The sequence below is a fragment of the Asaia spathodeae NBRC 105894 genome, assembly GCF_025994195.1.
In the GTDB taxonomy this organism is placed as follows: domain Bacteria; phylum Pseudomonadota; class Alphaproteobacteria; order Acetobacterales; family Acetobacteraceae; genus Asaia; species Asaia siamensis.
On record NZ_BAPY01000019.1, the window covers coordinates 114518 to 172188 of the forward strand.

Sequence of the window (57671 nt, forward strand, 5' to 3'; positions counted from 1 at the left end):
AAGAGATTTTCCTGTATCCGAGGTCGCGGCGCTCGCCTCGGCCCGTTCCACGGGTCAGGACGTGTCCTTTGGCGACAAGAAGGTCCTGAAGATCCAGAACCTCGAGAGCTTCGACTTTACAGGCTGGGATATCGCGCTTTTCTCTCCCGGCGCCTCGATCTCTGCCGTTCACGCCCCGCGTGCCGCTGCGGCGGGATGCATCGTGATCGACAACACCTCGCATTTCCGCATGGATCCGGATGTGCCGCTGGTGGTGCCGGAAGTGAATGCCAATGCGCTGAAGAAGATGAAGCGCAACATCATTGCCAACCCGAACTGCTCGACCGCGCAGATGGTGGTGGCTCTCAAGCCGCTGCATGATCTGTTCACGATCAAGCGTATCGTTGTCTCGACCTATCAGGCCGTTTCCGGCGCGGGCAAGGACGGGATGGATGAGCTGTTTGCCCAGTGCAAGGGCAGCTTTGTGGGCGATCCGCCGACCATCGCCCAGTTCACCAAGCAGATCGCCTTCAACGTTATTCCGCATATCGACAGCTTCATGCAGGATGGCTCCACCAAGGAAGAGTGGAAGATGGCGGTCGAGACACGCAAGATTCTCGACCCCGATATCAAGGTGGCGGCGACCTGCGTGCGTGTGCCGGTCTTCATCGGGCACTCCGAAGCCATCAATATCGAATGCGAAGAGCCTGTCGATCTGGCACGTGCGCGCGAGGCGCTGCGTGAGGCGGATGGCGTTATCCTGCGCGATGAGCGCGATGATGGCGGTTACGTCACGCCGATCGAATGCGTCGGCGAGGATGCGACCTATGTATCCCGCCTGCGGATTGATGACACGGTGGAGAACGGACTCGCGCTGTGGTGCGTCTCTGACAATCTGCGCAAGGGGGCGGCGCTCAACGCCGTTCAGATCGCCGAAGCGCTGATCGCGCTCGATCTGATCAAGCAGAAAGGCTGATTCAGCCCCAAACTATTACATTTTTGTCATTCATGTAAGTTTGGCATTGCGCGCGCAACGCGTGATGCCAAACTCTCCTCAAGGGTGGATGCGGGGTTGTGCCGCAATGGCCTGAACGGAGATGACAATGCCCGTTATCGACACGATCGCCGCCGGCCTGTTTGCCCTCGTCGCTCTTGGCGCGCTGCGCCTTGCTCCCACGCCGAAACTGGTTCCGGTGCGCGTCAAACGGAAACCGAACTCGCGCTGAGCTGTTTTCGTCTCTCTGCACTTTGATGATTTGATTGAGAGACATGGCGTTCAAGAGCAACATCCCCACGCATCCGGTTCCGGCTGGTGGCAAGACAGGCGTCCTGATCGCCAATCTTGGCACCCCTGACGGCACAGATTATTTCTCGGTTCGTCGCTATCTGGGCGAATTCCTTTCCGACCGTCGGGTTATCGAGGCACCGCCTGCGATCTGGCAGCCGATCCTGCAAGGCGTGATCCTGACAACCCGCCCGTCGAAAAGCGGCGAGGCCTATGGGCGCATCTGGAACCGCGAGGAAGATGCCAGCCCGCTCAGGGTCTATACGCGTGCTCAGGCGGAAAAGCTTGCTGCCCGTTTCGAAGGCGAGTTCCCGGTTGCCTGGGGCATGCGCTATGGCAAGCCCTCCATCGCTGATGCAGTCGAAGAGTTGATGGATCAGGGATGTGACCGGCTGGTCTTTCTCCCGCTTTATCCGCAATATAGCGCTACCACGACGGCCACGGCGAATGATCAGCTTTTCCGCTATCTGATGACGCTTCGTCGCCAGCCTGCGGTGCAGACCCTGCCGGCGTTCCCCGATCACCCCGCGTACATCGCGGCTCTCGAGAAAAGCGTGCGCGATCATCTGGCGTCACTTTCCTGGAAGCCGCAGCGGCTCGTCGCTTCGTTCCATGGGCTACCGAAGCTATGCGTGGAAAAGGGGGATTACTACCCTGATGACTGCGAGCGGACGCTGAGCGCCTTGCGCACCGCCCTCGGTCTCAGTGAAGAGCAGATGCCCATCACCTATCAATCGCGTTTCGGACCGATGGAATGGGTTCAGCCCTATACGGCGCCATTCGTCTCGGCGTTGCCCGAGCAGGGCATCACCCGTATCGCGGTTATCATGCCGGGCTTCATCAGTGACTGTATCGAGACGCTCGATGAAATCGGTAATGAACTGCGCGAGGAGTTCATTGAGGCAGGTGGCGAGGAACTGACTCTTGTGCCCTGCCTGAACGACAGCGACGACGCTGTTGCCCTGCTCGAAACCCTGGTGCGCGAGGCGCTTCCTAAGAAGTGATCGGACGGCGCTGACTGAGACGGGGCGGCGCCTTGCGGTGGCATCTCGTCTCGGTAGGCACGGAAATCAGATGACCCAGGGTTACGAACCGTTGCTCATACCATCTTTGTCACAGCGGATATTTCTCTTGATTGGAATATACGTTGATCAGTACTCTGCTCTGACGTAAACTGTTCGCAGATACAGTTTGAATAACGTGCGCTCTCTGGATAATTAAAACGGTTTATGCGATGATCCTCGTATCTTCCTTCGAATGAGCGAGTTTCCTTATGGCCGAAAATCTTCCCAGCGTTGCCGTCGCGCTATTCGTGAAGAATGAGTTTTCCGATATTGCAGGATGGATCGCCTGGCACGCCGCGCTGGGGGTCAAGACATTCCTGATCTATGACGATCATTCATCAGACGGTACCTGGGAAATATTGCAGGCGGCAGCCAAGTGCTACGATATCCGTCTCAAGAGGACTGATCCGATTGGCCAGCCTGATTTCTATCAGAGGCAACGCGACTCCTTTATGGCGGCCGCAGCGGAAAGTAGACACCAGTTCGACTGGCTCGGCTTCCTCGACGGAGACGAGTATGTCTATCTGAGGCATTTCGATAATCTTCCCGAATTTCTCCGCGGCTTCAAACACGCCGATGCCATTGCCTTCTCTTGGCGTATCCAGGGAAGCTCGAACCGCGTTGTCAGGCCGAAGATGACAACGGTAGAAGCGTTCACCCAGCATTCGAACAAGTCACTGAACGACAATGTTCTGGTCAAAAGCTTCGTTCGTCCCGAAAAAATGGGTAATGAATATATAAATCCCCATTGGTTCGATGTGGCTACTGAGCGTTATGTCCGGCCGAGCGGACGATACGTCCAGAGTGCCAATGCAGTGCAGGATATTGAATGGTCTCACGCCTTCGTCATGCATTACATCTGCCGCAGCATGGAGCACTACATCCAGCGCATCAAGCGCCGTCTGAATGTCGATCTCTCGGACTCGGTGGGTTATTGGGATCATTTCAACCGGAACGATGAAACCGATCTCGAGCCTCTGAAACTATTGCTCCGTATGGATCGCTATCTGGCTCCGATCTATGAGCAGATGATCACAAACGCCATTCTGCGTCTCAAATCTGCAATTGTCATGGATGATCAGGGGCAGGCAGGCACCTCAGTTGCGACGAATGCCGACCAGGATATCGTCCCCTCCATCTTCCGTATTCGCAGCTATTTCAACACCTATCTCTATTACGCGCCTCGTACGGGACAGGTCGTTCATGCAGATGAGAATTATGCGATAGAGCAGGGTTTTGAAGAGGTTCTTGGCTGTATCGACCCGGTGACGCCAAAACTGATCACGCTCTTTGCGCCCGGAAATATCGACACTTTCATCAAATTCTCTGCCGATCCCCGGTTGATGAAAACGATCATCTTCGAAGTCAGACCTCAGAGCGATGACAGGATTGCCCTGCTGAGTCCGATGCAGAATTTCTTTCTCGCATTGCTTCCCCCAGAGTCCGGCGTTGGCATTGCGGAAGTCAACCGACATCAGGCGAATGAGTGGGAGTATCTCACGCTTGAACCGGTCAATGTGGCTGGTCCGGAGACATACGCGTCACCGCCGCCTTTTGTGCCGGGTCGCGAAACATCAATCAGCGATATTATAAGCTGGATCAGGCACGCCCCTGTTCTGCCGAGCAACAACGAGTTCCTGCGCGTGCTTTATTCTGTCACGCCTTCCGTTCGTGCCGAGATTTCGCGTCTTGTTCCGGGCTTGCTCTGGAACGCGCTCGCCTGATTTTGTCCGGGTGGCAGATGATCTTGTTTTGTTCCGGTTTCTGATGGCATAAAGGTCTCATGGTCGAGACCGCTGGCACAGGAATAACGCGTCGCATCATCCATATCGATATGGATGCTTTTTATGCTTCGGTGGAGCAGCGCGACGCACCTGAACTGCTCGGCCGTCCGGTTGCCGTGGGGCGCGGCGAGGGGCGGGGCGTTGTTGCTGCGGCCAGCTATGAGGCACGCAAATTCGGGGTGCGCTCGGCCATGCCCTCACGCACTGCCCTGCGCCAGTGTCCCGATCTGGTGTTTGTACCGCCGCGCTTTGATGTCTATCGCGCAGTCTCGCGGCAAATCCATGAAATCTTTGCCCGCTACACCGATCTGATACAGCCGCTCTCTCTCGATGAGGCCTATCTCGACGTGACAGGCAGCTATCGGGAGCATGGCTCGGCAACGGATATTGCCCGGTTGATAAGAGCCGAGATCCATGAAGAGACGGGGCTGACGGCCTCAGCAGGCATCTCCTATAATCGTTTTCTGGCCAAGCTTGCCTCCGACCACCGCAAACCCAACGGACAGTTTGTCATCACTCCCGCAATGGGGCCGGAATTCGCTGCTTCGCTTCGTGTGGAACAGTTTCATGGCATTGGCCCTGCGACACGGGCGAAGATGAACCGGCTGGGTATTTTTACAGGTGCCGATCTGCGTGCGATCCCGACCGACGTCCTCGCCCGTCATTTCGGCAAGGCGGCAGCTTTCTACGCGTCGATCGCCAGAGGGGTCGATGATCGCCCCGTCGTGTCTGACCGGATACGCAAATCGATCGGCACGGAAACCACTTTCGAGTCGGATCTCTCGACATTGCCAGAGGCGCGCCGTGTCGTTCAGGCGCTTTGTGCCAAGCTCTGGCGGCAATGTCAGGCCCAGTCGCTGAGCGGTCGCACGCTGGTGCTGAAACTGAAATATGCCGATTTCCAACTCACGACGCGTACCCGTTCAAACCCCACCATGTTCGTGAACGAGGCGGCAATAGCCGCTCAGGCTGAGAGTCTGCTTGAGGGATTTTTCCCTCTGGAGCGTGCCATCAGGCTGATCGGCGTCACGTTGTCAGGCCTTTCGACAGAAAATGACGAAAAAAAGGCGCAGCTGACACTTTTTGGTGAGTCCTGACGGAGCTTTTTCTTGCCCTGTCGCGTTGGAAAAACACCTTCAACCCGCATCAGGAACAGCCATCATGCTCACGGTGTTTTCTTCCTCATCCCTCTGGCTTGGTGCAGCCTTTTCGGTTCTGATCTGTGCATTGGGCGCAGCCTGATCTGGAAAAACGGGAGCAAAAGCGTCCGAATGGGGTGACAGCCTGCAGCCGGGCTGGCAGAACCCGAGGTCTCACAACGAGTAACGTATCAAGGAAATCGAGATGGCTGCGGGGCAGGATGTGGTGCCGCGTTCTCCGATCGGACGCATCCTGCCGGTCGTTTCGCTCAATCTGATCATTTATATCGTGATCGGCCTTCCAATGGCCGTCATTCCGCTCTTCGTTCACACTGTTCTGCACTGCAACACTGTGATCGCCGGGTTTGCCGTTTCGCTCCAGTATTTTTCGACATTTGCCTCGCGTGCTTCCGCCGGTCGGCGTATCGATACACAGGGGCCTAAACCCGTTGCAGTGGCCGGGCTTGCGCTCGGGATAGGCTCGGGTCTGCTCCTTCTTGTCTCGGGGCTGACTGCCTCTCTCATCCCCCTTTCACTGGTCTGTCTTTTTGTCAGCCGCCTTGTGCTTGGCTGGGCAGAAAGCTGGGCGACGACCGCCGCGATCGTCTGGAATATCCGTCGCGCAGGTGCGGCCAACACAGCCCAGGTCATTTCGTGGAACGGGATTACCTCCTATGGCGGCATCGCTCTTGGTGCCACCATAGGCGAGCAGATGTCCCATCTGGGCGGCGGCTGGGGCGGTCTCGTCACCTTGGGCATTGTGTCCATCATTCTCCCCGCCGTAGGGACGGCACTGGCAATTTCCTATCCTGCCGTGGCGCCCATCAAACATGACGCGCCTGCCATGCCGTTTGCGAAGGTTTTCAAGCTCGTGCTGCCGCATGGCTGCGCGCTGGCTGCGGGTTCGGTGGGGTTTGGTGCAATTTCGTCCTGTCTCGCGCTCTATTTCGCTGCCGAGCACTGGCCTGACGCCGCTCAGGCGCTGGCTGTGTTCGGCATGGTGTTCGTGATTGTGCGCTTCGTGTTTGCCCGACAGATCGGTCGTATCGGTGGCACGAATGTGGCTCTCATTTCTCTGGCGGTCGAAACGCTGGGGCTTCTGATACTGGCTTTTGTCCCCTCAGCCGAGGCGGCGACTTTAGGGGCTGCGGTGACGGGAGCGGGGTTCTCTCTCGTCTTTCCGGCGCTGGGTGTTCTGGCTGTTGATAGGGCAGGGGCAGAAAACCGTGGTGCGGCGCTTGGGGCGTTCTCGGTATTCCTCGATCTTGCCGTCGGTATTTCCGGCCCGCTGCTTGGCCTCGTGATTCACGCATCGGGCTATATGGCTCTGTTCATCTTCACGGCATGCATTACATTTCTCGGTATCGTGCAGGTGATGCGTCTGCGTCGCGTGGCCAAAGCCTGACACCATTGTTCAAAGGATAAGTTCGAGATGACGATCGCTGCCGCCGCTGTTTTCTGCGGCTCGCGCCATGGTGCCTGGCCAGAATTTGCCGAAGCTGCCCGCGCAACGGGCAAAGGCCTTGCGGAGCGGCATATTCACCTCGTCTATGGCGGCGGCGCGGTTGGTCTGATGGGTGTGGTCGCCGAAGCCGCGCTTTCGGCGGGTGGTGAGGTGACCGGTATCATCCCGACCTTTCTGCATGATCGTGAGGTGATGAATGATCGGGTGACCGATCTGATCGTCACCGAGTCAATGCATGAGCGCAAACGGCTGATGTTTGCCAAGGCGGATGCGTTCCTGATCCTGCCCGGCGGCCTCGGGACATTCGATGAACTTATGGAGATCCTGACCTGGCGTCAGCTTTCCCTTCATGACAAGCCGATCCTGATCGTCAATGTCGCCAATTGGGCGGTGCATATTATTGCGGCCCTCGAAGCGTCTATCGAACAGGGGCTGGCCGATCCGTCTGCGCGCCGCCTCTACACCGTCGTCTCAAGTGTTGCCGAGGCATTCGATGTTCTGGGCCGCGAGAAAAAGCGCGAGGAAAAATCCGAAACCCATCGACTTTGAGAGTCACCCCCCTTGCGGAGCCGCGCAACTGGCAGTATAGCCCCATCCATCGGTTCGGAGTGTAGCTCAGCCTGGTAGAGCACTGTGTTCGGGACGCAGGGGCCGGAGGTTCGAATCCTCTCACTCCGACCAGATAATTTCCCCCTCTGGGGGGCTTCTCCCGGAAAATCTGATCTTTTTCTCGCTTCAGGGTAAGGCGATCAGAATTCCGGTCGAGTCAATTGCCCGCTTTTTCCCTGTTTCCTGACAGATCGATGTCATTCGGTGTGGTTTCACTCTCGCCAACTGCGCCGATGATCCCTATCGCTGAACTGGATTGTCGTTCAGGTCGAGCAGGCGCGAGGCAAAGATGCTGTGCCGGGGGAAAAAAGCTTTCATGCGCAGTCGCCTCTGCTTTACCGCTGCTCTTCTTGTGCTCGCGCTGGGTTTTGGTCTGAGCCTGATCATCGGGCGCTACGCCCTGAGCCCTGTCGACCTGCTTCATACCCTTGAAGGGCAGGGGGCTCCTGAAATCCGGGCGGTGCTGCTTCAGGCAAGATTGCCACGCATGATTGCAGCGCTTTTTGTGGGGGCGGCGCTTTCCATGTCGGGAAGCGCCTTTCAGTCGGTATTCCGTAATCCGCTCGTGTCACCCGATCTGCTCGGTGTGTTGAGTGGCGCTGCGTTTGGTGCTGCTGGCGCGATCATCGCCCATGGCAGCGCCATGACGATCGAGGTCTCGACCTTTCTGGGCGGATGCTGTGCGGTAGGCTTCGGCTTTATCGTCGCGCGGCTTGTGGGCAGGGAGGGAGTCCTGCCTCTTCTGCTGGGAGGCCTGATCAGCAGCGCGCTTTTTACGGCTTTGCTGTCGCTGCTCAAATATCTGGCTGATCCTTTCGATCAGTTGCCGACCATCATCTATTGGCTGCTCGGCAGCCTCGCCCAGACCGACTGGCACCAGCTGGCCGTTCTGGTGCCCCTGCTTTCGTTCGGTATGGGCGTGCTTTGGGCGAGCGGACGGGTATTTGATGTTTTTGGCCTCAGTGATGACGAGGCCCGCAGCCTTGGCTTGCCTATCGGCCTGTTGCGCCTCGCTATGCTGGCTGTCGCAACAGCGTTGAGCGCGCTTACCGTCTCACTGGCCGGTATCATTGGCTGGGTCGGATTGATCATGCCCCATATGGCCCGTCTGCTGATCGGACCAGAGCACAGGCGCCTGCTGCCTTTCGCGGCCCTTCTGGGGGCTTGCTGCCTGCTGCTGGCTGATACGGCGGCACGCAGTCTGTCCCCTTCGGAAATTCCGCTGGGCATGATGACGGAGCTGCTGGGTGCCCTCGGCTTCATTCTCGTCCTGCGTCAGCTTCGACGGGAAGGCCGACTCTGATGGCATTCTTGTCGCTCGACTCTGTCTGTTTCGCGCGCTCAGGCAGGGTTATCCTGCGCGATCTGTCGCTTGCATTTCGCAAGGGTGAGCTGGTGAGCATTCTCGGCGCCAATGGCGCAGGCAAGACCACTCTGCTGCGTCTGATGCTCGGGCTTTCACGCCCCGAAACCGGCAGGGTGCTGGTCGACGGAAAGGATCTGTCTGGCCTCTCGCGCCAGCAGATCGCGCGGCTCATGGCCTATGTGCCGCAAAACCGTGATGTGCTGCCGCCCTACAGCGTGGCGCAGATCGTCGGGTTGGGGCGTCTGCCTTATGGCAGCCTCACGCGAGGGCTTTCGGACCAGGATATGTCGCGGGTCGAGGCCGCTCTGGCGTTGCTTGATCTGGCCGATTTGCGTGACAGACCCTGCACAGCATTGTCGGGGGGCGAATATCAGCGCGTCCTGCTGGCGCGCGTGCTGGTGCAGGATGCACTGGTTCTCGTGCTCGACGAGCCGCTTTCCGGGCTCGATTACGGTCATCAGATCAGGCTCATGGCGCTTCTGGCGCAGCTGGCTCGGGAAGGAAGACTGGTCATCATGACGGCGCATCAGCCCGATCTTGTCTATCGTCATGCGTCTCATGTGGTGTTGCTGGAGCATGGTCGTGTGCTGGCCGAGGGGCAGCCGGAAACCGTGATGGATTCTGCGAGACTTGCTGCATTCTATGGTGTCTCGCTGCGTCATCACGATCATGACGGTCAGCGTTTTTTCATGGGGGGAGACGAAAAGTCGTGAAACGGATTCTGGCAGGTTTGTTGCTGTGTCTCGGTCTTGGCGCACCCTCAGCGCTTGCGGCGCCTGAGCGCATTGTCGATGGGTGGTACGCCCATAATGCAACGCTGATCATGCTCGGGGCTTCTGACCGGATTATCGGCACGGTGATTTCACCGAGTCGCTTTCCCTGGATGGTCTGTCTCGCGCCCCAACTACGCCACGCACAGTTTTTCAGCAGCATGACTCTGAATGCCGAAGCGGTTCTGGCGCTGCATCCCGACCTGACCTTTGTCACCACACAATCGCATAGCGTCGAGGGGCTGCAAAAGCTCGGCCTGAACGCCGTCGCAGTCGGGTTTACCGATTTTGCAGGCTTGCTGAGCACGCTCGACCAGAGCGCCACGCTGCTTGATACGCCTGTCGCCAAGGCCCAGGCCAGACATTACAGGCAGGCCCTTTCGCATCTTCTGGCCGAGCGCGCAGCGAAAAGCGGAACACCCCGTATCCTGCATATCGCGTCATTCGAGCCCCTGACGGTGGATGGCGATCAGAGCATCATCGATGAATGGATACGCGACGCGGGCGGCGTGAACGCCGCGACGGGCCTGCACGGCAACAAGCGCCCCGTCTCGCTCGAGCAGCTCCTGAGCTGGGCGCCTGACATCATCATCATGGGGGCGGATTCAGGCAGTCCGGAGCGGCTGGCGGGTAATGCCCTCTGGTCGCAGATCCCTGCCGTGAGGCAGCACAAGGTGTTTCGCAATCCGGCAGGTGTGTTCAACTGGGATCGCTACAGCCCCGAATTACTGTTGCAGATCGTCTGGGCGCGTCAGATCGTTCGCAACGGCGCGGTCGACCGACCGGCCATGATCGGGCAGATCAGGGATTTCTATCGTGATTTCTACCGCCATCCGATCGATGAGGCCGATGCTGCCCGCATTCTCGATGCCCAGCCGCCCTTGCCCGAAAAGTGCTCAGGCATGTCCGACAAGGTTGGACAATAGAAGCGGGTCGATATTGATGGCTGCCAGGGCCTTGCGCCATTTTGCCATGTGATTGGCCCCGAAGATCAGCTCATCCGAGGCGGGGGCGTTGAGCCAGGCATTCTGGCGGATGATTTCATCCTCAAGCTGACCAGGCTCCCAGGACGCATGGCCGAGCGCAAGCAGCGCCTGACGCGGGCCTTTGCCATTGGCGATTTCATGCAGGATATCGAGGCTTGCCGTCAGGCAGTTCTCGTTATTGATCAGCAGGCTGTCATCGCGCTGCCAGTCGGCGGAATGCAGAACAAAGCCGCGTGTTGGCTCCACAGGCCCGCCCATGCACAGATTGATGCGACGACGTGGGGGTGAGGGCGTGATCTCAAGCTGTTCGAGCAGGGTTTCCAGCGTCGGGTGAGGCGCGCGCTTGTTGATGATGAGGCCCATGGCGCCATCTGTGGCGGAATGGGCGCAGACATAAACAACGCTGCGGGCAAATTCCGAATCGCCAAGCGTCGGGCTCGAAATAAGCAGGCGCCCTGTCAGATTGTCAGCGGAATTTGTGAAATCAGAAGCCATGGCTGAAAATGTCGGCCATCGCCTGTGGTTTTGCAAGAGTTGGTCCTTGCGGCAACCATAGGCGGCGTCACCCGTCTGAACGGGTGCGTCCTGCGCATGACCTGCAGTCTGAGAAGGGAAGAGACAATGGCGGTAATTCTGGTGACTGGCGCGACGGCCGGTTTTGGTCGGGCCATAGCAATGCGCCTCGTAAAAGAGGGGCATAAGGTGATCGGCACGGGGCGCCGCAAGGAGCGTCTCGACGCGCTGCATCACGAACTTGGCGATGCGTTCCTGCCTGTGGAACTGGATGTTACCGACGAGCAGAAGATTGCCTCTCTCCCTGAAAGTCTGCCCTCTGCCTGGCGTCAGGTCGATGTGCTGATCAACAATGCCGGTCTCGCTCTGGGCGTTGGAAAAGCCCAGGATGCCGATCTCAGGGACTGGAGAACCATGATTGACACGAATGTGACGGGTGTCGTCGAGGTTACTCGTGCGTTTCTTCCCCAGATGATCGAACGCAACCACGGATACATCATTACCCTTGGCAGTGTTGCAGGCACCTATCCCTATGTCGGGGGTAACGTCTACGGCGCCACCAAGGCTTTCGTCGGCCAGTTCATGCGCAATCTGCGTACGGATCTGCTGGGGACACGTATCCGGGCAAGCACGATCGAACCTGGTCTGTGTGGTGGCAGCGAGTTCAGCAATGTGCGTCTGCGCGATAACCAGAAGGCTGCGGATGTCTATAAGGGCACTGATCCGCTCACGCCTGAGGATATCGCCTCGACCGTCTCATGGCTGCTGAGCCAGCCTCCGCATGTGAACATCAATGCCATCGAAATGATGCCTGTCTGCCAGGCAGCCGGTGGTCTTGCAGTGGATAGAAAAAGTGACTGAACTCACAGCGAGCATGGCCCGTAAACTCCCCGGGCGTTACATGGTGACTGACGGAAAGAGCTTTCAGCTCGATTCCGTCAAGCCTGACGACCATGGCGGTCTCGACAAGGACGAGGTCGAAACCTGGCTCGATAAGCGCCGGCAGCGTCTCGGTGTGCTGCAGGAACGTCTTGCCGCCGAGCACCGCCATTCGGTTCTGCTGGTGCTTCAGGGTATGGATGGCGCGGGCAAGGACAGCCTGATCCTCAACGTCATGACCGGCATGAACCCTCAGGGTACGAAGGTTGTCTCGTTCAAGAAGCCGAGCGATATCGAGCTCTCCCACGACTATCTGTGGCGCGTGCATATGGCTGTGCCAAGTCGTGGGCAGGTGGGTGTGTTCAACCGCAGCCATTATGAAGATGTGCTGGTGGCGCGCGTCCATGCCGACACGCTCAACACGAACGGGATGAAGGGTGACCCCAAGAAACAGGAGTTCTGGGATCATCGCCTGGAGGATATCGGCAATTTCGAAGCCTATCTCTCTCGTCAGGGCATTCATATCCTCAAGGTCATGCTGCACATGTCGCCTGATTGTCAGCAGGAGCGGCTGCTGCGCCGCCTGAACCGTCCGGATAAACGCTGGAAGTTCGACGAGAGCGATCTGGCTGAACGCAAGTTCTGGCCCGATTATCAGGCAGCCTATCAGGAAGCGATCCGCGCTACCGCCTGCGAACACGCGCCCTGGCTCGTCGTGCCGTCCAACAAGAAGTGGTTCTCGCGCATGGTGGTCATGGAGGCATTGATCGAAAAACTCGAGAGCCTGAGCCCTGAGCCGCCGCCGCCTTCACCGGAGATTCTCAAGAATCTCGAACGGCTGGAAGCGGCCATCAAGGCAAGCCATCCGTAAAGAGGGGGATGCGGGGCGCTGCCCCGCGCCCTGCCAAAGGACAATCGCCCTTTGGGAACCCGTTATCGTGACCGGGGTTCAGGGCCCTGGTCTCTGCCGGGTACTGGCAGAGACCAGCTGGGTCAGTGAGCGGCGCGCGCATTCTTGATCTGGGCGCGCATTTCCTCTGCCGAGACGGCGCCGGGAATGATGGCACTCGTGCCGAACACAAAGGTAGGTGTGCCATCCAGGCCGATCAGCCGGGCTTCAGCGAGGTTCTCGTTGATCTGGGCGGCAACACTGGAGGCGTGCATATCGCTGACCAGCTTGTCGGCACTCATGCCGTTGGCTGTGGCGAGCTGACGAATGCGGTCGAGCGTCGGCGGCGCCGTATCCTGCATCAGGGCGCGCTTCATCTTCTCATAGCCCCCCTGAAGGGCCGCAGCGAAAATGGCCTGGGTGTCGAGCACACTCTTCTCGCTCAGAACCGGGACGATTTTCTCGACGAGGCGCAGTTTTGGATCGGCTTTAAGGAGGGCATCCACGACCGGCACCATGCTGCGGCAATAGCCACAGCGCGGGTCTAGAAATTCCACAATCGTCAGATCGCCATTCGGATTGCCACGCACTGTGTAATCCGGGCCTTTCTGAAGGCGTTCACGGTCGGATTTCACATGGGAAAGGGCGTCATCGCTTGCCTTTTGCTGTGCACCCTGACGCAGGGCGACGATGGCGTCGCTCAGAATGGTCGGGTCGTCCTTGAGCGCCTGATGCAGGATGGAGACGATTTCTGCCCGCTGCTGCGGGGTAAAGCTGCTCGCAGGGTCGGCGAAGGCGGGAACGCTGGCCGATGCGGTCAGGCCGAGGGCGAGAAAGGCACCGGCAAGCCGGGCGCGGGTCGGGCGGGTCATGAGAGCGATCCTGCTGGGCGGGAGGAGAGAAGCTTCTGCATAAGACAGAGAAGACGATTTCGCAAAACAGGGACACGTCTGGCAGGTTGCCCATCGTCCTGATCACGGTTAGATGCGTTAACGAACCCAATTTCCGAAGGGTTGCGTCTTCGGCTGCGAAGACAGGCCATGCGGAACAGAAGAGAAGAGGCTTGCCGGGTCATGGAGACACCGCACGTGGCGCATCGTCGGACGAACGCCCCCTGTCGCCCCGCAGAGCGCAGTACGCGCAAGGCGGGTTTGCGCTCGGCCTGCGCCCTGACTGCGGCAATGCTTCTGGCCGGGTGCAGCGATGTCGCGCATATCGGTCATAACCTGTTCGGCAAGACCACGCCGATCGTCACCGGTTATATCGGCACCGTCGTAGCTGATGAGCCGCGTGCGGCGCTGATCGGGCGTGACGTGCTGGTGCATGGCGGCAATGCTGCCGATGCCGCTGCGGCGGTCGGCATGGCGCTTGCCGTCACGCTGCCCTCGCGTGCCTCTTTGGGTGGCGGTGGCGCCTGTCTTGTGAGCCGTGGGCGCGAGGCGCCGCAGGCCTTCGTCTTCCTGCCGGCTGCAGCGCCGGCGGCACCGGCCACGCGTCAGGCCGCCATTCCGATGACGCCGCGTGGCCTGTTCACCATGCAGCTGCGTTATGGCACGGTCGAATTTGCCGATCTGCTCGGCCCGTCTGTCCGTCTGGCTCGTAGCGGCACGACGGTCAGCCGCGTTCTGGCGCAGGATATCGCAGCCGTTCAGACGCCGCTCTTTGCGGATGACGCAGCCCACACCGTATTCAGCCGCGCCGACGGCACGCCGCTCCAGAACGGCGATGCGATGGTACAGCCGCAGCTCGCCAGCTTCCTTGAGCGCATGACCAATCTTGGCGTGGGCGATCTCTATAACGGTGCGCTTGGCGCGATTTTCGTCGAAGGCGCCAACAAGGCAGGGGCGGGGCTTTCCACAGCGTCGCTGCGTACCGCCATGCCTGCGCAGCTTGCTGCCCTTCAGGTGGAGCAGGACGGCTATACGGCTTCGTTCCTGCCGCCTCCGGCCGATGGCGGAATCGGCGCTGCTGCTGCGTTCCACTCAGGCGCCTCGGCACAGGGTGTAGTCGCGACATGGCGTAGCGAAGACCGTCACGGTCTGAGTGGCGATGCCCTGCTGAGCGCAGCGCAGACGCTGGTCAATGCCGGTTCCAGCCGCTCCGGCGCTCTTCCTGCGCTTCCGGCCTCGACCTCGTTTGTGGCCACCGACAACAAGGGTGGCGCCGTCGCCTGTGCCCTGACCAACAACAACCTGTTCGGTACCGGGCGCATGGCCGACGGCACGGGTGTGCTGCTCGCGGCATCGCCGGGGCGCTACCCTGCGCCGCTGCTCTCCGCCGCGATCGTCCAGAGGCGGGGCAACCTCGTGGCCGCTCTGGCCAGTTCAGGTCAGAACGATGCTGCTGACGCCCTTGCTTCAGCGGCCCGCGCAGCCATATCGGGTACGGAAGTACCGCATGAAGGCCAGGGGCGTGTGAATGCCTCGCTCTGCAAGGGTGACACGTGTCATGGCGACACTGACCCCCGCGGCGGCGGCCTGTCGGTTGGCAGCGTCAATAACTGATCAGGACACGGTTTCATGCCCCCTCGAAAGAGGGGGCATTTTTCTTTGTACCCCTTGTGCAGAGGGGCGATGATCATGATATGTTCCCCAGAACAAAAGTGAACGATCAATACGAATCGCTCGGCGCCCGATTGCCGTTCAGACGGAGTTCGGCGAGACTGATGCGAGCGGAGGACAGGACATGAGCGTAGACAGGACGAAAGCACTCGAGGGTGCGCTGAGCCAGATCGAACGTGCTTTCGGCAAGGGCTCGATCATGCGTATGGGGCAGCGCCCCAAGGAACAGGCGGACGTGATTTCGACCGGTTCGCTCGGACTCGATATCGGCCTCGGTATCGGTGGTCTGCCGCGCGGTCGTATCATCGAGATCTACGGTCCTGAAAGCTCGGGCAAGACGACCCTGGCGCTTCATGCGATCGCTGAAGCCCAGAAGAAGGGCGGCACTTGCGCCTTCATCGATGCCGAGCATGCTCTGGACCCCGGCTATGCCCGCAAGCTGGGTGTGGACGTCGACAACCTGCTTCTCAGCCAGCCCGATGCCGGCGAGCAGGCGCTTGAGATTGCCGACACGCTCGTGCGCTCCGGTGCAGTCGATGTGCTGGTGGTCGATTCTGTGGCCGCTCTCGTGCCGCGCGCCGAGCTTGAGGGCGATATGGGCGACAGTCATGTCGGTCTCCATGCCCGTCTGATGAGCCAGGCCCTGCGCAAGCTGACCGGCACCGTCTCGCGCTCGAACACCATGATCATCTTCCTGAACCAAATCCGCATGAAGATCGGCGTGATGTTCGGCAATCCCGAAACCACGACGGGCGGTAACGCGCTCAAATTCTACGCGTCGGTTCGTCTCGACATCCGCCGCATCGGCTCGATCAAGGATCGTGACGAGGTGGTTGGCAACCAGACACGCGTAAAGGTGGTCAAGAACAAGATGGCCCCGCCTTTCCGTCAGGTCGAGTTCGACATCATGTACGGCGAAGGCATCAGCAAGGTCGGTGAGCTGATCGATCTTGGCGTCAAGGCGAATATCGTCGAGAAGTCAGGCGCCTGGTTCTCGTACGACAGCACCCGCGTCGGTCAGGGGCGTGAAAACGCCAAACAGTTCCTGCGCGATCACCCCGAGATGGCCGCCGATATCGAGCGCCGCATTCGCGAGCAATCCGGTGTGGTGGCAGACGCCATGATGACGTCGCCTGACGAGCAGGAAGACGATTCAGAAGGCTGAGTGGCCTCAGGTGCAGGGCCAGACCCTGCACTTTCCAGAGGGCTGTCGCCCTTTGGAACCCTGGTCACGGGGGTGAAAAGAAGCCGCCTCTTTCCTGAGGGTGAAGAGGCGCCTTATCTACTGCGATTGTGATTGCCTGCTGAGAGCAACGGGCTCTGCGGGCGGCCAATAGGCTGCTGCAAGGCCATTCTGGCAGGCCTCGATCTGCTCCTGTATCCAGTGCATGCATTCATGCAGCCCGCGGATAATGATCTCCTCCGCGGTCTGGTCTTCCAGCATGGCGCGCAGTTCGGACAATCTCTCCTGTACATCCGAGCACTGACGTCTCAGGTTGTAATGGGTCGAGAGCGCCCCGAGAACAGAATCGGCGTGGCGCAGATTGAGGGCCAGAGAGCGCGGAAACCCCTCATTCTTGAGCAGGAAGCCTACGACATTGGCCGGGGTGGTTGTGACAGGCTTGAGCCGCCGGAAAGCGTGATAGGCCGCTGCGGAGCGCAGAACGGACGCCCATTGCGTCATGTCGATCTCTGAGCCGACTTCAGATGCATCAGGCAGAAGCGTGTGATAGCGCGTATCGATCAGACGGGTGATCTGGTCGCTGCGCTCAAGATGACGCCCCAGCAGGTAAAAAAGCCAGGCCTGATCGCGGTAGAGCGTTCCCTCGGTAATGCCAGCGTGAGACTGACAATCCTGCTTGATACGGTTGCAGAGCGCCGAAAGTCCCGTGCGACGAATGTCGCTCACGTCGAGATCGAGCACCCAGCGGGTAAAGACATTGAGCTGCATCCACATTTCGGTGGAGATCAGCGGGCGCGCCGAGCGGGCATTCTCGCGCACGCATTGCGCCATCGCCTTGATCGAACTCGGATTGGCGCAATCGGTCACATAAAACCGCAGATAATCCTCTTCATTGGCCGCTGGATAGAGGGCGCGAAACCGCTCTTCATCCGAATTGATCTGCACGATCGATTCCCAGACAGGGCGGCCATCGGCACCGCGTACGAAGGCTTCGGTCACTTCCAGCACACGGGCCAGGTTCTCGATGCGCTCCATATAGCGGGCGAGCCACATCATGTTCTCGGCATAGCGAGAGAGCAATGTGTTCAGGTCGGGCAGCATCCCGGCCATATGCGGATTGAATCGGCTCATTTCGACATCACCCAGGTGTCTTTCGACCCCCCGCCCTGAGAGGAGTTTACGACCAGAGAGCCCTTGCGCAGGGCCACGCGTGACAGGCCGCCGGGCAATACCCAGGTGGATTTTCCCGTTACGGCGAAGGGGCGCAGATCGACATGGCGGGCCTCGACCCCGGCGGGGCAGAGGGTCGGCACCACCGAGAGGTCGATCACGGGCTGGCTGATATAATTGGACGGGTTCTCGAGCAGCTTTTCGCGGAATGTCTCGAGTTCCTCGGCCGAGGCATGAGGCCCGATAATGAGCCCGTATCCACCGGAATCCCCGACAGGTTTGACGACCAGACTGGCCAGATTGGCCAGAGTATAGGCAAGGCCTTCCGGCTCGGCACAGATATGGGTCTCGACACTCTCGAGAATGGGGTCTTCGCCGAGATAATAGCGAATGATGCGCGGCATATAGGCATAAACGGCCTTGTCATCGGCAACGCCTGTGCCCAGCGCATTCGCAAGGGTCACATTGCCTCGACAATAGGCGTCAACAAGTCCCGGTACGCCAAGAAGGCTCTCTGGGTTGAAAGCCAGGGGATCGAGAAAGGTATCGTCGATGCGACGGTAGATCGAATGGACCGGTCGCAGCCCCGCTACGGTGCGCATGAACACATGGTGGTCTTTTACCACCAGATCGCGCCCCTCCACGAGAGGCACACCCATCTCACGTGCAAGAAAGACATGCTCGAAATAGGCGGAGTTATAGATGCCCGGCGAGAGAAGAACGACCTGCGGGTCAGCCACGCTGGCTGGGGCGACATCACACAGCGCCTTGTGCAGGCGCACGCCGTAATCCTCTACCGAGCGCAGTGCCATGCCTGACGCCAGATCGGGCATGAGACGCAGCATCATATGGCGGTTTTCGATGACATAGGACACGCCAGAAGGTGTGCGGGCATTGTCTTCCAGCACGAGAAAACGACCCGAGCGGTCGCGTATCAGATCGGTGCCATTGATATGCACATAGACGCCGCCGGGCACGTCCACGCCTATCATGGCCTTGCAGTAATTGGCGTTGTTCAGCACCAGATCGGCAGGGATGATGCCGTCATCCAGAATGCGTCTGTCGTGATAGATGTCCCACAGAAAGAGATTGATGGCCTTGACGCGTTGCTGCACGCCACGCTCGATGAAGGACCATTCCTCTGCGGTCAGGAGGCGCGGGATCAGATCGAAAGGCAGGATGCGATCGATCGCTTCCCGCTCTGTATAGACGGTGAAGGTAATGCCAAGGCGCCAGAGCAGATTTTCGGCATTATCCGTACGCTCGCGCAGATCGCTCAGGGTCAGATGCGAGAGCCTGTCCTGCACCTGTTGCAAGGCTTCAGGCAGAGCCGCGCCGCGATTCATCAGTTCGCAGTAATAAGAGGGTTTGTCGTAGGTGGAGAAAATACCCGCCTCGTGGGGAGACGAATTGTCAGACGCCATTTCTTCTCACCTTTAGCCTGCAATGACGTGGCGCGTATTGCGGTGGAACGTTACGAATGTTTATTAAACTATCAGTTTTTCCGCTTTGCCAAGATACAAAAAACAGGCACAGCCAGAGAAGAAGAGTAATGTGAACTGTCTTTGGTGCAGTTCATCACAATAACCCGAGCTGACACCCTGAGTTGCCTTTCGGGGTCGCGTCGCTACGATGACGTAATTGCGAGCCGGACATTACAAAAAAGGTGGGAACAGGTCGTCATGCAGTCTGGTGAAGGGAGGCGAGGAAGATGAGCAAACCGATTCTGCTCAATCATCGCACGACCTACAGTTATGACCGTATGGTTTCCCTTGGGCCCCAGACCATACGCCTGCGGCCGCCTCTGCGTATGCGCAACGCCATGACGAGCTACGCGCTGACCATCGGCCCCGGTGAGTCCAGTCTGAGCTGGGCGTTCGACGGGCATGACAACCTTGTTTCGCAGGCTGTGTTTGCCGGGCGCATGGACCGCTTCGTTGTCGATGTCAGCATGATCGTCGATCTGGCACCGTACGATCCTTTTCATGTGTCGGGGGAGGCACGGACTGGTTTCGGTCAGCAAGACCCCGGCTATCGTCGTCCCATCACCGACGCCGCTGTATTGGCGCCTTTTCTCGCTGAGGCAGATCTGAAGCCAGAGGAGGGGTCTCTGGCTCAGCTGACCGCGCTTGCGCGCCGGATTGCAACCAGGCTGCATTACATGCGGCGTATGGAGCCAGGGGTCTGGGCGCCCGGCGAGACGCTCGCGCGCGAGGCGGGGTCATGTCGCGACAGTGCCTGGCTGCTGATCGCTCTGGCGCGTCATCTGGGATATGCAGCCCGTTTTGTCTCGGGCTATCTGATCGAGCCCTCGGCCTTGCAGGCCGATCCGGACCGTCTGGTCTGCGATCTGCATGCCTGGGCGGAAATCTGGGTGCCGGGTCAGGGGTGGGTAGGGTTCGACACGACGTCAGGCCTCGTGGCAGCGCAGAATCATATTCCCCTCGCGGCTTCTGATACGCCAGAGACCGCCGCTCCGGTTTCTGGTCTGCTGGACCAGTGCGTTGCCGAATTTGATGTGTTGATGCAGGCGCATTATCTTCACAGGGAACCAAAACCATGACACGGGGTTCCCGATGATATCGCCACCGGGATGATCGATCCGTGAAACTCTTTTCCTGCGAATGCTGCAACCAGCCTCTGTTTTTCGAAAATACACGCTGCGAATCCTGCCACCATGCGGTGGGCTATCTTCACAAGGTGACGGATCTGACGGCGCTCGAACCTGGGCCCGAAGAGGGAACATGGCTGCCTCTGGAATATGGCTATGAGCGCATCCCTCATCGCTATTGTGCCAATCATGCCCATGATGCCTGCAACTGGCTGCTGAGCCCTGAAGAAAGCGCCAGGGGCACGCTTTGCTTCGCCTGCCAGTTTAACCGTACGATTCCCGATCTGAACGACACCCGCAATCTCGAACGCTGGCGCAAGATCGAGACAGCAAAGCACCGTCTGTTTCACGCCCTGATCCGGCTTAGGCTGCCGATTGTGTCCCGTCGGCAAGACCCGGAGAATGGTCTTGCCTTCGACTTCCTGCAGGATGCGCCTGACGGTTCGGCGCCGGTCATGACAGGGCACAGCAACGGGCTGATCACGCTTGCCATACGCGAGGCCGATGATGACCAGCGCGAACGCATGCGCGTCGAGATGGGTGAGTATTATCGTACCCTGCTCGGGCATTTTCGCCATGAAATCGGGCATTACTACTGGAACCTGCTCATACGTGATGGCGGCAGGCTGGAAGAATGCCGGGCAATCTTCGGGGATGACCGCGAGGATTATCAGGAAGCGCTCAAGGCGCATTACGCCAAGCCACCCTCCGATGACTGGAAGGAAGAGCATGTCAGCGTCTATGCGGCATCTCATCCCTGGGAGGATTTTGCCGAGACCTGGGCGCATTATCTGCACATCGTCTCGACGCTCGAAACCGCCTGGCTCTATGGCATCGCCATAGCGCCGCTGACGCCTTCAGCCCCGAAATTTTCGGCGCCTGCAATCGGCGGCGACCCTTATCTCACACTGAGCTTCGATGCGATCATGGGCGCCTGGCTGCCGCTCAGCATGGCCGTCAACAGCCTCAACCGGTCGATGGGATTGCAGGATTTCTATCCCTTCGTGCTGACGGCCAGCATCAGACGCAAGCTTGCTTTCATCCATGACGTCATACGCGACACCCAGGCAGGACAGACGCCGCGTTGAACGCGGCTCAGCCTTTCAGAAGGTCGCTCAGCGGGCCGAGATAGGAATCGAGCGAGACGCGCAGCGGCATGAGATAGGCGTTCTCGTTCCTGCGCCGTATCTCGGCCAAAAGGCTGCGCGCGAAAGCGATATTGGCCTCGAGGCTCGGGTCGAAATCATGAGGGAAGACCACATGATTGACCCGCTCCCAGTAAGCGCGGGATTTTGGCCCGATTACCGGAGAAAGGCCCCAGAAAACGCGATCCTTTTCAAGCCATGAGGCGCTGAGCTCGAACATGCGCTGGTCGAAAAGCGGCTGTGTGAAAAAACCGGCAGCACCCGCATCGCGCTTGCGCTTCAGGTCTTCAAGCTCCTGCCACGGTGCGCGGCGATAGGGGTCAAAGGCCGCATAGACCGTCAGATGCGGCGCCTCGCGTCGATAGCGCGCGATGACCTGCGCCGAACTATTGGGCCAGACCCGGTGCGTTGCATCAGGCGGTGGATCGCCAGCAATCACGAGCACTTCACTGATGCCCTCCTGCTCGGCGCAGGGAAGGGGTGCATCAGGGGCAATATCGATGGCGCGAATGTGAGGGATGGCTGTGTAGCCGTGATTCTGCGCCAGAGCGGCGCCTTCCCACGAGCGCAGCGGAAGGCGAAGCAGGTCGGGAAGATTGATCGTCTCGACCGTCGGGGCGATCTGGCGCAGCAGGGCCAGATCGGCATTCAGGCTTTGTCTGTCCCGCGGGATCAGCTCTATGGCAACGCGGCTCATGCCTGAGGGCGTTCCAGTACGGTGCGCGCAGCCTGAAGGGTGTTGTGCAGCAGGCAGGCAATGGTCATGGGGCCGACACCACCCGGCACAGGGGTGATATGGCCTGCAATCGGGGCGGCCTCGTCGAAGGCGACATCGCCGACAAGGCGTGTCTTGCCATCCGGCAGCGAGATGCGGGTGATGCCCACATCGATCACCGTTGCACCCGGCTTGATCCAGTCGCCACGGACGAGACCATTCTTTCCTGTTGCCACCACCAGAATATCGCCTTCACGCGCAAGGCCCTGAGGGTCTCTGGTGTCGATATGACCCACCGAAACCGTGCAGCCTTCCTTGAGCAGAAGCTGGGCCATGGGCTTGCCGACAAGATTCGAGGCGCCGATCACCACGGCGTGCAGGCCGCGCAGATCGGGCAGTGTTTCCTTCAGCAGCATCAGGCAGCCCAGCGGGGTGCAGGGCACGAGTCCGTCAATGCCAAGGCTCAGGCGTCCGGCATTGACCTCGCCGAGACCATCGACATCCTTTTCAGGGGCGATGGCATTCGTCACCACGATCGGGTCGAGCTGGGCCGGCAGGGGCAACTGTACGAGAATGCCATGAATCTGCGGATCGGCATTCAGCCGGTCGATCAGTTCCAGCAATTCGTCCTGCCCGGTGGTTTCGGGCAGCATGTGCATGAAGGAACGCATCCCGGCACGGTGGGTCTGGATGGCCTTGTTCTTCACATAGACTTCACTGGCAGGGTCGTTGCCGACCAGCACGACAGCGAGTCCCGGTATCTTGCCCGTGCGTTCGCGCAGGGCTTCGGCTTCCGCCTTGACATGATCCGTCAGGCGGCGGGCGATAGCCTTGCCGTCGATGAGCTTCCCTGACAGCGCCGGATCGTGTTTCATGCGGGGGATTCCTGTAACAAGGGGCCTGGCTGGTTGAAAAACCGAGGCGCGGCCTGCAAACGAAGTGAGGAACGGACGTGACCGAGGCAATACGCAAGAACTTCGCGAGTGACAACATCGCCCCTGTCTGCCCTGAAGTGATGAGGGCGCTCGACCGTGTCAATCATGGGTCTGCTGCCGCCTATGGTGAAGACAGGACGACTGCGGCTCTTTCGGCTCTGGCGCGTGAGGTGTTCGAGCACGATGTCTGGGTCTTTCCGGTTGCAACCGGTACGGCGGCCAACAGCCTTGCCTTGTCTGCGGCAACCGATCCTTTCGGTGCAGTGGTGTGCGACCAGAGCGCCCATATCGCCAATGATGAAGGTGGCGCTCCGGAATTCTTCATGCACGGTGCCAAGCTGGTGCCGCTTCCCTCTGCCGATGGGCGGATGGCCCTTGCTGATCTTGACCGGGCACTGACCGAAAATGGCGGTCATGGTGTGCATACCAGCCCGATCCAGACCCTGTCTCTCACCCAGAGCACAGAGTGGGGCACGGTCTATACGCTCGAGCAGCTCGGCGCCCTGACGGCGCGGGCCCGAGAGGCGGGGCTGGCCACGCATCTCGACGGGGCCCGTCTGGGCAATGCCATTGCAGCGCTTGGCTGCCGCCCTGCCGATGTGAGCTGGAGAGCCGGGTTCGACATGATCAGCTTCGGCGGCACCAAAAATGGCGCCATGGCCGCTGAGGCAGTCGTGATCTTTCGCGAGGATCTGGCGAGGAACTTCCTGCGGCGCGTCAAGCGCAGCGGTCATCTCTGGTCCAAGCAGCGTTATCTCAGTGCCCAGATCCATGCCCTGCTCGAAAACGATCTCTGGCTGCGTCATGCGGCTCACGCCAATACCATGGCTCAGCGTCTGGCCCATGGCCTGCGCCGCCTCCCGGTGGCGGCCCTGCCTTTCGAGGTGCAGGGCAATGAGGTGTTCGTCGTATTGCCCGAGCGCGCTGTCGCTGAACTCGAAACGCAGGGCTATGAATTCTACCGCTGGACCAATCCGCCGGGTCTCGATGGCGTCCTGATTCGTCTCGTCACCTGCTGGGCAACCGAATCCCGTGATGTTGACGCGCTGCTCGCAGCACTCTGAGGCGGGCTGAGGTCATGAAAAAAGGCGCGGCCCCTCTCGGGACTGCGCCTTTTTTGTCTCTGACCCCTGCTGTCAGAAGCCGATCATGGCATCGCCACCGAAGGTGAAGACGCCGCTATTGCGCCCGTCATTGAAAGGCGTGGTGCCGTTGAGCGAGCGATCGAAGCGGATTTCGGGGCGCAGGGCGAAAATGCGCACCCCATGGCCCAGATCGGGCTTATAGGTGACTCCCAGCGTCAATGCGCCATAGGTGGTGGCAGGCGCGGATTCAGCCGGAGCATAACCGCCCTTGAAGGCGTTCATATAAGCCTGGTTGTTCAGGAAGCTGACGACAAACAGGCCAGTGCTGTCGCGATAGAGTTCGCCACGATAATTGAAGGTCAGGCTCGGGGTAATCTTGTAGCCTGCAAACGTGACGACGCTCCAGGTTTCGGCATGTAGTCCGTTGTCATGGAGGAAGTTGAACTCGCCAGTCAGGCTCAGCTTGTCGGTAGGGGTGTAGTAGGCTGCGATATCGTTCCAGAAACGTTGCGCCGTGTTGGCAATAGGCCCTATTGCGCCTACGCCGTTTTCGGGCCCGACACGTGACAGTTCGACGATGTTCAGCTTGCCATCGGCCAGACCGTTGACGTTGAAACCGAAATAGCCTGCTGCGGCATTGTTGTTGTCATTGCCGCCAAACGTGGTCTGGTTGCCTGTATCGATACCGAAATTGAAGTCGAACATCTTGGTAATATGCCAGTGGAACATGGCGCCGAGATGTTCGAAGGGTACGGAGTATTGTGACGTATAGGCCAGTGTGTAGAAGGGGCGCGCCGACGGGTCGAGAACCTCGACACCCATCGGGGCCTGCAGAATGCCTGCCTGCATGTCGATGCCGCCCGGCGTCAGCAGAGGCGCATGAACATCGACATGGGCCTGTGCCGGGATGAGTTGGTAACGGTCGCCGATGGCGCGGTTGGACACGCCCAGCAGATGGTAATAGCGCGCGTCCGAGCCATAGAGGCCCTGAATGGTGAAACCGACCTGATAGGTCGATTTGGTCGGATCGATGGGTTTCGCGAGCGTCAGGCTGAGCTGGTTGAGCTGGGCCTGATTGGCATGATCGCCAAGAAAATTGCCAAAGTTGATGCCGTTATCGGGGCGTGCCGGATTGGCCGTAATACCGCCTTCGAGCAGGCCAGTCAGAACGATATCCTGAAGCCACGGGCTCGAGGCCGTCTTGAATACGGCGATCTGGGCTTGGGCCGATTCCGGCATCGCAGTCGTGGCGAGAAGGGTCAGGGCGCCAGCAGCGAAGATCTTGCGACAATGGCGCGGAAAGCGACGAAGCAGGTTCATGACCCATCCTTAAAAGATGACCCCGAAGGGCGATTTCGTTCCAACAAATTCTGTCTATTTTGAAATGATAATTGTATCAAGAAGGCAACATATTTTGTCATTCATTGTGGCTTTGGGATGACAGCTTGTCGAAAAACGCATCACGCAAATAAAGAAAAAAATCTATTCTTTGTGCGTATAATGAGCCGATATTTTTCCCTTGTGGAAAACTGCTTTCTTTGCTTGGCGCGGAGGGGGCGGGAATGGCAACTCTCCAGGAACCAGAAGCTCCTGTTTTACTCTTCGGAAATCCCTGTCGTTATTCGGAGAAGGCAAGGCACGGCCGATCGATATTTCAGAGTAACGAACTCGCCGCGTTATCCATGCGGTTCGGAAAAAAGAGGTTCTGTCAGGCGCGGATACGTGCTGCCATGACGCCCAGTTCGTTCCCCTCTTGCCCGGAACCGGTGGCATGGCTTTCAGACATATTCTCTGCTTCGGCGATTCTCTGACCTGGGGCTGGGTCCCTGTCCCGGAAGGCACGCCCACCACGCGCTATGCCGCAGAAAAACGCTGGCCCGGTGTGATGGGACGATGCCTTGGGTCGTCGTACCGTGTGATTGAGGAGGGGTTGAGCGCACGTACCACCTCCATTGCCGATCCCAATGACGCGCGTCTGGATGGTTCTGCCTATCTGCCGACCGCGCTGGCCAGTCACCTGCCACTCGATCTTGTCGTGGTCATGCTCGGCACAAACGATGCCAAGATCGCGTATGGACGCACCCCTCATGACATCGCCCTCGGCATGGCCCGTCTGATCGGGCAGGTGAAGGCGAGCGGGGGCGGAGTCGGGACAGCCTATCCGGCGCCGAAAATGCTCGTTGTAGCACCTCCACCCCTTGGCCCTATTCCTGGCCCCTGGCTTGCTGCCCAGTTTGCCGGAGCCGAGCCCAAAATGGCTGCACTCGCGGCACAGTATGAGGGGCTGGCCATCGCAAAAGGGGTGGGCTTCCTCGACGCAGGACAGCATGTCACCACCGACGGGATCGACGGCGTTCATTTCACGCCAGAGAATAACGAGGCGCTTGGCAGCGCTGTCGCAGCGGCGGTGAAGGCCCTGCTGGATGGTGGCCAAAGCTGAACGGGCATTAACCCCGTTCACACTATGGTGATATTTGCGCCACAGTAAGATTGGGGAAAAGTAACGTTCGGATAACTTAAATTGCGAATGACTCGCACTAACGCTAAGCGTCTGCCGTTTTCTCACGGCAGGACGATTTTATGCGCGCGGATTTTACCCGTATGGGTCTGGCGATGTGTGTTTCCCTCACGGCTCTGATGAGCGGGAGCGCATGGGCGCAGGAAAAACAGCAGGATGCGACAGTCCAACCCGATGAGGCCATCGCGTCGAAATCGGCCGTGCATCGCGCCACGTCGTCGGAAAAGGCGGCCAATGTCGAACATATGACGGTGCGCGGGCAAAAGGGGGCCACGATTGCCTCTTCGGCCACCAAATCAAACACGCCGCTGATCGAGACCGCGCAGTCAGTCACGGTGGTCACGCGTAACGAGATGGATATCCGTGGCGTTCTGACGCTCAATCAGGCCATTCGCTACGCAGCCGGTATCACGCCAGACCTGCGCGGTGGCGTGGGGACGCGTTACGACCTCTTCCAGCTGCGCGGCTTTACCATTCCCGAGTTTCTCGACGGTCTTCGTCTGCAGGACAGCCCGACGGGCTATGCCATCGCCCAGATCGACACGTCCCGCCTCGAGCGGCTTGAAATTCTCAAGGGGCCAGCCTCGGCGCTTTATGGCCAGTCCAGCCCGGGTGGTCTTGTGGCGCTGCAAAGCAAGACGCCGCTCGACAAGGCCTCCTATGGCTCGGTCAATGCGACGGGCGGCATGTTCGACCTTTATCGTGTCGATGCCGATATGGGCGGCTATGCGACCAAAGACGGGTCAATCCGCTATCGCGTTTATGGCACCGTCAATGGTCAGCATACACAACTGACCCGCACAGGCAGCCGCCGTTTCTCTATCAGCCCGACCGTTAGTTTCGGCGGTAACGGCCCTGATACGCTGACCCTGATCGGCAATTACCAGTATGACCCCGAGGCAGGCACCTATGGCGGTGTGCCGCTGGAAGGCTCGCTCAAGCCTGCGCCGTTTGGTGGCTATCTGCCGCGCAATTTCTATGATGGCGATGCGCGCTTCGAGAAATTCAACCGTAAGCACGGTGCCTTCACCTATATCTACACCCATCGTTTCAATAACGACTGGAGCTTCTCGACACGCGGTCGCTATGACGATCTCAGCACGCAATATCGCAGTGTCTATAATGCGGGTTACTGGGATGCGGATGGCATGTTGCCGCGCTATGGCTTTGGCACCACCGAGCACACGCGCAACCTCGCCTTCGATAGCGGCTTCCACGGCAAGCTGCGCACGGGCCCGTTCGTCCATATGCTCATGGCCGGTTTCGACTATCAGCAACAATGGGCCAATGAGACAGCCGGGCAGAGCAACGCGCCTGATCTGAATGTCTTCGCGCCCAATTACGATATGGGGATCGACCCTCTCGAGACCTATGCGCGCTACAAGGTGGATTCCCACCAGATCGGCGCCTACGGACAGGACGAGATCCATTGGGGCGGGCTGATCCTGACGGGCAGCATCCGCAATGACTGGTTCCGCTCGCGCCAGATCGAGTATCTCTCGGACTCGAACTCGAAGCAGAGCCCAAGCCAGATCACCTGGCGTGCATCGGGGCTCTATCACTTCAAGTTCGGTCTGGCGCCCTATATCAGCTACGCCACCTCGTTTCAGCCGCAGACAGGTGTGGTGCTCGAAACGAGCGGTTCCACGCATCAGGCGAACCCGTCTATCGGCAAGCAGCTTGAAGGCGGTCTGAAATATCAGTTGCCCGGCACGCCAATCCTGCTGACGGCGGCGGGTTTCCACATCGAGCAGACCAATGTGCTCGTGTCGATTCCCAACTCGATCTACAACACCCAGCAGGGTCTTGTGCATTCCGATGGCTTCGAATTCGAGGCTCATATGGACAGCTGGCATAACCTGACCGTCGATGCCGCCGTCAGCGTGCAGCGCGTGCATGATGATTCCACCGGCAAGCCGCTCATCCAGTCCGGCCGCGGCAATGCCTCGCTGTTCGGTTTCTACACCGTGCCAGGCGGGCGTCTCAGATCGCTCGGCTTTGGCGCAGGCATGCGCTATTCGGCGTCGGCCTATGGTGGCGAGGCCAGCTATGGCAGCGCCAATGTGCCGCAATATGCGCTGTTCGATGCATCGCTGCGTTACGATCTGGTCAATGTGTCCAGATCGCTCAAAGGCTGGACGGTGGGCGCCAATGTGCGCAACCTGTTCGACAAGAACTACGTGACCAACTGCCTTGCCTATGCAGCCTACGGCCAGGCCTTCTGCTATTACGGCGAACGCCGCAATGCTCAGGCAACGCTCGGCTTCGCCTGGTAAATGCCAGCAGCCGAAGGGAGGTTCTCCCTTCGGCGAGGCCCGGACCGGGCAGAATTTCCGACCGGTGTAATAACGAAAAGACCCCGGAGCGCAGACGCGATCCGGGGTCTTTCTGTATCAGGCCAGACGCGCCAATCAGACGCGCAAGTCAGACGTTTCAGGGCAGGCGCGACAGTCGCTCTGTCAGTACCTGATAGAACCCGTCTGAATCGACATCGCGCAGATAGAGCGCATTGGCGGGGCGTCCTGTGACGCTCCAGTAATCGACGACGGTCTGGCCGGCAGAGAGCGCGCTCTGGGTCTCGATCTCGACATTGACCAGACGGCCCTGAAACAGATCGGGGCGCAGCAGCCACATGATGGTGCAGGGGTCATGCAGGGGCGCGCCGGGCCAGCCGTATTTCTCAAGGTCGAAGCGCTCGGAAAAACCGAGCATCCCGCCGACGCAGCGACCGGCTTCATTGCCAATGGCCCTGATACGGCCGAGACGGGAAGGGGTGGTCAGAACCTGATGCGTCACATCGAGCGGTAGCATGACCACGGGCACACCCGAGCCGAGCACGATAGCGGCGGCCTCAGGGTCGACATAGGCGTTGAATTCGGCATTGGGGGTAATATTTCCCCCTTCGAAACAGGCACCGATCATGGAAACCACGCGGTTGATGCGTGGCGCGATATCAGGTGCTTTCTGCAACGCCGTCGCCAGATTGGTCATGGGCCCGAGCGTGACGATGGTCAGGCTGCCCTCAGGCTCGTGGCGTAGGGTCTCGATCAGGAATTCCACCGCATGGGGGGAATCGGTCTGTTTTGTCGGGCGTGGCAGATCGGCGCCATCAAGCCCGCTCTCGCCATGAACATGATCGGCCCGTACCGGGGGGCGCGACAGGGGCAGGTCACAGCCGCTGTGCAGCGGAATATCGGCGCGCCCGGCCAGTTCGAGAATGGCGGCGGCATTGCGTGTGGTATTGGCAATGCCGCTATTGCCGCCCACCGTCAGGATCGCCTCGACCGTGATGTCTTCGGGTGAGGCCAGCGCCAGCAGAATGGCGACGGCGTCGTCCTGACCGGGATCCGTGTCGATGATGATCCGTGTGGGCGTCATGGGTGTACTCCTTGCCTGTTGTCTCAGGCGTTGTCGCCCTCAGGGCCCTTGACCCAGGCTTCAACCTTGCCCGAAACCTTGATCGTCATCGGGTTGCCCTTGCGATCGAGCGTCTTGCCAACGGCCAGGCGCACCCAGCCTTCGCTGATGCAATATTCCTGTACGTTCGTGCGCTCTTCGCCATTGAAGCGAATGCCGATTCCTTTTTCCAGCAGGGCCTCGTCATAAAACGGGCTGCCCGGAGTGGCGCTCAGACGGTCTGGCATGGTGTCGCTCATGGGATATCCTCCGGTTTGGCGTGTGTTCCAGTTCTTGTGATGGGACATAACCCGAGTTCCGGCCTGCGCAAAGCGCCGGAACGCAAAACGGGCGCGAGGGGGAGACCCTCGCGCCCGTTTGGGGCCGTTTTGCGGCGCCGTGCGCCGGAAATCCCGTCAGCCGAGCGTGGGCATGACGAAATCAGCACCCTGGCGGATGCCGGTCGGCCAGCGTGAGGTGACGGCCTTGTATTTCGTGAAGAAGCGCACGCCCTCGGCGCCATGCATGTGATGGTCGCCAAACAGCGATGCCTTCCATCCGCCGAAGGAATGGAACGCCATGGGCACCGGGATCGGCACGTTCACACCGACCATGCCTGCCTGCACCCGGTGCGTGAAGGCGCGGGCGCTGTCACCGTCACGGGTGAAGATGGCTGTGCCATTGCCGAATTCATGCTCATTGACCAGCGTGAGGGCGGTCTCGAAATCGGGCACGCGTACCACGGCCAGAACCGGGCCAAAGATTTCCTCGCGATAGATACGCATCTCCGGTGTCACATGATCGAACAGCGACCCGCCGATGAAGAAGCCATCGGGGTTCTGCGGTGATTTGAAATCACGCCCGTCGACAAGGAGTGTCGCCCCTTCCTCTGCGCCGATCGTCACATAGGAAGCCACTTTCTCGCGATGCACTTTCGTGACCAGAGGGCCCATTTCGGTTGCGTCCTCGGTGCCATTGCCGATCTTGAGCGCTTCGACCTTGGGGATCAGCTTCTCGATCAGGGCATCGGCGACGGGCCCGACGGCAACCGCCACGGAAATGGCCATGCAACGCTCACCGGCAGAGCCATAGGCAGCGCCCATCAATGCATCGACTGTCTTGTCGAGATCGCAATCGGGCATGATGACGGCGTGGTTCTTGGCGCCGCCGAGTGCCTGCACGCGCTTGCCATGAGCCACACCGGTCTCGTGGATATAGCGGGCGATGGGGGTCGAGCCGACAAAGCTGATTGCCTGCACGTCGGGGTGCTTGAGCAGCGCATCGACCACCAGCTTGTCGCCGTGAACAACCTGGAAGACACCGTCGGGCAGACCGGCCTGCTTGAGCAGATCGGCCAGTATCAGCGAGGCCGAGGGATCGCGCTCAGAGGGCTTGAGAATGAAGCAGTTGCCGCAGGCGAGGGCCATCGGCGCCATCCAGAGCGGCACCATGACGGGAAAATTGAACGGGGTAATGCCAGCCACCACGCCCAGAGGCTGACGCATCGACCAGGCATCGATCCCGCGCCCGACCTGCTCGGTGAATTCGCCCTTGAGCAGTTCAGGGGCGCCGGTTGCGAATTCCACCACCTCCATGCCGCGCGTGACCTCGCCGAGCGCATCCGACAGCACCTTGCCATGCTCGGCAGTGATGACTGCCGCCAGATCGCGCGCATGTTTCTCGATCAGGTCACGAAAGCGGAAAAGCACGCGGGCACGAGCGAGAGGCGTCGTCTGTGCCCAGCCAGGGAAGGCCGCCTTGGCAGCCGCAACGGCGTCATCGACGTCCTTCACATCACCCAGGGCGAGCTGCGCCGTGACCTGACCCGTGGCCGGGTTGAACACATCGCCCCGCGCGCTGCCATGACCTTCGGTACGTGACCCGTTGATGTAATGCTGAATCAGACTGCTCATGAAACGTCTTCCTCTCCTCTGCGACCGCAATCGGCGTGGCGCGCTGGACCCGCGCCCAATGCGGGCCTTATAGCATCTGCCACCGGATGCGGTTCTCAACTCTCGCACCGACGGATAGCCTCGCTCTGTGGAAAATTAATATTCTCTTTTTTAACACATAAAAGAAAAATAATTCTATTTTTGGCGGAGTGCATTCACGTTCCTGTGAAATGATCCGGGTCTTTCTGCATTGCAACCGGCCTCCGGTCACGGAGCGTGTGGCCTGACCAGCCCATTGCCACAGGGCGTCATGCTCCGTCCGACGGATGGGCCGTGTTACAGAAAACGTCTGGCTGAGCCGAGGCGAACGAGGCAATACCCGTCATGATTTTGCCAGACCGTCAGGTCACCCTGCCGGTCGCTTCTCCCGAACCACGCGTGTCACGCGGCGTTTGCCGTTTTCCTGTCGCCTGGTTTCCGCCCCTGAGATCGAAGAGGTCCGATGCGTTCTGTCTTTGCCATGATGGCTGTTTCCGCCCTGACCCTGACCGCCTGCGCCATGGATGCCGATGAAGACGCCGAATCGCGCTACGCTCCTGTGGCTGCTGGTCAGGCCATCAAGATGGAGCAGAAAAACGCGCCTATCCCTGGCACGGCCTATCGCATGGCCTATCGCAGCACAGACGCGCATGACCCCACCCATCTCGTTGCCGTTTCTGCCGAAGTTATGGTGCCACGTGGTACGCCGCCTGCCGGAGGGTGGCCTGTCATGGCCTGGGCTCACGGTACGAGCGGTATCGGTCTGACCTGCGCCCCGTCGATCATGGGGATCGGTGGCCCACAGGCGAGCTTCTACGGAGGCTGGCTGCGTCGCGGCTATGCCGTGGTTGCGACCGATTATCCCGGTCTCGGCGAGCCAGGGGCGGCGCTGTATCTGAATGCGAAATCCGGGGGCATGGCTGTGCTGGATTCCGTGCGTGCGGCGCGGCGTCGCTTCCCGTCCCTGAGTGGTCATGTCGTGCTGCTGGGTCATGATCAGGGCGCGCAAGCCGTGCTGGCGGCTGCGGCTCTGGCGAAAAACTACGCGCCGAGCCTGCAGATCAAGGGAACGATTGCTCTTGGGGCGCCCTATTTCGATGGTGATTCCGGTCATATCCTGACCCAGGCGCATGGCGCACGCCGCTTTGCGCCCGGTGTTGTCTATGGTCTTCTGCTGGGGGCGTCTCTTGGGGCAGCTGACACCTCATTCGATCCGTCGAGCGCCTTCAAGCCCCGCGCCTTGCCTTTGTATCGCAAGGCGAGCGAACTATGCCGTGGTGATTTTTTCGGTGCAGTCGAACATGCCGGTCTGACGCCTGACAATACGTTCCAGCCTGATGCTGAAAATGCCCTCGCTCCTGCCTTGCAGTGGGCGCGTTATCCTTCGCTCAAGCTGGCTTCACCGGTCATGCTCGGTATTGCCACCAACGATACGCAGGTGCCCCCTGCTCAGCAGGAGAAGCTCAGCCAGGCGCTTTGCTCTGTCGGAACGCGCGTAAGCATCCATCATTACCGTGTCGAGCATTCTCCGCTTCTGAATGCCGCCGAAAGCGAGGCCCAGAATTTTGCCGATCGCAGCTTGCAGGGAGATGCGATCTCTTCGGATTGTCAGTGACGGGAAACGGGTTCAGGGCGGTGCCCTGAGCTTGTCAGAGATCGCGCGCCTTTTGGTAGAAGGATGCGTGATCTGCGTCTGGCGCAGGGCGTGAGCCAGAGCGCATTGGCTGAGGCGCTGGGCGTCTCGCGTCAGACCATCAACGCGATCGAGAATGAGCGCTACGACCCGAGCCTGCCTTTGGCTTTTGCCATCGCAAAAATCTTCGACCTGAGCATCGAAGCCATCTTCACCCTTGATTAAAAGGGGATGAAAGGGGCGAGCCCCTTTCCGGGGAATGGGGCAGCGCCCCATAAGCCCTCACTCCACGAAAACACTCGCCGGGTAGCCCTGTGCGAACAGATGGGCGCGCAGGGTCGAGTGATTGACCTGCATTTCGATAATCTGGCGGACTTTTGGTTTTGCCTTGTAGGCGATGCCCAGACCGGCCACGGCGAGCATCGGCAGATCATTGGTGCCGTCTCCGGTGGTCAGGGCGGCAGAGGCCTTTACACCACGCTCTTCGAGCAGACGCTGCAGGTGCTCTTCCTTGCTGTCGGGACCCAGCACCGGGGCTGCGAGCTTGCCGGTGAAGACACCATTCTGAATGTCGAATTCGTTGCCGTAATGCTCGTCAAAGCCGCAGGCTTCAGCGACACGGCTCGTAAAGTAGGTAAAACCACCCGACACGAGCGCCGTGCGGGCATTATGGGCGCTCATGGTCTTCACCAGGGTCCGGGCTCCGGGGTTGAGTCGTGATTTCTGCCAGACTTCCTCCAGGCAATCGGTCGATTTGCCTTCGAGCAGTGCCACGCGCGTACGCAGGGATTCCTCAAAATCCAGCTTGCCGTTCATGGTGTCGAGCGTCAGCCGGGCAACGTCATCGCCCACGCCCAGAAGGGCTGCGACTTCGTCGAGGCTTTCACCGTCGAGAATGGTGCTGTCCATATCGGCGACGAGCACAGCCTTGCGACGGCCGCGTGTCTTGACCAGCAGCGCATCGACCTTATGCCGCGCAAGCGTTGCGCGTATGGTGGCAATGGTTGGCGCGCCGGGAGCTGGCGTGGGGCACGGAATTTCGACGGCTTCGCCCGCCGAAAGCACGACGGGGTTCTTGCCCTTGACCATGTTCCGGGCGATGTCGATGGCATCTTTGGACAGGGTGCCCTGTGCAGGGTCGGCAACGAGAACGAGAACGTAAGGTAAGGTCATCTTGGCCCATCAGAGAAGAACGCTTGGGACAGTTAGACAAAATGGCTGACGCCCCGATCGCCCTTATTGTGGCGGGACCGACCTGTTCGGGCAAGTCGGCACTGGCGCTCGCGCTGGCCGAACGTGTCGGGGGCACGGTGATCAATGCCGATTCCATGCAGGTTTATGCCGATCTGCATGTGCTGACAGCGCGCCCCGATGCGGCCGACGAGGCGCGTGTGCCGCACCGACTTTATGGCGTTCTGGATGCAGCCCAGCCGGGCAGTGTCGCCTGGTGGCGCGAGACGGCGCTGAATGACATGCAGACGGCATGGGCACAGGGGCGGATGCCCATCCTGTGCGGTGGGACGGGCATGTATATGCGTGCGCTGCTCGATGGTCTGGTGGAAGTGCCGGAACCGGGCGACGAGGCGCGAGAAGCGGCGCGTGCGCTCGTGGCCGAACAGGGGAGCGAGGCGGCACACGCAATCCTGATGCGCGACGATCCGCAAACGGCGCAGGGTCTGCGCCCGAGCGATGGCCAGCGTGTTGCAAGGGCGCTCGAAGTGCTGCGTGGCACAGGGCAGGGGCTTGCGTACTGGCGTAGTCAGCCAGGCCTGCCGCCGGCACCGTGCCGCTTTGTCTCTGTAAGGCTGGATCCGCCGCGTGACATGCTGCGCGAGGCAATTGGCGAGCGGTTCTCGCATATGATCGATTCCGGGGCCCTCGATGAGGTCAAACGCCTTGTCGCACGGGGACTTTCGCCTGCATTGCCTGCCATGCGCGCCCATGGCGTGCCGGAATTGAGCGCCGCTCTTGCGGGAACGCTCACTCTGGACGAGGCTATCCGCCGCGCTGTCATCGCGACGGGGCAATATACGAGACGTCAGGCAACCTGGTTCAATCACCATGCGCTGGGCGCAGAGCAGGATTGCATGATTTCGTTGCAAAGATATGACGAGAGTACGCAATTTTCGAAAAGGGAATTCGAAAAAATAGCAACTTTCATTCAATCGGCCATTGACGAATCCTCACACCCGTCATAAACCCGCCCGCTCAATGAAAGGGGTGCGCTCACATGAACGCGTCAACACAGCAGACCGGAAAAACTTCGACAGCGCCGCTCAATGGTGCCGAGGTGCTCCTGCGCGTGCTTGTGGAGCAGGGCGTCGAGGTCATTTTCGGCTATCCCGGTGGCGCGGTGCTGCCCATCTATGATGCGCTGTTCAAGCAGGATCATATCCGTCACGTTCTGGTGCGCCATGAGCAGGCCGCCGTTCATGCGGCAGAGGCCTATGCGCGCTCGACCGGCAAGGTGGGCGTGGTGCTGGTCACCAGTGGTCCCGGTGCCACCAATGCCGTGACTGGTCTGGTCGATGCGCTGATGGATTCCATCCCGCTCATCTGCCTGTGTGGTCAGGTGCCAACCGCGCTGATCGGCAATGACGCGTTTCAGGAAGCCGATACGACCGGCATCACGCGTCCTGCCACCAAGCATAATTATCTGGTGCGTCGCGGCCAGGATCTGGCGCCGATCGTGCGTGAGGCCTTCGAGGTGGCCGCAGGTGGTCGCCCCGGCCCCGTTCTGATCGATTTGCCCAAGGACATCTCGGTCGGCAACGCGCCTCTGCCTGCACCGGGCGAAGGGCGTCTGCATCGCCCGTATCGCCCCAATCTGGACGCCGATGGCGAGGCGATCCGCCAGACCATTGCCGCCATGAAGCGCGCCAAGCGTCCGCTTTTCTATACGGGTGGCGGTGTGATCAATGCGGGGCCGAAGGCTGCCGAGGCTCTGCGCGAATTGGCGCGTCGTACCAATTTCCCCGTGACCTCCACGCTGATGGGGCTGGGCGCTTTCCCGACTACGGATCGTCAGTTTCTCGGCATGCTGGGCATGCATGGCAGCTACGAAGCCAATCTGGCGACCCATGGCTGCGATCTGCTGATCGCGCTGGGATCGCGTTTCGATGACCGCGTGACGGGCCGCGTCGATGCGTTCTCGCCCAACTCGTTCAAGATCCATGCCGATATCGACCCGTCGCAGATCAACAAGATCATTCGTGTCGATGTGCCGCTGGTGGGCGATGTTGGTTGCACCATCGAGGCGTTACTTGCTGCGTGGGATGGCGAAGGCCAGGATCTGAGCCCCTGGTGGGCGCAGATCGAGGGCTGGCGCGCGCTGGACTCGTTTGGTTTCGTTCAGGACCAGTCGCCGAGCGCGATCATCCGCCCGCAATATGCTGTTCGTCGTCTATATGAAGCGACGCAAGCACTGGGCCGCGATACCTTCGTAAGCACGGAAGTGGGCCAGCATCAGATGTGGGCGGCACAGCATTTCCAGTTCGACAAGCCCAATCGCTGGCTGACATCGGGTGGTCTCGGCACGATGGGCTATGGTCTGCCGGCGGCGGTCGGCGCGCAGGTGGCACACCCCGATGCGCTGGTGATCGATATCGCCGGTGAGGCCTCGACGCTCATGAATATTCAGGAGCTGGGCACCATGGCGCAGTATCGCCTGCCGGTGAAGCTGTTCATCCTGAACAACCGCTATATGGGCATGGTGCGTCAGTGGCAGGAACTGCTGCATGGCTCGCGCTATTCGCAATCCTATAGCGAGGCACTGCCCGATTTCATCCGTCTGGCCGAGGCTTTCCATGGCAAGGGGCTGCGCGCCACCTGCGTGGGTGAGCTGGATGGCGTGATCGATGAGATGCTGCGCCATGAAGGCCCGGTGGTCGCCGATATCTGCGTGGCGCAGGATGAAAACTGCTTCCCGATGATTCCGTCGGGCGCTCCGCATAACGAGATGCTGCTCGGCCCCGATCAGGAGGCCAATGCAGCCAAGATCACACAAGAAGGCATGATGCTGGTCTGATGGCACAGGATATCCAGAGAGCCGTCATCGCGGTTCTGATCGAAAACGAGAGCGGAGCCCTGGCCCGCGTCGTCGGTCTGTTTTCAGGACGTGGCTATAACATCGAAAGCCTGACCGTTTCCGCCATCGATGCCACGCGCAATCTCTCGCGCATCACCATCGTGACCTCGGGCACGGAAATGGTGATTGCCCAGATCAAGGCGCAGCTTGCGCGTCTTATTCCGGTGCATGGCGTGCGCGATCTGACGGAGTGCGGCCCGCATGTGGCGCGCGAACTGGCGCTGATCAAGGTGGTCAGCAAGGGCGAAATGCGCACCGAGGGCATGCGTATCGCCCAGGCGTTCCGCGCTCATGCCGTCGATACGACGGCAGGGTCTTTCGTTTTTGAACTGACGGGAAGCGCCGAGAAAATCGATGCTTTCGTCGAATTGATGCAACCGCTTGGTCTTGCGGAAGTGTCCCGGACCGGAATCGCCGCTATAGGCCGTGGTACCGAAGTCTTTCAATCCATCGAGGAGTCTTTCTGATGCGCGTCTATTACGATCGTGACTGTGATCTGGGCCTGATCAAGGGCAAGAAAGTTGCCATCATCGGTTACGGCAGCCAGGGCCATGCCCATGCCAATAACCTGAAGGATAGCGGCGTGACCGATATGGTCATCGGCCTGCGTCCTGAATCGTCGGCTGTTGCCAAGGCAGAAGGCGCTGGCTTCAAGGTCATGAACCCCGCCGACGCCGCTGCATGGGCCGATGTCGTGATGGTTCTGACGCCTGACGAAGGCCAGGGCGCGCTCTACAAGGACTCACTCGAAAAGAACCTGAAGCAGGGCGCAGCGCTCGTTTTTGCTCATGGTCTGTCGATCCATTTCCGCATCATCGAAGCCCGTCCTGATCTGGACGTGTTCCTTGTTGCGCCAAAGGGCCCCGGCCACACGGTGCGCTCCGAATACCAGAAGGGTGGTGGCGTGCCGTCGCTCGTGGCTGTTGCCCAGAACGCAACGGGTCAGGCGCTCGAAATCGCCCTGTCCTACGCTTCGGCCAATGGTGGCGGTCGTGCGGGCATCATCGAGACCAGCTTCAAGGAAGAAGTCGAAACCGATCTGTTCGGTGAGCAGGCCGTGCTTTGCGGTGGTCTGGTCGAGCTGATCCGCGCCGGTTTCGAAACGCTGGTCGAGGGCGGCTACGCTCCCGAAATGGCCTATTTCGAGTGCCTGCACGAAATGAAGCTGATCGTGGATCTGATCTACGAAGGCGGCATTGCAAACATGAACTACTCGATCTCTAACACGGCCGAATACGGTGAATATGTCACCGGCCCGCGCATCGTGACGGCAGAAACCAAGGCCGAGATGAAGCGCGTTCTGACCGATATTCAGGACGGCACCTTCGTGCGTAACTTCATTCTGGAAAATCAGTCGGGCGGCGTCGGCTTCAAGGCCATCCGCGCGCGCAACGACGTTCACCAGATCGAAAAGACCGGCGAAAAGCTGCGCGGCATGATGCCCTGGATTGCCAAGGGCAAGCTGGTCGACAAGGCCAAGAACTGAGTTCTTTCCCTCTCGGGGTCAGAAACAGAAAAAGCGGGGGCTTCGGCCTCCGCTTTTTTTATGCTTGGCGATTACCTGATTTGATTGGAACATCTGGCAGAAAGACGGCGCCAATACGAGGATCCCCCATTGCCGAAAACGCCCACTGAAATATTCCTGATGGCAATGCTGGTCATCTATACCGTGCCCTATCTCGTCTGGCGGGTTCTGCGTACCGATTTCTGGGCGCCTCTCGTCGTGGTGCAGATCGTGGGTGGTATTCTTCTTGGCCCCGGTGTTCTGGGAGCTTTTTTCCCCGATTACTACAGGGCGGTCTTTACGCCCGGCACGATCACCGCACTGAACGGCATTGCCTGGTGGGCGGTGATGATGTTTGTCTGGGTGGCGGGGATCGAGCTGGATATCCGCGAGGCCTGGCGTCGTCGGGGCGAAACGGGGCTGACGGCAGGGCTTGCTCTGGCCGTGCCTCTTGTGACGGGCAGTCTCGCCGCATTGCTGATGGTGCGTTATCCGGGATGGAGAGGTGAGGCAGGCGCGATCTGGCAGGTCGTACTCGGTATCGGTATCGCCTGCGCGGTGACGGCTTTGCCGATCCTCGTTCTGTTTCTTGAAAAACTCTCCATTCTGCGGACACCGTTCGGGCAGCGTATCCTGCGTTATGCCAGTCTGGATGATGTGGCCATCTGGGGCGTTCTGGCAGTCATCCTGCTCGACTGGGAGCGTATGGGGCGCCAGCTGGGCTTTCTGGTCCTTTTCGGTCTGGCCACCCTGGCGTTTCGCGCGCTCATGGCCCGTATTGCAGAGCAGGATCGCTGGTATCTCGGCCTTGTCTGGCTTGCAGGCTGCGGTTTTGCGGCTGACTGGGCCGGGCTCCATTTCATGGTGGGCGCTTTTCTTTCGGGCGCGGTGCTTGATGCTGCCTGGTTCAGGCAGGAAGACATGGACCGTTTCCGGCATTTTGTGCTTTTGACAATCATGCCGGTTTTCTTCCTGTCGACCGGTTTGCGCACCGAATGGACCATAGGTGGTGGGGCTGTTTTTGCCGCCGCCGCCTTGCTGTTATGCGCCTCGGTGGGCGGCAAGCTGATCGGTGTGCAGATTGCGGGCAGAGTGCTCGGCTGGCCCAAAGGCGAGGCGACCACGCTTGGCTGGCTGCTTCAGACAAAAGCCCTGATCATGATCATTTTCGCCAACGTGCTTCTGGATCGGCACATCATCACGAATAGTACCTTCACGGCACTGCTCCTCATGGCCCTCGGCAGCACAATGCTGACCATCCCCATGGTCTCGTCGCGTCTCTCTGTCTATGTGCGCGGTGACAGGGCCTGAGCGTTGGCCCGCGCGCTACGATGACAAGAAGACGCATGGCTGATGGGCGTCTGAATTAAGTTAATAATTGTGACTCTTGGGAGATTTCGAGGCCAGAAATCCTCGCAATTCACTGATGAGTGGCTGTTGCACATACGAAGTCCGTGGCGTGCCCCTCATTTGGGAATCATCGTGGTCTGGGCTATAAAGCGGCCTCTTCATGACAGGATGGCGCCGCGTGCTTGCAGAAAAAGTGACGGATAGTTTGTTGGCAGCGCTCGACCGCCCTGACCTGCAAAGTCTCTCTGATCGAGTCGTTTTCGACCTTTCGCCGCGCCTTCATCTGCCCTTCACGGTCTCTGCCGACACCATCGTTCTTGGCGCGATCGCTTTCGAGCGCCCTGATATGGCGCCAACCCTGCTGCGTTACGCGCTTGAATGGGGCTTCCTTCTTCAGGGGCTGCCCATTCATGATCGCCCGCTGGCGGCTATCGTCGCAGCGCGCGTGGCAGCGCTTTTCCATCAGCTCGATTGCGATACCCCGACATTGCCTGCCGGGCTGGAATGGCTGCATGATTTTGCAGCTGATCAGCCGCCTTCGGCGTCGCGTGTGACGGCGCTCTGGCCCAAGCTGACGCAGTTCTGTCCCGAGGCTTCTGTGTCGGTGGTCGAGCCCGCACTGCTTCTGGCGCGTCTCAAGCCGCTCTGGTCGTGTCTGGCGCCGGCGGAATATCTGATGGCAGATGGCGGGGATGAGAGGCTGAGCATCGACCCGGAGACCGGTCTCAATCGTTATGGCTGTTCGCATCGCCCGCGTCCTTGGGCAGTTACGTTTTCATCCTCCACAGCGTCATCCCTCTCCGAGCGTGGCTATCTGGGGGCCGAGCGTGCCCGACGGGCTTTCCTGCTGGATGCGCTGCACGGTACCCCGGCACCGCGCGCCCGTGAGGTTTCCTGTCTTGCGGTGAAAGACGGTCTGGCCGCGCTCTATGGTCTCGACTCGCGGGATAATGTCGTTCTCGCTGCCTCAGGCACAGATTGCGAACTGGCGGTTCTGGCTGTCGGTCTGATGCGGGCCAGGGGAGCGGCGATTACCAATGTGCTGATCGCGCCCGATGAAACCGGCAGTGGCGTTCCGCTTGCCGCGCAAGGGCGGCATTTCGCGGCGGAAACGGCGCTCGGTAGCAGCGCTGACAAGGCACGTCTTCTTGACGGTTTTCCCGAACAGACGCGCCTGCTTGGTATTGCCATACGCAATCCTGACGGGTCGCCAAGAGAGACGAAGGCGCTCAATGACGAGGTGCGTGCCTGCGTCATACGCGAGGTGGCCGAGGGGCGCCATGTCATTCTGCATCAGCTCGATATGTCCAAGACCGGTCTGGTCGGGCCGTGCCACGATTTGCTGGCGGAACTGGCCAGTCTTTACCCCGATGAACTGACTTTCGTTGTCGATGCCTGTCAGGCGCGTCTCGCCCCCGAGCGCGTCGGCATGATGGTACGCAGTGGCATGATGGTCATGACGACCGGGTCGAAATTTCTGACTGGGCCGCCTTTCTGCGGTGCCGTGCTACTGCCGCAGAGCCAGGTCGAGGCGCTGGCTGGCTTCTCTCTCCCCGAGGGGCTTTCAGCGTATTTCAATCGTTGCGACTGGCCGGCAACGCGCACGCCCGACCGTCTGGCCCGTGATGGCAATCTGGGCCTCTCCCTGCGCTGGCAGGCGGCGCTTGCCGAGAGTGAGGCGTTCGGTGTTGTGCCACGAACACGCATCATCGAGACATTGAGACGTTTCGAGTTTACGGCCCGCGATGTGATCGCGCGCCATGCGGCTCTGACCCTTTTGCCTGTGCCGTCGCTTGAGCGCGCGCGTATCGACGGTCAGGAAGTCTGGGACGTCGTGCCGACTGTCTTCTCCTTTCTCGTCAACGATCCGCAAGATGCGGAAAAGCCTTTGTCGCTCGAGCGCGCGCGCGCCCTGCATCGCTGGCTCAATGCCGATCTGTCGCCCTGGATTGCCGGTGAGAAGCTTGCGGAACTGCTCTGTCATCTGGGCCAGCCTGTGCCGGTGCCGCACCCCGCACTGGGGGGCGATAATGCCGGTGCGCTGCGTCTGTGTGCCGGCGCGCGTCTGGTTTCAGGCGAGCCTTCTCATGCGGGTCTGACAGACCAGTCGCGCCTTGCTCGTGAATTTGCAGATATACGCCGCGCCTTTGCGAAAATATCGCTTATCCTTGCGCATTGGGATCGGCTCGAAGCCGCCGATCCGGTGCCACGTTATGCGCCTCATTCCCATTTCTCGCGAAAGTCTCTGGTATCATGACCCAGTCCCCAACGGCCTCTTCCTCTGAACCCAAGGCGCATGGTCATTTTCTGGATTCCATGCAGTTGCCTTCGGGCGTGACGCGCATCTGGCTGATCCGTCATGCCATTGTCGAGGCAACGGCACGGCTGCGCGTCTATGGTGCGCTCGATGTCGATCTCTGCTCCGAGCATCTGGCGTTGCAGGTGCCCTATTATACCGCTTTGGGTCAGAGATTACCTGCCGACGCGCAATGGGTTGTTTCGCCGCTCAAGCGTGCCCAGGAGACGGCCAAGGCCATTTTCGCGGCGGGATATGGCACGCGCAACCTGACGATCGAGCCGCGTTTCACCGAGCAATCCATGGGTGAGTGGCATAATCTTCCCCATGAGGAACTCCCCCTGAAACTGCGTCAGACGGCCCATAATTTCTGGTCGCTTTCAGCCTCCGAGCAGCCTCCCGGTGGTGAGAGCATGCTTGATGTCTGTGCCCGCGTCGGCCACGCGCTGGACGAATTGGCCGACCGAAGCGAGGGACAGGATAGTGTGGTGGTAAGCCATGGCGGGGCCATTCGTGCGGCGATTTCGCATGCCCTGAATGTCCATCCTGACACCGCCCTGCGCTTCTCGATCCAGAACCTGTCTCTCTCCATTCTGGAGCGGATCAATGGTGTCTGGCGTGTCGTGACAGTCAACGAACTTCCAGCGAGCGTCAGCCAGTCCTGAGTTCATGACAGGAGGGCGCTCTGATCGCCCGCCTGCTGCCGGGATTATGACTTCTGGCCCTATTTTTCTTTTTTGTGCCGCAACAATACCTGAATTCATTTTCGTAATGATCCGGGGGCGGCAGTAAATCCATGGCGATTCATGGTTCCGCGCCCGGGAAGCGTGGCGATGAAAAAGAAAACAGCAACGGTGCGTCGATACCCCGGGGCACTGTTGCAGCTAGGGGCATTCGGTCTCTTTTCCGTAACGGCCCAGGCAGCGCCGCTGCCTGAACATCAGGTGGCGGTAACCTTCGATGATCTGCCCTATGTCATGCCGGGCAAAACGTCCCGTAGTGATAATCAGAAAGACGCACTGGCTGCCAATCGCGCCATTCTCGCCGCCTTGCGTCACGATGCGGTACCGGTCACCGCCTTCGTAAATGAAGACAAAGTGCAGGCCCTTGGTGCGCCTGGCACCGCAATTCTTGACCAGTGGAATCAGGGCGCTCTGGCACTGGCCAATCATGCGGCGCATCATATCGACAGCAATGCGCTCACCCCGGCGCAATTCGAAAACGAGATAAAACAAGGCGAGCGCAGTATCGGACCGCTCGCTCACAAGGCAGGACGGAAGCTCGAGTTTTTCCGTTTCCCGTTCAATCATGTCGGCGATACCGAACCGAAGCGGATGGCCCTGTCGGAAATTGTCAGACGCCTTGGATATAGGCAGGCCGCCACAACGATCGACGTCGAGGATTACCTTTTCAACGATGCCTATGAATGCGCCCACTCAGCAGGAAACTCGGCGGATGAGGCGCGTATACGGCAAGCCTATATCGACTATGCGCGTATCGAAATTCCCTATTATCAGGCGCTGGATGAGAAAATCATGGGCCGTGACGTGCCGGCGGTCATGCTTTTTCACGATAACCGTCTGAATGCGGCGGTCCTGCCGCAGATTCTCGACCTGTTCAGACAGCAGCATTATCGCTTCGTCACCCTGGCGCAGGCCCAGTCAGACCCTGCATTCACGCAGGAGCCCAAGATCGCCACAAAATTCGGCCCTATGTGGGGATATCGCTGGGCGCAGGAGCGGCATATCCCGGTCGATGGGCGCCTCGAGCAGGAACCGCCGGAATGGGTACGCCTCTATTGTCACAAGCCATGAGACCGTACTGACAGCAGGATTTCCCTTATCTGACAAAGAGGATTTTTCCTTCCATGCGTCGACGCTGATACGGAAAAGGCAGAGATACCGGTCTGGTAAAAGCCGACGCAGCCGGATCGTCAGACGCTGGCATGGAAGAGAATGACGGTAAATGACAGAAACGTCATTTCCCTGATATGCAGAATTCATCTTACGTCTCCCTGCGGTTAAACGTTTAACCGATTGAGGGGCGTCTCATGTCACGCAAAGGTGCCAAGGTATCGATCCGCGATGTCGCAGAAGAGGCGCAGGTTTCTGTTGCGACCGTCTCCAATGTCGTGCGCAACCGTAAGAACGTGTCTGACGCTGTGCGTGCCCGTGTCGAAGAGGCCATCAACAGACTGAATTACCTGCCCGACAGGGCCGCCATGCAACTGCGCGAAGGGCGCAACTGCATTATCGGTGTGCTGGTGCCAAGTCTGGATAATCCGTTTTTCACGGCTCTAATCGCCTGTCTGGAAGACTGCGCCCGCAAGGATGGCTACGATATTATCGTGGCCAGTGCGGGCGAGGACTCCGAGCTCGCATCATCGCGGCTCAAGGCGCTTTTGTCATGGCGTCCAGCGGGCATGATCGTTTTGCCCAATGACGATCTTTTCGCCGATGCGTCATTTCTCGATGCGGCAGGCGTGCCTTATGTGGTGATCGACCGGCTGCCGCATTCCTGCAATGCCGATACGATTGCGGTCGATAACGAGCAGGCCGCTACTGAGGCTGCGGCATATCTTGTCGGGCTAGGTCACAGGCGCCTTCTGGTGGTCGCTACCACGCTGTCGCTTGCCAATATCCGCGAACGCTGCGCCGGCATTACCGCGTTTTGTGTACAAGCCGGTCTGCCAGTGCCAACGGTTCTGGAAGTGGGGCACCATGCCGAAGAAGGGCCTGAGGTGCTGACCGAAATGCTGACGGGCAGTGAGGCCCCCACAGCCATTATCGCTCTTACAAATTCCATCACTCTGGGTGCGCTGCGTTGTCTGCACCAGAGCGGATGTGCCGTACCCGGCGACGTGTCGCTTGTCGGATACGACGATTATGCATGGATGCGTGCTACCCATCCCCCCATCACGGCCATAAGTCAGCCGGTTGATGCTCTGGGGGCTCAGGCCTGGTCGCGCCTCATGCATCGTATTGCGGGCGAAAGCACCGCCCCCATGCAGGTCAGATTGTCCTGCACGCTTGTGGTGCGCGGTTCGACCGCACCCCCCAGAACAGGAAAATTCTCATGAACAAGCTTGGATTGCATGCTTTTGTCTGGACCGCTGGCTGGACACCTGAAGACGCCGCCATGGCCATACGTTCGACCGCCGAACTTGGCTACGACCTCATTGAGGCCTCCACGATGGACCTCAAGGGGTTCGATGTGCCCGCCACCTTGCGCGAACTCGAGCGCAACAAGCTCGGCATCACCATGTCATTCGGTCTGACGTCAGATATGGATATTTCTTCTGGCGATGCCGAGCGTACAAAGCGCGGTGAGGCGCATCTTCTCGATGCCATTTCGCTCGCGCGCGATGTCGGGGCTACCCATGTCTGCGGTATCCTTTATTCGGCTTTTCAGAAATATGCGACGCCCGTGACTGCTGACGGCATTCTTGGCTCCATCGATGTGGTGCGTCGCGTCGCCGAAAAGGCGCAGGCGAGTGGCATCACGCTCGGGATGGAAGTGGTCAATCGCTATGAGTCCAATGTGCTCAATACGGCGCGTCAGGCGATCGCGTATGTGAGGAAAGTCGAGATGCCGAATGTGAAGCTGCATCTCGACTGCTATCACATGAATATCGAGGAAGCCGATTCAGCCGAGGCCATTCGCGAAGCAGGCGATCTGTTGGGTTATTTCCATACCGGCGATTCCCATCGTGGCTATCTGGGCTCCGGCTCTGTCGATTTCCCGAGCATTTTCCGTGCGCTGGAAAGCATCAACTATCAGGGGCCGATCACCTTCGAATCCTTCTCTTCTGCCGTGGTCGGGCAGCCGCTGGAAGGTATTCTGGGCATCTGGCGCAATCTCTGGGAAGACAGCCGTGATCTGGCGGCTCATGCCAAGGCCTTTACCGATGTGCAGATGAAATCGGCACGCGAGGCGCTCGGCCGCCAGCGTCGCTGACGTATTCTTTTTCCTCCTGCCTCTCCCCCCGGTCGCGAGCGCGTCTGTGTGGCGCCTCGTGACGACCTGAAAAGGTTGAGACCATGATCGTATCCCGTCGCGGCTTCATGGGTGCCGCTGCCAGCCTTACCGCTCTTGCGCCTTTTGCATCAGCCCGGCTTTCGCCGGTCTTTGCCGGTGATGCCCCGAAGAAGATTGCCATTGTCGCCAAGATTGGTGGCATTCCCTGGTTCAACGCCATGGAGCGCGGCATACAGAGTGCGGGCAAGGAGGCGGGATGCAACGCCTGGATGATTGGCCCGACACAGGCCGATGCCGCCCAGCAGGTCAGCGCGATCGAGGATCTGATCGCCCGCAAGGTCGATGTCATCGGCGTGGTGCCCAATGATGCCAGCTCACTGGTGCCTGTGCTGCAACGCGCCCGTGCTGCAGGCATCCATGTCATCAGCCATGAAAGCCCCGGCCAACAAGGCGCGGAATGGGACCTCGAATTCACCACCCCCGCTGCAGATGGCGAGCGCCATATGGAGGCACTGGCCAAGGCAACGGGCGGCAAGGGCGGCTACATTATCATCGTCGGTTCGCTGACCGTGCCGCAGCATAAAATGCGCGCCGACGCGGCAATTGCGCTGCAAAAGGCAAAATATCCCGACATGCATCTCATCGGCGATCGCTTTGGCTGCGGTGAAAGCGTGGATGACAGCTATCGCACCGTCATGGATCAGTTGCGCGCGCATCCTGACCTTACCGGGATCGTGGCCTTCGGGTCGCAGGGGCCGATTGGCGCTGCCCGCGCCGTCGATGCGCGTGGCAAGATCAGGACCGTTTCTGTGGTCGGCCCGTTCTCGCCCGGTCAGGGGGCAAAATATGTGCGTTCCGGGGCCATTCGCTGCGGCTATATCTGGAATCCGCTTCTTGCCGGTCAGACACTCGTGCGTCTGGGCGTCATGCTCGCCAATGACAAGCCGATCACCAATGGCATGGAGATGCAGGATATTGGCGCGCTGCAGGTCGCTCCGGCACAGCGCAGCATTCTTGCACCGAAAATGCAGATTATCGACAGATCGACCATAGACGAGCTGGTGGCGCTCGGGCTGTGACAGCGCCTGTCTTTCTGGAATTGCGGAATGTCTTCAAGACATTCGGCAATTTTCAGGCCCTGCGTGGCATCGACTGGGATGTGCGTGAGGGCGAAATTCATTGCCTTGTAGGCGAGAATGGATGCGGCAAATCGACGCTCATCAAGGCAGTTTCCGGCGTTCATGCGCCTGACGCAGGTGGCGAGATGCGCATTGCGGGTCAGGAAATCCTGTCATTCGACCCGATGCGGGCGCGGGCACTGGGCATTCAGGTCGTATTTCAGGATCTGGCGCTTTTTCCCAATCTGAGTGTTGCCGAAAATATTGCGTTTGATGCCAATCTCGGGCGCGGATTCAGCCCGAAAGCGGCCATAAGGCGCAAGGCGCGCGAGACTCTCGATCGGCTCGGTCATGATCTGCCCCTCGATTTGCCGGTCGACGCATTGTCGATTGCTGAACGCCAGATTGTTGCCATTGCCCGCGGCCTCGCCGGATCGGCCCGCCTGATTTTCATGGATGAGCCAACTGCTTCGCTTACGCGTGCCGAGGTGCGTCGTCTGCTCGATCTGGTGCGCAAGCTTTCGGCTGCAGGGATTGCCGTGGTGTTCGTGTCGCATCGACTGGATGAGGTCTCCGCCATAGCCGAGCGGATTACGGTCATGCGTGACGGGCGTATGGTTGGCACCTATCCGGCTTCTGCGCTTGACCAGCGGACATTGATACACCTCATGACCGGCATCGAAATCGCCTCGCATCATGTCGCGCGCGATTGCACGTCGCGTGATGTGGTGCTGGAGACGCGCCATTTGAGCCGTCGTGGTGAATATGATGACGTCTCGCTCCGCCTGCATGAAGGCGAGGTTCTCGGGCTGACGGGTCTGCTCGGCGCGGGGCGCACCGAATTGGCACTTTCGCTTTTTGGCATGACAAAGCCCGATTCAGGGGCGCTGGTTGTTCATGGGCAGGAGCGTCGTTTCCGTAATAATCAGGACGCTTTGGCCGCAGGCCTCGCTTATGTTTCGGAAGACCGATTGAATCTCGGCATCAATGCTGAGCAATCCATCGTCGATAATCTGGATATTGCTGTCCTGCCCGGCCTCGCAAATCGCTTTGGGCTGATTTCGGATGCATCACGTACGCAACTCGCCCGTGACTGGGTCGCACGTCTGAATATCAAGCTCAGCTCGGTCGAAGATGCCATCAATACGCTTTCGGGCGGTAATCAGCAGCGCGTCATTCTGGCGCGCTGGCTGGCGTCCCATCCGAAAATCCTGATTCTCGACAGTCCGACTGTTGGTGTCGATATCAAGAACAAGGAAGGCATTTATGCCCTGATACGCGAATTGAGCGATCAGGGTGTCGGTATTCTCGTGATTTCCGATGAGATGATCGAGCTTTTCGCGACCTGCGATCGCATTCTGCATATGCGCAATGGACGTATCGCTGGCGACTATAACCCGTCTCTCATAACCGAACAGGCCCTTGAGGAGCGGATCTATGCCTGACCTCTCATCCCTGCGGAATCGGCCTGAATTCTGGCTGGCCTGTGTCATCGCTATTTTCATCGTCGCACTTTCTTTGGCGACACCTAATTTTCTCAGTATTTCCAATTTTGTCGATCTTACCGAGAGTTATGCCGTCCAGGCCATTATGGCCACTGGACTCTTTGTTGTGCTGATCGCGGGCGGGATCGATATCTCTTTCGCAGCGACGGCATCGGTGGCGCAATATGTGGCAGCCCTTCTGGCCACGCGTTTCGGACTGTCGCCGGTGCTGGTCATTCCGGCAGGGCTGGTCGTCGGCACGCTACTCGGGTTCATCAATGCGACACTGGTGCATTATGCGCGGGTCAATTCGATCATTATCACCATCGCGACCATGAATGTGTATTTCGCCCTGCTGATGTACGCGACGGGCGGGCATTCCATTTATAATCTGCCCGAATGGTGGAGCGATCGGATCACCTTTCTGCAATTCGAGACGGCAGGGGGCGATCTGGTGCGCATTACCTTGCCCATTATCGTCATGATTGCCTCGCTCGGGCTGTGCTGGGCGCTGCTCAACCGATCGAAAACAGGCCGCCAGCTTTACGCCATGGGCGGCAATGCCGAAGCCGCGCGCCGTATCGGGCTGAATATCTCCCGATTGCAGTTTTTCGCCTATGGTTTTGCCGGGTTCATGGCCGCTCTGGCAGGGCTCGTTCAGGCCAATCGTGTGGGTGAGGCGGTGCCGAATGCCCTTTATGGCACTGAGCTTTCCGTGCTCTCCGCTGCCGTACTCGGGGGTGCCTCGCTCCTGGGCGGTGTCGGCACGATTGGCGGCATTACACTCGGCATACTGATGCTGGCGATCATTCAGAACGGCCTCAATCTGCTCGATATCTCGCCCTATTGCTTCGAGATCATCACAGGGGCGATCATCCTCGCCTCGACCAGTCTCACGGCGCTTTCGGTGCGCAGTCGTACCCGTTCCCGCCTTGTCGAGGAGGCACCCAATGTCTGAAAATCTGACGGGACGGAACGTCTCCATGGACGATCTTCTGGGGCCATTGCGGCGCGTGTTTCCGGCTCGTGTTTCGGGTCAGGCTCTTGCCACACTTGCCCTGGCGGTCGGTTTCAGCCTTGTCGTGCCAGGGTTTTTCAGCCTTGGGTCGATGCGGTCGATGATGTTCCAGCTGCCGCAGCTTGGTCTGCTGGCGCTGGCCATGGCCATCCCCATGATGTCCGGAGGGCTCAACCTCGCCATTATCGCCATAGCCAATGCCTGCGGCCTTGCCATAGTGACGGTACTCGCGCATCTGCCTCTGGCAGGGCATGGAGCAGGTTATGTCACGCTCTGTATTCTTCTGGCGCTCATGACGGGGATGGTGCTGGGTACGGCGCTCGGCGGGCTGACGGGCTGGCTGATCGTACGCACCAGAGTCCACCCCATTCTGGTCACGCTGGGCGTCATGTCGATTGTTGAAGGCACGAGTATCTGGCTGACGCGAGGCGAGGTGATCTCCGGTCTGCCATCGCTCTACGGTCAGATTGGCAACGCATCACTGCTTCAGATACCGCTCGCCTTTCTGATATTTCTGGTGGTGGCTGTCGTCATGCATGTCGTGTTGCAGCACACGGCTTTCGGCATCTCGATCCGTATGATCGGCTCCAACGCGCTTGCCACGCGCTATTCGGCGGTCAATGTCGACTGGGTAACGATCAGGATCTACGCGCTCTCGGGTTTTCTGTGCTTCTGCGCTGCCTGCCTGATGCTGGCACGGTATAATTCAGCCAGTGCGGCCTATGCCAAATCTTATCTGCTGGTAACCGTTCTTGCTGCGGTGCTGGGTGGGGTCGATCCCAATGGCGGGTTCGGACGTGTGACCGGGCTGGTTCTGGCCATGGTCATGCTGCAGCTTATCGCAACAGGCTTCAATCTTCTGGGCTTCAGTGACTACCTGACGCTCGCCATCTGGGGGCTCGTCCTGATTGGTGTCGCCTGCGCGCAGGCATTGCTGAAGAAAAGGCGCTGAACACGGATTTTCCGAAGGTAAGGTCTTCGGATCGGGTGTGGGGCCAGAGCCCCACACCGTCTCATTCATTCACTGTCAGCGGCAGGCATGACGTCTTCCGGGATAAGCGTCACGTAGGGCTGCACGGCCAGACGCTCGGCATGGTCCTTCTTGGCGGCTTCCAGCAGATCAGGGTTCGTAAACAGGTCGAGCCCTGTCATGGCCATGACCTTGGCGACATGCACCATGCCCTTATGGGCGACGGAAGACTGGCCCTGAGCCGTCATCTGCCATGAATGCAGCTGCGTGCCGATGGCGCATGTCGCACCAAGGGCCTGCACGGTGGGAACGGTCCAGCTCACATCACCCACATCGGTAGAGCCCAGCGACGAGCGGTTGCCGCCTGCGGGAAGCACGAAATTGGCCAGGGGCTGGTCAAGGTCGGGCTTGGCGCCAGCGTGATGGAAGGCAGCGATGATATCGCTTTTCGGGAAGGTCGCCTGCATCTTGCGGGCGAAATCGCGATCGTCCTCGTCGAAGGGGGGAGGCCCAAGACGCTCGACATGGCCTTGCATGGCGGCTTCGAGAGGCGGGCAGGGCAGGATATTGGCCATGGCGCTTATCACGCGCTCCTGCACCGTCGTTTCGGTCATCAGCGCAGCACCCTGTGCGATCTTGCGCACGCGCTCTGTCAGCGGCACGAGATCAGCCAGATCGAGCGTGCGCACGACATAGCGGATGGTGGTCTTGGCCTGAACGACATTGGGGGCGGCACCACCGGCATCGAGATAGGCGTAATGAATGCGTGAGCTCGGCAGCATATGCTCGCGCAGGTAATTCACACCGACATTCATCAGCTCGGCAGCGTCGAGTGCGGAGCGACCGAGAAAGGGCGCGGCTGCTGCGTGGGCGGCCTTGCCGGTGAAGGTGAAGTCGAGACGGATATTGGCCAGCGATGAGGGCGGAAACACGCCGGTGAAAAAGAGCGGATGCCAGGAAATGGCCGCATCGACATCATCGAACACGCCCTCACGCACCATGAAGGCCTTGCCTGCGCCACCCTCTTCGGCGGGGCAGCCATAATAGCGCACACGTCCGGGCAGATCATGCGCTGCCAGAAAGTTCTTCAGTGCGGTAGCTGCCAGAAGCGCTGCCGATCCCAGGAGATTATGCCCGCAGGCATGGCCATTGCCGTCACCGGGCAGGGGCGTATGCTCCGTTACCCCTGCCGCATTGGTCAGGTCAGGCAAGGCGTCATATTCGCCCAGAAAGGCAATGATCGGGCCGCCTTCTCCGGCTTCGCCCATGACCGCGGTCGGGATGCCAGCGACATTGCGTGTAACGCGAAAGCCCTCTTCGCCCAGTTTTTCAGTATGCAGCGCGCAGGAGCGTATCTCTTCGAAATTTGTCTCCGGCACTTCCCATACAGCGTCGCTCAGCGCGATCAGGCTTTGCGCACGGTCATCGACAAAGGAGAGAATGGCATCGGTATTTTTCATCAGGAGAATCCTTGTCGGAGGAACAGGGTCAATAGGCCCGATCGGCCTCGGAGGTAATGATCGTCGCGCCGGGCGCGGGCGGGATCATGCGCCTGCGCAGGGCAAGATAAGCCAGAAGCGAGAGCGGCATCAAAACCCCCAGCATCCAGGCGGGCACCATGGGGTCATGGAAACGGGCGATCAGCAGCACCGTGACGGGTTGGGTAAGGCCGCCGAATACGGACACGGCCAGGGCATAGACGAGCCCGAAGATGAAGGCGCGGCTATGGTCGGGAATGGCATCGAAGAGCAGCCGCCAGACCGGCGCGATGAGCAGGCCTGAGGAAAGAAAGACCGTCAGGTTCAGGCCGATCTGTGTGCCAAGGCCGGGATAGGTGATGGAAAGGGCATAATAGAGCATGCAAAGCGGTGTGCCGATGATGGACACCATAATGACGAAAAGCTTCGGGTCCGGGTTGTTATGGGCAATACGCATGCCTGCAATGACCGCAACCACACCGCAGATCAGCCCGAGCGCCATGGCGAGCATGGCCGTGCCAGGCGGAAGATGCAGAACGGCGATCGCATAGCTCACACCGAATGTACGCAGGTAATTGGTGATGGTGCCACAGATGATGAGGGCGAAGACCAGCAGGATCTTTGGCGTGACCAGCAGGCGCAGTGTGGCGCCGAAAGGATGCGGTTCTGCGTGATGATCATGCTGTGCCGGGAGCTGGCGACGGAGCCAGAAACCGAATGGCAGGATGGCAATGCCGATGAAGAACGGAATACGCCAGCCCCAGGCATAAAGAGCGTCATGGGAGAGGGTGAGGGAGAGGATCAGCCCGAAAATGACGGCCACGACCATGCCCAGAAGCTGGGTGACATATTGCATGATGCTGATGATGCCGCCCTTTCCGGGTGGGGCCGCGTCGTAGAGCATGGCAGTGGCAGGGCCGACCTCGCCCCCATCTGAAAAGCCCTGCAGCATGCGGGCCAGAACGATGAGAAAGGCGGCAATCAGGCCGATCGAACGGGTCGATGGGGTGGCAGCGAGCAGAAGCGAGCCTGTGGCCATGATCGCAAAGGTGAGCATGAGCGCGGCCTGATGGCCGTAGCGCCTGGCATAGATGCCCACGCAGAAGGCGCCGAGCGGACGCAGGAAAAAACCGGCGCCGAAGGTGATCAGGGCATCGAATAGCCCTGCCAGCCCCGAACTATTGGGAAAAAACGCCTTGGCAATCATGGGAGCGAAAAATGCATAAGCCATGAAATTGTAGAATTCGAGGAAATTGCCCACACAGGCGGCCATGATGACCCGTTTCCTGTCCTGATCCGATCCTGTCATGAGACATGTCTCCTTGCCGGGTAAGGCGTTCAGTAGGTGACGCCGATGCGGCCGCCGATGAAGCGTGGCGGGCCGGGTATGCGGAAATAGGTCGTGGTCGATTGCGAACTCGTGGTGAAATACTCCCGGTTCAGGATATTCGACGCATAGATGGTGGCTGTCCATGGGCCTTTGAGCGGATGCACGGTGACATGCGCACCGAGCAGGAAATAGGCCGGAAGCTGGTAATTGCCGGTGCCACCGGGAACCATCGATTGTGCCGAGCGGAAATTCCAGTCGACGCCTGCTTCGCCTTCATAGCGGCGCAGGAAGGTGAGACGGTAATCGCCCGAGCCATTCAGGGTGAGCTTGGGATTCATGCCTTCAGTGCCGGCATAATCCGTGTAGATCGGTGCCCATATGCCGGTCTGCTGATATTGCGCGTTGACGGCGGATGCGTTGATGGCCTGAAATTTCTGGTATTTGCTGCGCAGGAAGCCGAAATTCTGCGTCAGATAGACGTGACGGATGGGGTTGATTTCGGTGTTGAATTCCACACCCCAGATTTCCGATTTCGGAATATTGTCGAAGCGCCCCAGAGGTCCGTAGCCGGGAACGACATAGCTGCCGAGATATTGCTGGTCGTGATAGTCATAATAGAAAGCAGCGGCGTTGAGCCGGAACCTGTTGGGAATGATGTCGGCCTTGAAGCCGAGCTCATAAGCCAGAACGGTTTCGGGTTTGAACGGGTCGAGCTGGCCCTGCACCACCGTATTATTGGCGGTCATGCCGCCGGGCTTCATGCTGCGGCTTACCTTGAAATAGGTCATGAGATCCTTGGTGGCCTGAAACTGCACGCCAAGTGTTCCGGCAAACTGGTTCATGTTCGAGCCGGTGGACTGGAATTGCAGGCTGCGTCGCCCGAACTGCACTGTACGCAGGTTGAGCAGCTGGCGGTCATCTGCCTCATGCGTCAGCCCCCCGATCAGCGTCACCCGATAGGGGAGTTTGTAGGAGAGATGCACGAATTGCGAGAAAGTCTGCTCGTTCTGGCCGAAGGAGGTTTCCTGCAGATAGCCACGTGTCGGCACGTAATCGGTGAAATCGAAGAACGATTGCTGCGTCATGCGTACGCGGTCGTAATAGGCCCCGACTACCCATTCTAGCGGCCGCTTCTTGCGTGATTCCAGACGCAGTTCCTGCGAAAAGCTGTTGGCGACGATATTGCGGTAATTATCGCCGGTCGCCCAGAGGGTGCCGTCCTGATCGGTATATTCACCCACGCGTTCGGTCTCGAAAGCGCTGATGCTCTTGAGCGCTGCAAAGCCGAAATCATGAGACATCTTGAGGTCGGCACCCCACATCGTGTTATGCGCGCTGGGTGACAGGGATGTCGAGCGGCCGATCAGCTTGGCAAGGCGGGCATTATAATCCCATTGCGCCTGCTGGTAGGAGAGTGTCGGGTAGGCACGGCTCGGCAGGAAATTGATCACAGGCTTTGCGGCTACGACTTGCGAATTGTCCTGCACCCAATGGCCGCTCAGCATGATTTCGGTATGTTCTTCGGGGCGCCAGCGCAGCTTGGCGCGCAGGGCACCGAGATTGGCATCGCCCAGATGGGCGCCAGTGCTCGGGTTGGTCTGCCAGCCGCCGCCCTGCATGGTCTGCCCGGCGATACGGAAGCTCAGCTTGTCGCTGATGATCGGGCCGGAAACGAAGAGATTGGTGCGGCTGCGGGCATAGCTCGCAATATCCTGCGATACGCCACCATGCCAGTCATCGGTCGGGTCCGAGGTGCGAAACGCGATCTCACCGCCCGTATCGGTCTGGCCATGGCTGAACCCAACGGGACCCGGTTCCACCGCAGCGCCGGCAATATCGAACATCAGCCCGGCCGCCATACGGGCCAGTGGGTAGGCGACATCGTCATAATAGACGAGCACCGAGGACATGTTGTTCTGCGTGTAGTCGTTCAGCCCGATACCGCGCAGAAAGAAATTGGTCGAGCCGGTGCCATTCACGCTTTGCACGGTGAGGTTGGGCGCGACACGGGGTAGATCGAGCAGAGAGACGACGCCCTGTCGGGTGAGTGTCTCTGACGTGATATGCGTCGTGGCATCGGCTTCGTGCTGGGCCGAATTGAAATGCAGGCGTCGGCGGGCGGTGGTGACTGTCAGGGTTTCGGCACCACCTGCAACCGGTTTGTGATGCGTCGCACTGCGAAGCGGGGCCGTCTGCTGTTTCTTGGCGGTTTTTACGGCTGCGCGGGAGTGCGGCAGGGCGCGGCCTGAGGCATCATGGCTGGAAGCGGCTTCGGCAAGGCTTGAGAAAGCCGGGGCGGACACAGAGGCCAGCAACAAAAACATCGATGCTTTGATACATTTCTTGGTAAGGCGTTTTTGTTTCGGGGAATCTGTCATCATGCTTCCTGCCGGTGATTATTGGAGCAAAGCGCGGTAACCGCCTGTGTCGGTAAATGGCCGATGAAAGATTATGGAATTAAAACGTTTCGTTATTGAAGCAAAATAGGGTTATGTCATGTCAACCATTTGGTTGACGCTCCGAAGGAGAGAGACATGGCCAGATCAGGCATCACGCTTCACCGACGGCTCAAACTGCGCCATCTGCATCTGCTCGATATGCTCAATACGACACGCAGTATGAGGCAGACGGCAGCCCGTCTGGGCATCTCTCCCGCCGCAGTCTCGAAATCCTGCATCGAGATCGAGGAGATTCTTGGCAAGCGTCTGTTCGAGCGCGTGCAGGGCCATCTCGTGCCTCTGCCGGGTCTGGAGCGTGTGCTGGTGGCAGCGCGGCGCATCGATCATGAATTACAGGCCTTGAGTGAGGATTTCACGCGAGAGACCGCGCTGCTGCACGGTACGCTGCGTATCGGATTTCAGGCGCCTATGCTCGAGCGTCCGCTGGTAAGCTGGGTGACGCGCATGAAACATGAGCAGCCTTTTCTGACTGTCAGTATCGAATACGGTATGCGCAAACGTCTGCTGGACGATCTGCATGCAGGCCGGACTGATATCGTTGCAGTCAATCTGCTCGATGTGGCGTCTTCCGGCCGGTTCGAGACGCGAACGCTGTGCCTCGAACATTGCGTGATCATCATAGACGATGTGCTGATGACCAGCGCGGAGGTGTTCGACCAATGGGCGCATTTCGTTGATCGTGTCTGGCTGCTGCCCCTGAGAGGCATGGCGATGCGCGACCGCTTTGAGCAGATCCTTCTAGCGCGGGGCCTCGCGTTTCCTCCAAGGCTGATCGAGATCAGCCTGCCGACACTGATCGAGCATCTGGTCGAGTCCTGCGACGCGGCAGCACTCATGCCCGTTTCCCTGCTGTCCGAATCCCAGCTGGCGCGTCTGCCCGTACTGGAGGGTGGGGCGGCGGGTGATGATTTCTACATGGAGCATGGCATTGCCTGGGCTCGGGGCGGACGCATGAACCCGGCCACGCAGTATGCGCTTTCCATCATGT

General features: G+C 59.6%; 50 protein-coding genes and 1 tRNA gene (2 of these 51 running past the window's edge). 37 read left to right on the plus strand and 14 right to left on the minus strand.

Annotated features, from left to right (window positions below; genetic code table 11):
* The 11 genes from AA105894_RS09005 to AA105894_RS09055 all read left to right on the plus strand — a co-directional run.
* Positions 1–955: the 3' portion of an aspartate-semialdehyde dehydrogenase gene (locus AA105894_RS09005; RefSeq protein ID WP_188425719.1), read on the plus strand. The gene continues 71 nt to the left of window position 1, outside the view; only the last 955 of its 1026 coding nucleotides appear in the window; the start codon falls outside the window, past its left edge; its stop codon occupies positions 953–955.
* A gap of 127 nt (positions 956–1082) precedes the next feature.
* On the plus strand, positions 1083–1205 hold the full coding sequence (locus AA105894_RS09010) for a hypothetical protein (protein ID WP_267311429.1): 123 nt from the start codon (positions 1083–1085) through the stop codon (positions 1203–1205).
* 43 nt (positions 1206–1248) lie between these two features.
* Positions 1249–2268, plus strand: a complete 1020-nt coding sequence (gene hemH / locus AA105894_RS09015; RefSeq protein WP_267311430.1) for a ferrochelatase — start codon at positions 1249–1251, stop codon at positions 2266–2268.
* Positions 2269–2537: 269 nt separating this feature from the next.
* Positions 2538–4052 (plus strand): glycosyltransferase family 2 protein, encoded by a 1515-nt coding sequence (locus tag AA105894_RS09020; RefSeq protein ID WP_267311431.1) that lies wholly within the window; start codon positions 2538–2540, stop codon positions 4050–4052.
* A 59-nt stretch (positions 4053–4111) separates the two neighbouring features.
* A complete protein-coding gene (dinB, locus tag AA105894_RS09025) occupies positions 4112–5209 on the plus strand; it encodes a DNA polymerase IV (protein WP_267311432.1) in 1098 nt (365 codons plus the stop codon).
* A 247-nt stretch (positions 5210–5456) separates the two neighbouring features.
* Positions 5457–6656: an MFS transporter gene (locus AA105894_RS09030; protein ID WP_267311433.1), complete on the plus strand. Its 1200-nt coding sequence runs from the start codon at positions 5457–5459 to the stop codon at positions 6654–6656.
* Between the two features lie 27 nt (positions 6657–6683).
* Positions 6684–7265 (plus strand): LOG family protein, encoded by a 582-nt coding sequence (locus AA105894_RS09035; RefSeq protein ID WP_267311434.1) that lies wholly within the window; start codon positions 6684–6686, stop codon positions 7263–7265.
* 55 nt (positions 7266–7320) lie between these two features.
* Positions 7321–7397: transfer RNA gene (locus tag AA105894_RS09040), tRNA-Pro, on the plus strand.
* 244 nt (positions 7398–7641) lie between these two features.
* Positions 7642–8628, plus strand: a complete 987-nt coding sequence (locus tag AA105894_RS09045; protein WP_267311435.1) for a FecCD family ABC transporter permease — start codon at positions 7642–7644, stop codon at positions 8626–8628.
* Positions 8628–9404, plus strand: coding sequence for an ABC transporter ATP-binding protein (locus AA105894_RS09050; protein WP_267311436.1), 777 nt, complete (start codon positions 8628–8630; stop codon positions 9402–9404). The genes AA105894_RS09045 and AA105894_RS09050 overlap by 1 nt, the downstream gene beginning before the upstream one ends.
* Positions 9401–10387, plus strand: a complete 987-nt coding sequence (locus AA105894_RS09055) for an ABC transporter substrate-binding protein (protein WP_267311437.1) — start codon at positions 9401–9403, stop codon at positions 10385–10387. Before AA105894_RS09050 ends, AA105894_RS09055 begins: the two co-directional genes overlap by 4 nt.
* Here the strand turns inward: AA105894_RS09055 and AA105894_RS09060 are convergent.
* The gene (locus AA105894_RS09060) at positions 10358–10942 is read right to left on the minus strand and encodes a YqgE/AlgH family protein (RefSeq protein WP_188425727.1); all 585 of its coding nucleotides are present in this window, start codon (positions 10940–10942) and stop codon (positions 10358–10360) included. The genes AA105894_RS09055 and AA105894_RS09060 overlap by 30 nt on opposite strands.
* Positions 10943–11068: 126 nt before the next feature.
* On the opposite strand from AA105894_RS09060, the gene AA105894_RS09065 reads away from it, so the two are divergent.
* On the plus strand, positions 11069–11821 hold the full coding sequence (locus AA105894_RS09065; RefSeq protein WP_267311438.1) for an SDR family NAD(P)-dependent oxidoreductase: 753 nt from the start codon (positions 11069–11071) through the stop codon (positions 11819–11821).
* Entirely contained in the window at positions 11814–12710 is an 897-nt protein-coding gene (locus tag AA105894_RS09070; RefSeq protein WP_267311439.1) for a PPK2 family polyphosphate kinase, read from the plus strand. The genes AA105894_RS09065 and AA105894_RS09070 overlap by 8 nt, the downstream gene beginning before the upstream one ends.
* Positions 12711–12832: 122 nt before the next feature.
* Here AA105894_RS09070 and AA105894_RS09075 read toward each other — a convergent pair whose 3' ends face one another.
* Positions 12833–13600, minus strand: coding sequence for a DsbA family protein (locus AA105894_RS09075; protein WP_188425729.1), 768 nt, complete (start codon positions 13598–13600; stop codon positions 12833–12835).
* A gap of 201 nt (positions 13601–13801) precedes the next feature.
* On the opposite strand from AA105894_RS09075, the gene AA105894_RS09080 reads away from it, so the two are divergent.
* Complete coding sequence (locus AA105894_RS09080) at positions 13802–15232, plus strand: gamma-glutamyltransferase (RefSeq protein WP_373316753.1); 1431 nt, start codon at positions 13802–13804, stop codon at positions 15230–15232.
* A gap of 181 nt (positions 15233–15413) precedes the next feature.
* On the plus strand, positions 15414–16454 hold the full coding sequence (gene recA, locus AA105894_RS09085) for a recombinase RecA (protein ID WP_264784157.1): 1041 nt from the start codon (positions 15414–15416) through the stop codon (positions 16452–16454).
* 117 nt (positions 16455–16571) lie between these two features.
* On the opposite strand, the gene AA105894_RS09090 is transcribed toward recA, so the two are convergent.
* Positions 16572–17573, minus strand: coding sequence for an alpha-E domain-containing protein (locus AA105894_RS09090; protein ID WP_373316757.1), 1002 nt, complete (start codon positions 17571–17573; stop codon positions 16572–16574).
* A 26-nt stretch (positions 17574–17599) separates the two neighbouring features.
* Positions 17600–19066 (minus strand): circularly permuted type 2 ATP-grasp protein, encoded by a 1467-nt coding sequence (locus AA105894_RS09095; protein WP_267311442.1) that lies wholly within the window; start codon positions 19064–19066, stop codon positions 17600–17602.
* 287 nt (positions 19067–19353) lie between these two features.
* Here AA105894_RS09095 and AA105894_RS09100 point away from each other — a divergent pair, with 287 nt between their 5' ends.
* Together AA105894_RS09100 and AA105894_RS09105 are read left to right on the plus strand one after the other, a co-directional pair.
* Positions 19354–20205, plus strand: coding sequence for a transglutaminase family protein (locus AA105894_RS09100; RefSeq protein WP_267311443.1), 852 nt, complete (start codon positions 19354–19356; stop codon positions 20203–20205).
* Positions 20206–20246: 41 nt separating this feature from the next.
* Positions 20247–21341 (plus strand): zinc-binding metallopeptidase family protein, encoded by a 1095-nt coding sequence (locus tag AA105894_RS09105; protein WP_267311444.1) that lies wholly within the window; start codon positions 20247–20249, stop codon positions 21339–21341.
* 7 nt (positions 21342–21348) lie between these two features.
* On the opposite strand, the gene AA105894_RS09110 is transcribed toward AA105894_RS09105, so the two are convergent.
* Together AA105894_RS09110 and folD are read right to left on the minus strand one after the other, a co-directional pair.
* Positions 21349–22095, minus strand: a complete 747-nt coding sequence (locus tag AA105894_RS09110; RefSeq protein ID WP_267311445.1) for a methylenetetrahydrofolate reductase — start codon at positions 22093–22095, stop codon at positions 21349–21351.
* Positions 22092–22988: a bifunctional methylenetetrahydrofolate dehydrogenase/methenyltetrahydrofolate cyclohydrolase FolD gene (gene folD, locus AA105894_RS09115; RefSeq protein WP_188425735.1), complete on the minus strand. Its 897-nt coding sequence runs from the start codon at positions 22986–22988 to the stop codon at positions 22092–22094. The genes AA105894_RS09110 and folD overlap by 4 nt, the downstream gene beginning before the upstream one ends.
* A 77-nt stretch (positions 22989–23065) precedes the next feature.
* Between folD and AA105894_RS09120 the strand changes: the two genes are divergently transcribed.
* Positions 23066–24112 (plus strand): threonine aldolase family protein, encoded by a 1047-nt coding sequence (locus tag AA105894_RS09120; protein ID WP_267311446.1) that lies wholly within the window; start codon positions 23066–23068, stop codon positions 24110–24112.
* 72 nt (positions 24113–24184) lie between these two features.
* Here AA105894_RS09120 and AA105894_RS09125 read toward each other — a convergent pair whose 3' ends face one another.
* The gene (locus tag AA105894_RS09125; RefSeq protein WP_373316754.1) at positions 24185–25453 is read right to left on the minus strand and encodes an outer membrane beta-barrel protein; all 1269 of its coding nucleotides are present in this window, start codon (positions 25451–25453) and stop codon (positions 24185–24187) included.
* A 451-nt stretch (positions 25454–25904) separates the two neighbouring features.
* Here AA105894_RS09125 and AA105894_RS09130 point away from each other — a divergent pair, with 451 nt between their 5' ends.
* Positions 25905–26573: an SGNH/GDSL hydrolase family protein gene (locus tag AA105894_RS09130; protein WP_267311447.1), complete on the plus strand. Its 669-nt coding sequence runs from the start codon at positions 25905–25907 to the stop codon at positions 26571–26573.
* A 140-nt stretch (positions 26574–26713) separates the two neighbouring features.
* Complete coding sequence (locus AA105894_RS09135) at positions 26714–28927, plus strand: TonB-dependent siderophore receptor (RefSeq protein WP_229719625.1); 2214 nt, start codon at positions 26714–26716, stop codon at positions 28925–28927.
* A gap of 157 nt (positions 28928–29084) precedes the next feature.
* Here the strand turns inward: AA105894_RS09135 and AA105894_RS09140 are convergent, their stop codons facing one another.
* From AA105894_RS09140 to AA105894_RS09150, 3 genes are all read right to left on the minus strand, one after another.
* Positions 29085–30029: a nucleoside hydrolase gene (locus tag AA105894_RS09140; RefSeq protein WP_267311448.1), complete on the minus strand. Its 945-nt coding sequence runs from the start codon at positions 30027–30029 to the stop codon at positions 29085–29087.
* 23 nt (positions 30030–30052) lie between these two features.
* Entirely contained in the window at positions 30053–30307 is a 255-nt protein-coding gene (locus AA105894_RS09145; protein ID WP_188425740.1) for a DUF3297 family protein, read from the minus strand.
* 156 nt (positions 30308–30463) lie between these two features.
* Positions 30464–31960 carry a CoA-acylating methylmalonate-semialdehyde dehydrogenase gene (locus AA105894_RS09150; protein WP_267311449.1) on the minus strand — a complete coding sequence of 499 codons (1497 nt, stop codon included), beginning with the start codon at positions 31958–31960 and terminating at the stop codon, positions 30464–30466.
* Between the two features lie 481 nt (positions 31961–32441).
* Between AA105894_RS09150 and AA105894_RS09155 the strand changes: the two genes are divergently transcribed.
* Positions 32442–33593 carry a lipase family protein gene (locus AA105894_RS09155; RefSeq protein WP_267311450.1) on the plus strand — a complete coding sequence of 384 codons (1152 nt, stop codon included), beginning with the start codon at positions 32442–32444 and terminating at the stop codon, positions 33591–33593.
* Positions 33594–33656: 63 nt separating this feature from the next.
* Complete coding sequence (locus tag AA105894_RS09160; RefSeq protein ID WP_267311451.1) at positions 33657–33836, plus strand: helix-turn-helix transcriptional regulator; 180 nt, start codon at positions 33657–33659, stop codon at positions 33834–33836.
* 57 nt (positions 33837–33893) lie between these two features.
* Here the strand turns inward: AA105894_RS09160 and serB are convergent, their stop codons facing one another.
* Positions 33894–34784, minus strand: coding sequence for a phosphoserine phosphatase SerB (gene serB, locus AA105894_RS09165; protein WP_267311452.1), 891 nt, complete (start codon positions 34782–34784; stop codon positions 33894–33896).
* A gap of 23 nt (positions 34785–34807) precedes the next feature.
* Between serB and miaA the strand changes: the two genes are divergently transcribed.
* From miaA to AA105894_RS09235, 14 genes are all read left to right on the plus strand, one after another.
* On the plus strand, positions 34808–35809 hold the full coding sequence (gene miaA / locus AA105894_RS09170; RefSeq protein WP_373316755.1) for a tRNA (adenosine(37)-N6)-dimethylallyltransferase MiaA: 1002 nt from the start codon (positions 34808–34810) through the stop codon (positions 35807–35809).
* Between the two features lie 32 nt (positions 35810–35841).
* Positions 35842–37638, plus strand: coding sequence for a biosynthetic-type acetolactate synthase large subunit (gene ilvB, locus AA105894_RS09175; protein WP_267311454.1), 1797 nt, complete (start codon positions 35842–35844; stop codon positions 37636–37638).
* Entirely contained in the window at positions 37638–38165 is a 528-nt protein-coding gene (ilvN, locus tag AA105894_RS09180) for an acetolactate synthase small subunit (protein ID WP_267311455.1), read from the plus strand. The genes ilvB and ilvN overlap by 1 nt, the downstream gene beginning before the upstream one ends.
* Positions 38165–39184 (plus strand): ketol-acid reductoisomerase, encoded by a 1020-nt coding sequence (gene ilvC / locus AA105894_RS09185; protein ID WP_188425747.1) that lies wholly within the window; start codon positions 38165–38167, stop codon positions 39182–39184. The genes ilvN and ilvC overlap by 1 nt, the downstream gene beginning before the upstream one ends.
* Positions 39185–39343: 159 nt before the next feature.
* Entirely contained in the window at positions 39344–40513 is a 1170-nt protein-coding gene (locus AA105894_RS09190) for a cation:proton antiporter (protein ID WP_267311456.1), read from the plus strand.
* A gap of 199 nt (positions 40514–40712) precedes the next feature.
* The gene (locus AA105894_RS09195) at positions 40713–42809 is read left to right on the plus strand and encodes a hypothetical protein (RefSeq protein ID WP_267311457.1); all 2097 of its coding nucleotides are present in this window, start codon (positions 40713–40715) and stop codon (positions 42807–42809) included.
* The gene (locus AA105894_RS09200) at positions 42806–43513 is read left to right on the plus strand and encodes a histidine phosphatase family protein (protein WP_267311458.1); all 708 of its coding nucleotides are present in this window, start codon (positions 42806–42808) and stop codon (positions 43511–43513) included. Before AA105894_RS09195 ends, AA105894_RS09200 begins: the two co-directional genes overlap by 4 nt.
* Positions 43514–43681: 168 nt before the next feature.
* Positions 43682–44662 carry a polysaccharide deacetylase family protein gene (locus tag AA105894_RS09205; RefSeq protein ID WP_267311459.1) on the plus strand — a complete coding sequence of 327 codons (981 nt, stop codon included), beginning with the start codon at positions 43682–43684 and terminating at the stop codon, positions 44660–44662.
* 236 nt (positions 44663–44898) lie between these two features.
* Positions 44899–45927, plus strand: a complete 1029-nt coding sequence (locus tag AA105894_RS09210; protein WP_267311460.1) for a LacI family DNA-binding transcriptional regulator — start codon at positions 44899–44901, stop codon at positions 45925–45927.
* Positions 45924–46805, plus strand: coding sequence for a sugar phosphate isomerase/epimerase family protein (locus AA105894_RS09215; RefSeq protein WP_267311461.1), 882 nt, complete (start codon positions 45924–45926; stop codon positions 46803–46805). The genes AA105894_RS09210 and AA105894_RS09215 overlap by 4 nt, the downstream gene beginning before the upstream one ends.
* 83 nt (positions 46806–46888) lie before the next feature.
* Entirely contained in the window at positions 46889–47905 is a 1017-nt protein-coding gene (locus tag AA105894_RS09220; RefSeq protein WP_267311462.1) for a substrate-binding domain-containing protein, read from the plus strand.
* Positions 47902–49389, plus strand: a complete 1488-nt coding sequence (locus AA105894_RS09225) for a sugar ABC transporter ATP-binding protein (RefSeq protein WP_267311463.1) — start codon at positions 47902–47904, stop codon at positions 49387–49389. The genes AA105894_RS09220 and AA105894_RS09225 overlap by 4 nt, the downstream gene beginning before the upstream one ends.
* Positions 49382–50386: an ABC transporter permease gene (locus AA105894_RS09230; protein WP_267311464.1), complete on the plus strand. Its 1005-nt coding sequence runs from the start codon at positions 49382–49384 to the stop codon at positions 50384–50386. Before AA105894_RS09225 ends, AA105894_RS09230 begins: the two co-directional genes overlap by 8 nt.
* Complete coding sequence (locus AA105894_RS09235) at positions 50379–51398, plus strand: ABC transporter permease (RefSeq protein WP_267311465.1); 1020 nt, start codon at positions 50379–50381, stop codon at positions 51396–51398. The genes AA105894_RS09230 and AA105894_RS09235 overlap by 8 nt, the downstream gene beginning before the upstream one ends.
* Positions 51399–51463: 65 nt before the next feature.
* Here the strand turns inward: AA105894_RS09235 and AA105894_RS09240 are convergent, their stop codons facing one another.
* From AA105894_RS09240 to AA105894_RS09250, 3 genes are read right to left on the minus strand one after another with little or no spacing between them, the layout of a single operon-like run.
* Positions 51464–52876 (minus strand): amidohydrolase, encoded by a 1413-nt coding sequence (locus AA105894_RS09240; protein ID WP_267311466.1) that lies wholly within the window; start codon positions 52874–52876, stop codon positions 51464–51466.
* A 28-nt stretch (positions 52877–52904) separates the two neighbouring features.
* The gene (locus AA105894_RS09245; RefSeq protein WP_188425759.1) at positions 52905–54203 is read right to left on the minus strand and encodes an MFS transporter; all 1299 of its coding nucleotides are present in this window, start codon (positions 54201–54203) and stop codon (positions 52905–52907) included.
* A 29-nt stretch (positions 54204–54232) separates the two neighbouring features.
* Positions 54233–56548 carry a TonB-dependent receptor gene (locus AA105894_RS09250; RefSeq protein WP_373316756.1) on the minus strand — a complete coding sequence of 772 codons (2316 nt, stop codon included), beginning with the start codon at positions 56546–56548 and terminating at the stop codon, positions 54233–54235.
* A 210-nt stretch (positions 56549–56758) separates the two neighbouring features.
* Between AA105894_RS09250 and AA105894_RS09255 the strand changes: the two genes are divergently transcribed.
* Positions 56759–57671 carry the 5' portion of a LysR family transcriptional regulator gene (locus AA105894_RS09255; protein ID WP_267311468.1) on the plus strand. Its footprint extends 14 nt past the window's final position, so the window shows 913 of its 927 coding nt (coding positions 1–913); it begins with the start codon at positions 56759–56761; its stop codon lies off the right edge, out of view.

Excerpts from the sequence above, each read along its gene's own strand:
- AA105894_RS09150 (WP_267311449.1), bottom strand. The coding sequence starts at position 31,960 with ATGAGCAGTCTGATTCAGCATTACATCAACGGGTCACGTACCGAAGGT.
- AA105894_RS09245 (WP_188425759.1), bottom strand. The coding sequence starts at position 54,203 with ATGACAGGATCGGATCAGGACAGGAAACGGGTCATCATGGCCGCCTGT.
- AA105894_RS09110 (WP_267311445.1), bottom strand. The coding sequence starts at position 22,095 with ATGAGCCGCGTTGCCATAGAGCTGATCCCGCGGGACAGACAAAGCCTG.
- AA105894_RS09240 (WP_267311466.1), bottom strand. The coding sequence starts at position 52,876 with ATGAAAAATACCGATGCCATTCTCTCCTTTGTCGATGACCGTGCGCAA.
- AA105894_RS09035 (WP_267311434.1), top strand. The coding sequence starts at position 6,684 with ATGACGATCGCTGCCGCCGCTGTTTTCTGCGGCTCGCGCCATGGTGCC.
- AA105894_RS09010 (WP_267311429.1), top strand. The coding sequence starts at position 1,083 with ATGCCCGTTATCGACACGATCGCCGCCGGCCTGTTTGCCCTCGTCGCT.
- AA105894_RS09135 (WP_229719625.1), top strand. The coding sequence starts at position 26,714 with ATGCGCGCGGATTTTACCCGTATGGGTCTGGCGATGTGTGTTTCCCTC.
- AA105894_RS09050 (WP_267311436.1), top strand. The coding sequence starts at position 8,628 with ATGGCATTCTTGTCGCTCGACTCTGTCTGTTTCGCGCGCTCAGGCAGG.
- AA105894_RS09205 (WP_267311459.1), top strand. The coding sequence starts at position 43,682 with ATGAAAAAGAAAACAGCAACGGTGCGTCGATACCCCGGGGCACTGTTG.
- AA105894_RS09140 (WP_267311448.1), bottom strand. The coding sequence starts at position 30,029 with ATGACGCCCACACGGATCATCATCGACACGGATCCCGGTCAGGACGAC.
- folD (WP_188425735.1), bottom strand. The coding sequence starts at position 22,988 with ATGAAACACGATCCGGCGCTGTCAGGGAAGCTCATCGACGGCAAGGCT.
- ilvN (WP_267311455.1), top strand. The coding sequence starts at position 37,638 with ATGGCACAGGATATCCAGAGAGCCGTCATCGCGGTTCTGATCGAAAAC.
- hemH (WP_267311430.1), top strand. The coding sequence starts at position 1,249 with ATGGCGTTCAAGAGCAACATCCCCACGCATCCGGTTCCGGCTGGTGGC.
- AA105894_RS09195 (WP_267311457.1), top strand. The coding sequence starts at position 40,713 with ATGACAGGATGGCGCCGCGTGCTTGCAGAAAAAGTGACGGATAGTTTG.
- AA105894_RS09080 (WP_373316753.1), top strand. The coding sequence starts at position 13,802 with ATGGAGACACCGCACGTGGCGCATCGTCGGACGAACGCCCCCTGTCGC.
- AA105894_RS09130 (WP_267311447.1), top strand. The coding sequence starts at position 25,905 with ATGGCTTTCAGACATATTCTCTGCTTCGGCGATTCTCTGACCTGGGGC.
- AA105894_RS09190 (WP_267311456.1), top strand. The coding sequence starts at position 39,344 with ATGGCAATGCTGGTCATCTATACCGTGCCCTATCTCGTCTGGCGGGTT.
- AA105894_RS09210 (WP_267311460.1), top strand. The coding sequence starts at position 44,899 with ATGTCACGCAAAGGTGCCAAGGTATCGATCCGCGATGTCGCAGAAGAG.
- ilvC (WP_188425747.1), top strand. The coding sequence starts at position 38,165 with ATGCGCGTCTATTACGATCGTGACTGTGATCTGGGCCTGATCAAGGGC.
- AA105894_RS09060 (WP_188425727.1), bottom strand. The coding sequence starts at position 10,942 with ATGGCTTCTGATTTCACAAATTCCGCTGACAATCTGACAGGGCGCCTG.
- AA105894_RS09145 (WP_188425740.1), bottom strand. The coding sequence starts at position 30,307 with ATGAGCGACACCATGCCAGACCGTCTGAGCGCCACTCCGGGCAGCCCG.
- AA105894_RS09155 (WP_267311450.1), top strand. The coding sequence starts at position 32,442 with ATGCGTTCTGTCTTTGCCATGATGGCTGTTTCCGCCCTGACCCTGACC.
- AA105894_RS09200 (WP_267311458.1), top strand. The coding sequence starts at position 42,806 with ATGACCCAGTCCCCAACGGCCTCTTCCTCTGAACCCAAGGCGCATGGT.
- serB (WP_267311452.1), bottom strand. The coding sequence starts at position 34,784 with ATGACCTTACCTTACGTTCTCGTTCTCGTTGCCGACCCTGCACAGGGC.
- AA105894_RS09220 (WP_267311462.1), top strand. The coding sequence starts at position 46,889 with ATGATCGTATCCCGTCGCGGCTTCATGGGTGCCGCTGCCAGCCTTACC.
- AA105894_RS09230 (WP_267311464.1), top strand. The coding sequence starts at position 49,382 with ATGCCTGACCTCTCATCCCTGCGGAATCGGCCTGAATTCTGGCTGGCC.
- AA105894_RS09095 (WP_267311442.1), bottom strand. The coding sequence starts at position 19,066 with ATGGCGTCTGACAATTCGTCTCCCCACGAGGCGGGTATTTTCTCCACC.
- AA105894_RS09030 (WP_267311433.1), top strand. The coding sequence starts at position 5,457 with ATGGCTGCGGGGCAGGATGTGGTGCCGCGTTCTCCGATCGGACGCATC.
- AA105894_RS09020 (WP_267311431.1), top strand. The coding sequence starts at position 2,538 with ATGGCCGAAAATCTTCCCAGCGTTGCCGTCGCGCTATTCGTGAAGAAT.
- dinB (WP_267311432.1), top strand. The coding sequence starts at position 4,112 with ATGGTCGAGACCGCTGGCACAGGAATAACGCGTCGCATCATCCATATC.
- AA105894_RS09235 (WP_267311465.1), top strand. The coding sequence starts at position 50,379 with ATGTCTGAAAATCTGACGGGACGGAACGTCTCCATGGACGATCTTCTG.
- AA105894_RS09125 (WP_373316754.1), bottom strand. The coding sequence starts at position 25,453 with ATGAACCTGCTTCGTCGCTTTCCGCGCCATTGTCGCAAGATCTTCGCT.
- AA105894_RS09090 (WP_373316757.1), bottom strand. The coding sequence starts at position 17,573 with ATGCTGCCCGACCTGAACACATTGCTCTCTCGCTATGCCGAGAACATG.
- AA105894_RS09215 (WP_267311461.1), top strand. The coding sequence starts at position 45,924 with ATGAACAAGCTTGGATTGCATGCTTTTGTCTGGACCGCTGGCTGGACA.
- AA105894_RS09160 (WP_267311451.1), top strand. The coding sequence starts at position 33,657 with ATGCGTGATCTGCGTCTGGCGCAGGGCGTGAGCCAGAGCGCATTGGCT.
- AA105894_RS09045 (WP_267311435.1), top strand. The coding sequence starts at position 7,642 with ATGCGCAGTCGCCTCTGCTTTACCGCTGCTCTTCTTGTGCTCGCGCTG.
- AA105894_RS09250 (WP_373316756.1), bottom strand. The coding sequence starts at position 56,548 with ATGTTTTTGTTGCTGGCCTCTGTGTCCGCCCCGGCTTTCTCAAGCCTT.
- AA105894_RS09075 (WP_188425729.1), bottom strand. The coding sequence starts at position 13,600 with ATGACCCGCCCGACCCGCGCCCGGCTTGCCGGTGCCTTTCTCGCCCTC.
- AA105894_RS09100 (WP_267311443.1), top strand. The coding sequence starts at position 19,354 with ATGAGCAAACCGATTCTGCTCAATCATCGCACGACCTACAGTTATGAC.
- ilvB (WP_267311454.1), top strand. The coding sequence starts at position 35,842 with ATGAACGCGTCAACACAGCAGACCGGAAAAACTTCGACAGCGCCGCTC.
- AA105894_RS09065 (WP_267311438.1), top strand. The coding sequence starts at position 11,069 with ATGGCGGTAATTCTGGTGACTGGCGCGACGGCCGGTTTTGGTCGGGCC.
- recA (WP_264784157.1), top strand. The coding sequence starts at position 15,414 with ATGAGCGTAGACAGGACGAAAGCACTCGAGGGTGCGCTGAGCCAGATC.